The sequence below is a fragment of the Kitasatospora sp. NPDC036934 genome (genome assembly GCF_055608425.1).
Window position 1 is genome coordinate 54988 of sequence record NZ_JBVJQR010000019.1, and the last position, 51360, is coordinate 106347.

Annotated in this window: 67 protein-coding genes and 2 pseudogenes (2 of these 69 cut by a window edge); 33 read left to right on the forward strand and 36 right to left on the reverse strand. The window is 74.1% G+C overall.

Features of this window, described 5'->3' with window-relative positions; translation table 11 throughout:
* A protein-coding gene (locus ACZ7BZ_RS26885; protein ID WP_470360556.1) for a hypothetical protein crosses the window boundary here: on the reverse strand, window positions 1-176 show its beginning. 808 nt of this gene lie to the left of the window's left edge; 176 of the gene's 984 nt are visible here — the first part of the coding sequence; the start codon lies at window positions 174-176; its stop codon lies beyond the left edge, outside the window.
* A gap of 245 nt (window positions 177-421) precedes the next feature.
* Here ACZ7BZ_RS26885 and ACZ7BZ_RS26890 point away from each other — a divergent pair, with 245 nt between their 5' ends.
* Together ACZ7BZ_RS26890 and ACZ7BZ_RS26895 are read left to right on the forward strand one after the other, a co-directional pair.
* Window positions 422-1522 carry an alpha/beta hydrolase gene (locus ACZ7BZ_RS26890; protein ID WP_470360557.1) on the forward strand — a complete coding sequence of 367 codons (1101 nt, stop codon included), beginning with the start codon at window positions 422-424 and terminating at the stop codon, window positions 1520-1522.
* A gap of 64 nt (window positions 1523-1586) precedes the next feature.
* Complete coding sequence (locus ACZ7BZ_RS26895) at window positions 1587-2684, forward strand: RICIN domain-containing protein (protein WP_470360558.1); 1098 nt, start codon at window positions 1587-1589, stop codon at window positions 2682-2684.
* Between the two features lie 149 nt (window positions 2685-2833).
* Here ACZ7BZ_RS26895 and ACZ7BZ_RS26900 read toward each other — a convergent pair whose 3' ends face one another.
* On the reverse strand, window positions 2834-3355 hold the full coding sequence (locus ACZ7BZ_RS26900; RefSeq protein WP_470360559.1) for a peptidylprolyl isomerase: 522 nt from the start codon (window positions 3353-3355) through the stop codon (window positions 2834-2836).
* A 100-nt stretch (window positions 3356-3455) separates the two neighbouring features.
* On the opposite strand from ACZ7BZ_RS26900, the gene ACZ7BZ_RS26905 reads away from it, so the two are divergent.
* From ACZ7BZ_RS26905 to ACZ7BZ_RS26915, 3 genes are all read left to right on the forward strand, one after another.
* Complete coding sequence (locus tag ACZ7BZ_RS26905) at window positions 3456-3668, forward strand: hypothetical protein (protein ID WP_470360560.1); 213 nt, start codon at window positions 3456-3458, stop codon at window positions 3666-3668.
* A 12-nt stretch (window positions 3669-3680) separates the two neighbouring features.
* Complete coding sequence (locus tag ACZ7BZ_RS26910) at window positions 3681-3974, forward strand: hypothetical protein (RefSeq protein ID WP_470360561.1); 294 nt, start codon at window positions 3681-3683, stop codon at window positions 3972-3974.
* A gap of 80 nt (window positions 3975-4054) precedes the next feature.
* Entirely contained in the window at window positions 4055-4990 is a 936-nt protein-coding gene (locus ACZ7BZ_RS26915) for an NAD-dependent epimerase/dehydratase family protein (protein WP_470360562.1), read from the forward strand.
* Window positions 4991-5044: 54 nt separating this feature from the next.
* Here ACZ7BZ_RS26915 and ACZ7BZ_RS26920 read toward each other — a convergent pair whose 3' ends face one another.
* Window positions 5045-5374 carry a DUF1330 domain-containing protein gene (locus ACZ7BZ_RS26920; protein WP_470360563.1) on the reverse strand — a complete coding sequence of 110 codons (330 nt, stop codon included), beginning with the start codon at window positions 5372-5374 and terminating at the stop codon, window positions 5045-5047.
* Window positions 5375-5550: 176 nt separating this feature from the next.
* On the opposite strand from ACZ7BZ_RS26920, the gene ACZ7BZ_RS26925 reads away from it, so the two are divergent.
* A complete protein-coding gene (locus ACZ7BZ_RS26925) occupies window positions 5551-6147 on the forward strand; it encodes a hypothetical protein (protein ID WP_470360564.1) in 597 nt (198 codons plus the stop codon).
* Between the two features lie 25 nt (window positions 6148-6172).
* On the opposite strand, the gene ACZ7BZ_RS26930 is transcribed toward ACZ7BZ_RS26925, so the two are convergent.
* Window positions 6173-6550, reverse strand: a complete 378-nt coding sequence (locus tag ACZ7BZ_RS26930; protein WP_470360565.1) for a DUF4253 domain-containing protein — start codon at window positions 6548-6550, stop codon at window positions 6173-6175.
* A gap of 30 nt (window positions 6551-6580) precedes the next feature.
* Here ACZ7BZ_RS26930 and ACZ7BZ_RS26935 point away from each other — a divergent pair, with 30 nt between their 5' ends.
* On the forward strand, window positions 6581-6757 hold the full coding sequence (locus ACZ7BZ_RS26935; RefSeq protein WP_470360566.1) for a hypothetical protein: 177 nt from the start codon (window positions 6581-6583) through the stop codon (window positions 6755-6757).
* A gap of 18 nt (window positions 6758-6775) precedes the next feature.
* Here ACZ7BZ_RS26935 and ACZ7BZ_RS26940 read toward each other — a convergent pair whose 3' ends face one another.
* Window positions 6776-7369, reverse strand: coding sequence for a TetR/AcrR family transcriptional regulator (locus tag ACZ7BZ_RS26940; protein ID WP_470360567.1), 594 nt, complete (start codon window positions 7367-7369; stop codon window positions 6776-6778).
* Window positions 7370-7503: 134 nt separating this feature from the next.
* On the opposite strand from ACZ7BZ_RS26940, the gene ACZ7BZ_RS26945 reads away from it, so the two are divergent.
* The gene (locus tag ACZ7BZ_RS26945) at window positions 7504-8646 is read left to right on the forward strand and encodes an FAD-dependent oxidoreductase (protein WP_470360568.1); all 1143 of its coding nucleotides are present in this window, start codon (window positions 7504-7506) and stop codon (window positions 8644-8646) included.
* Window positions 8647-9054: 408 nt separating this feature from the next.
* On the opposite strand, the gene ACZ7BZ_RS26950 is transcribed toward ACZ7BZ_RS26945, so the two are convergent.
* From ACZ7BZ_RS26950 to ACZ7BZ_RS26960, 3 genes are all read right to left on the reverse strand, one after another.
* Entirely contained in the window at window positions 9055-10062 is a 1008-nt protein-coding gene (locus ACZ7BZ_RS26950) for an aldo/keto reductase (RefSeq protein ID WP_470360569.1), read from the reverse strand.
* 141 nt (window positions 10063-10203) lie between these two features.
* Window positions 10204-10557 (reverse strand): hypothetical protein, encoded by a 354-nt coding sequence (locus tag ACZ7BZ_RS26955; RefSeq protein ID WP_470360570.1) that lies wholly within the window; start codon window positions 10555-10557, stop codon window positions 10204-10206.
* Window positions 10558-10638: 81 nt separating this feature from the next.
* Entirely contained in the window at window positions 10639-11364 is a 726-nt protein-coding gene (locus ACZ7BZ_RS26960; protein ID WP_470360571.1) for a hypothetical protein, read from the reverse strand.
* A 435-nt stretch (window positions 11365-11799) separates the two neighbouring features.
* Here ACZ7BZ_RS26960 and ACZ7BZ_RS26965 point away from each other — a divergent pair, with 435 nt between their 5' ends.
* The 3 genes from ACZ7BZ_RS26965 (at window position 11800) to ACZ7BZ_RS26975 (ending at window position 14493) form a co-directional block, all read left to right on the forward strand.
* Complete coding sequence (locus ACZ7BZ_RS26965; RefSeq protein ID WP_470360572.1) at window positions 11800-12345, forward strand: XRE family transcriptional regulator; 546 nt, start codon at window positions 11800-11802, stop codon at window positions 12343-12345.
* A 178-nt stretch (window positions 12346-12523) separates the two neighbouring features.
* Complete coding sequence (locus ACZ7BZ_RS26970; RefSeq protein ID WP_470360573.1) at window positions 12524-13132, forward strand: ParH-like protein; 609 nt, start codon at window positions 12524-12526, stop codon at window positions 13130-13132.
* A complete protein-coding gene (locus tag ACZ7BZ_RS26975; protein WP_470360574.1) occupies window positions 13129-14493 on the forward strand; it encodes an MAB_1171c family putative transporter in 1365 nt (454 codons plus the stop codon). The genes ACZ7BZ_RS26970 and ACZ7BZ_RS26975 overlap by 4 nt, the downstream gene beginning before the upstream one ends.
* Here ACZ7BZ_RS26975 and ACZ7BZ_RS26980 read toward each other — a convergent pair.
* The gene (locus ACZ7BZ_RS26980; RefSeq protein WP_470360575.1) at window positions 14471-15052 is read right to left on the reverse strand and encodes an RBBP9/YdeN family alpha/beta hydrolase; all 582 of its coding nucleotides are present in this window, start codon (window positions 15050-15052) and stop codon (window positions 14471-14473) included. The genes ACZ7BZ_RS26975 and ACZ7BZ_RS26980 overlap by 23 nt on opposite strands.
* 128 nt (window positions 15053-15180) lie before the next feature.
* On the opposite strand from ACZ7BZ_RS26980, the gene ACZ7BZ_RS26985 reads away from it, so the two are divergent.
* Window positions 15181-15780, forward strand: coding sequence for a TetR/AcrR family transcriptional regulator (locus ACZ7BZ_RS26985; RefSeq protein WP_470360576.1), 600 nt, complete (start codon window positions 15181-15183; stop codon window positions 15778-15780).
* Between the two features lie 81 nt (window positions 15781-15861).
* Here the strand turns inward: ACZ7BZ_RS26985 and ACZ7BZ_RS26990 are convergent, their stop codons facing one another.
* Both ACZ7BZ_RS26990 and ACZ7BZ_RS26995 read right to left on the reverse strand, forming a co-directional pair.
* A complete protein-coding gene (locus ACZ7BZ_RS26990) occupies window positions 15862-16044 on the reverse strand; it encodes a DUF4253 domain-containing protein (RefSeq protein ID WP_470360577.1) in 183 nt (60 codons plus the stop codon).
* A gap of 245 nt (window positions 16045-16289) precedes the next feature.
* Window positions 16290-16604 carry a hypothetical protein gene (locus ACZ7BZ_RS26995; protein ID WP_470360578.1) on the reverse strand — a complete coding sequence of 105 codons (315 nt, stop codon included), beginning with the start codon at window positions 16602-16604 and terminating at the stop codon, window positions 16290-16292.
* A gap of 429 nt (window positions 16605-17033) precedes the next feature.
* On the opposite strand from ACZ7BZ_RS26995, the pseudogene ACZ7BZ_RS27000 reads away from it, so the two are divergent.
* Window positions 17034-17217: pseudogene (locus tag ACZ7BZ_RS27000) on the forward strand (peptidoglycan-binding protein); the annotation flags it as partial.
* A gap of 270 nt (window positions 17218-17487) precedes the next feature.
* Here the strand turns inward: ACZ7BZ_RS27000 and ACZ7BZ_RS27005 are convergent.
* From ACZ7BZ_RS27005 to ACZ7BZ_RS27015, 3 genes are all read right to left on the reverse strand, one after another.
* Entirely contained in the window at window positions 17488-17994 is a 507-nt protein-coding gene (locus tag ACZ7BZ_RS27005) for an NUDIX domain-containing protein (protein WP_470360579.1), read from the reverse strand.
* 335 nt (window positions 17995-18329) lie between these two features.
* A complete protein-coding gene (locus ACZ7BZ_RS27010; RefSeq protein ID WP_470360580.1) occupies window positions 18330-18521 on the reverse strand; it encodes a hypothetical protein in 192 nt (63 codons plus the stop codon).
* The gene (locus ACZ7BZ_RS27015; protein WP_470360581.1) at window positions 18518-18895 is read right to left on the reverse strand and encodes a recombinase family protein; all 378 of its coding nucleotides are present in this window, start codon (window positions 18893-18895) and stop codon (window positions 18518-18520) included. The genes ACZ7BZ_RS27010 and ACZ7BZ_RS27015 overlap by 4 nt, the downstream gene beginning before the upstream one ends.
* 111 nt (window positions 18896-19006) lie before the next feature.
* Between ACZ7BZ_RS27015 and ACZ7BZ_RS27020 the strand changes: the two genes are divergently transcribed.
* Both ACZ7BZ_RS27020 and ACZ7BZ_RS27025 read left to right on the forward strand, forming a co-directional pair.
* A complete protein-coding gene (locus ACZ7BZ_RS27020) occupies window positions 19007-19834 on the forward strand; it encodes a helix-turn-helix domain-containing protein (protein WP_470360582.1) in 828 nt (275 codons plus the stop codon).
* Window positions 19831-20031 carry a DUF397 domain-containing protein gene (locus ACZ7BZ_RS27025; RefSeq protein ID WP_470360583.1) on the forward strand — a complete coding sequence of 67 codons (201 nt, stop codon included), beginning with the start codon at window positions 19831-19833 and terminating at the stop codon, window positions 20029-20031. The genes ACZ7BZ_RS27020 and ACZ7BZ_RS27025 overlap by 4 nt, the downstream gene beginning before the upstream one ends.
* A 47-nt stretch (window positions 20032-20078) precedes the next feature.
* Here ACZ7BZ_RS27025 and ACZ7BZ_RS27030 read toward each other — a convergent pair whose 3' ends face one another.
* Window positions 20079-20297, reverse strand: coding sequence for a hypothetical protein (locus tag ACZ7BZ_RS27030; RefSeq protein WP_470360584.1), 219 nt, complete (start codon window positions 20295-20297; stop codon window positions 20079-20081).
* Between the two features lie 302 nt (window positions 20298-20599).
* Here ACZ7BZ_RS27030 and ACZ7BZ_RS27035 point away from each other — a divergent pair, with 302 nt between their 5' ends.
* Window positions 20600-21019, forward strand: a complete 420-nt coding sequence (locus tag ACZ7BZ_RS27035; RefSeq protein ID WP_380460135.1) for a YciI family protein — start codon at window positions 20600-20602, stop codon at window positions 21017-21019.
* Window positions 20992-22332 carry an RNA polymerase sigma factor gene (locus ACZ7BZ_RS27040; RefSeq protein WP_470360585.1) on the forward strand — a complete coding sequence of 447 codons (1341 nt, stop codon included), beginning with the start codon at window positions 20992-20994 and terminating at the stop codon, window positions 22330-22332. The genes ACZ7BZ_RS27035 and ACZ7BZ_RS27040 overlap by 28 nt, the downstream gene beginning before the upstream one ends.
* Window positions 22333-22402: 70 nt before the next feature.
* On the opposite strand, the gene ACZ7BZ_RS27045 is transcribed toward ACZ7BZ_RS27040, so the two are convergent.
* From ACZ7BZ_RS27045 to ACZ7BZ_RS27055, 3 genes are all read right to left on the reverse strand, one after another.
* Entirely contained in the window at window positions 22403-22480 is a 78-nt protein-coding gene (locus ACZ7BZ_RS27045) for a hypothetical protein (RefSeq protein WP_464336931.1), read from the reverse strand.
* Window positions 22481-22742: 262 nt separating this feature from the next.
* Entirely contained in the window at window positions 22743-23306 is a 564-nt protein-coding gene (locus ACZ7BZ_RS27050) for a DinB family protein (protein ID WP_470360586.1), read from the reverse strand.
* Window positions 23307-23347: 41 nt separating this feature from the next.
* Window positions 23348-24277, reverse strand: a complete 930-nt coding sequence (locus ACZ7BZ_RS27055) for a LysR family transcriptional regulator (RefSeq protein ID WP_470360587.1) — start codon at window positions 24275-24277, stop codon at window positions 23348-23350.
* 65 nt (window positions 24278-24342) lie between these two features.
* Here ACZ7BZ_RS27055 and ACZ7BZ_RS27060 point away from each other — a divergent pair, with 65 nt between their 5' ends.
* From ACZ7BZ_RS27060 to ACZ7BZ_RS27080, 5 genes are all read left to right on the forward strand, one after another.
* Window positions 24343-25125, forward strand: a complete 783-nt coding sequence (locus tag ACZ7BZ_RS27060; RefSeq protein WP_470360588.1) for an NAD(P)-dependent oxidoreductase — start codon at window positions 24343-24345, stop codon at window positions 25123-25125.
* Window positions 25126-25419: 294 nt separating this feature from the next.
* The gene (locus tag ACZ7BZ_RS27065) at window positions 25420-26262 is read left to right on the forward strand and encodes a BPL-N domain-containing protein (protein ID WP_470360589.1); all 843 of its coding nucleotides are present in this window, start codon (window positions 25420-25422) and stop codon (window positions 26260-26262) included.
* Between the two features lie 203 nt (window positions 26263-26465).
* Window positions 26466-27680 carry an FAD-dependent monooxygenase gene (locus ACZ7BZ_RS27070; RefSeq protein ID WP_470360590.1) on the forward strand — a complete coding sequence of 405 codons (1215 nt, stop codon included), beginning with the start codon at window positions 26466-26468 and terminating at the stop codon, window positions 27678-27680.
* A 58-nt stretch (window positions 27681-27738) separates the two neighbouring features.
* Entirely contained in the window at window positions 27739-28509 is a 771-nt protein-coding gene (locus tag ACZ7BZ_RS27075) for a MerR family transcriptional regulator (RefSeq protein WP_470360591.1), read from the forward strand.
* Window positions 28506-28703 carry a hypothetical protein gene (locus ACZ7BZ_RS27080; protein WP_470360592.1) on the forward strand — a complete coding sequence of 66 codons (198 nt, stop codon included), beginning with the start codon at window positions 28506-28508 and terminating at the stop codon, window positions 28701-28703. Before ACZ7BZ_RS27075 ends, ACZ7BZ_RS27080 begins: the two co-directional genes overlap by 4 nt.
* Window positions 28704-28706: 3 nt before the next feature.
* On the opposite strand, the gene ACZ7BZ_RS27085 is transcribed toward ACZ7BZ_RS27080, so the two are convergent.
* The gene (locus ACZ7BZ_RS27085) at window positions 28707-29123 is read right to left on the reverse strand and encodes a VOC family protein (protein WP_470360593.1); all 417 of its coding nucleotides are present in this window, start codon (window positions 29121-29123) and stop codon (window positions 28707-28709) included.
* 35 nt (window positions 29124-29158) lie between these two features.
* Window positions 29159-29566 carry a helix-turn-helix transcriptional regulator gene (locus ACZ7BZ_RS27090; protein ID WP_470360594.1) on the reverse strand — a complete coding sequence of 136 codons (408 nt, stop codon included), beginning with the start codon at window positions 29564-29566 and terminating at the stop codon, window positions 29159-29161.
* Window positions 29567-29697: 131 nt separating this feature from the next.
* On the opposite strand from ACZ7BZ_RS27090, the gene ACZ7BZ_RS27095 reads away from it, so the two are divergent.
* A complete protein-coding gene (locus ACZ7BZ_RS27095) occupies window positions 29698-30342 on the forward strand; it encodes a carbonic anhydrase (RefSeq protein WP_470360595.1) in 645 nt (214 codons plus the stop codon).
* 134 nt (window positions 30343-30476) lie between these two features.
* On the forward strand, window positions 30477-31112 hold the full coding sequence (locus ACZ7BZ_RS27100; RefSeq protein WP_380454092.1) for a flavin reductase family protein: 636 nt from the start codon (window positions 30477-30479) through the stop codon (window positions 31110-31112).
* A 22-nt stretch (window positions 31113-31134) separates the two neighbouring features.
* Here the strand turns inward: ACZ7BZ_RS27100 and ACZ7BZ_RS27105 are convergent, their stop codons facing one another.
* The 3 genes and pseudogenes from ACZ7BZ_RS27105 to ACZ7BZ_RS27115 all read right to left on the reverse strand — a co-directional run bounded on the left by ACZ7BZ_RS27105 (window position 31135) and on the right by ACZ7BZ_RS27115 (window position 36476).
* Window positions 31135-31755 carry a hypothetical protein gene (locus tag ACZ7BZ_RS27105; RefSeq protein WP_470360596.1) on the reverse strand — a complete coding sequence of 207 codons (621 nt, stop codon included), beginning with the start codon at window positions 31753-31755 and terminating at the stop codon, window positions 31135-31137.
* Window positions 31756-32103: 348 nt separating this feature from the next.
* Window positions 32104-32304, reverse strand: a pseudogene (locus ACZ7BZ_RS27110) (DUF4287 domain-containing protein); the annotation flags it as partial.
* Between the two features lie 176 nt (window positions 32305-32480).
* Window positions 32481-36476: a Pls/PosA family non-ribosomal peptide synthetase gene (locus ACZ7BZ_RS27115; RefSeq protein ID WP_470360597.1), complete on the reverse strand. Its 3996-nt coding sequence runs from the start codon at window positions 36474-36476 to the stop codon at window positions 32481-32483.
* Window positions 36477-36902: 426 nt separating this feature from the next.
* On the opposite strand from ACZ7BZ_RS27115, the gene ACZ7BZ_RS27120 reads away from it, so the two are divergent.
* The gene (locus ACZ7BZ_RS27120; protein WP_470360598.1) at window positions 36903-37562 is read left to right on the forward strand and encodes a histone deacetylase; all 660 of its coding nucleotides are present in this window, start codon (window positions 36903-36905) and stop codon (window positions 37560-37562) included.
* A gap of 101 nt (window positions 37563-37663) precedes the next feature.
* On the opposite strand, the gene ACZ7BZ_RS27125 is transcribed toward ACZ7BZ_RS27120, so the two are convergent.
* Complete coding sequence (locus ACZ7BZ_RS27125; protein ID WP_470360599.1) at window positions 37664-38050, reverse strand: DoxX family protein; 387 nt, start codon at window positions 38048-38050, stop codon at window positions 37664-37666.
* Between the two features lie 124 nt (window positions 38051-38174).
* Here ACZ7BZ_RS27125 and sigJ point away from each other — a divergent pair, with 124 nt between their 5' ends.
* On the forward strand, window positions 38175-39131 hold the full coding sequence (sigJ, locus tag ACZ7BZ_RS27130; RefSeq protein WP_470360600.1) for an RNA polymerase sigma factor SigJ: 957 nt from the start codon (window positions 38175-38177) through the stop codon (window positions 39129-39131).
* Between the two features lie 107 nt (window positions 39132-39238).
* Here sigJ and ACZ7BZ_RS27135 read toward each other — a convergent pair whose 3' ends face one another.
* The 5 genes from ACZ7BZ_RS27135 to ACZ7BZ_RS27155 form a co-directional block, all read right to left on the reverse strand.
* Complete coding sequence (locus ACZ7BZ_RS27135) at window positions 39239-39817, reverse strand: hypothetical protein (RefSeq protein WP_470360601.1); 579 nt, start codon at window positions 39815-39817, stop codon at window positions 39239-39241.
* Window positions 39818-40002: 185 nt separating this feature from the next.
* Window positions 40003-40266, reverse strand: a complete 264-nt coding sequence (locus tag ACZ7BZ_RS27140) for an erythromycin esterase family protein (protein WP_470360602.1) — start codon at window positions 40264-40266, stop codon at window positions 40003-40005.
* A 44-nt stretch (window positions 40267-40310) separates the two neighbouring features.
* Window positions 40311-41036 (reverse strand): dienelactone hydrolase family protein, encoded by a 726-nt coding sequence (locus ACZ7BZ_RS27145; protein WP_470360603.1) that lies wholly within the window; start codon window positions 41034-41036, stop codon window positions 40311-40313.
* 81 nt (window positions 41037-41117) lie between these two features.
* Complete coding sequence (locus ACZ7BZ_RS27150; RefSeq protein ID WP_470360604.1) at window positions 41118-41399, reverse strand: hypothetical protein; 282 nt, start codon at window positions 41397-41399, stop codon at window positions 41118-41120.
* 315 nt (window positions 41400-41714) lie between these two features.
* Window positions 41715-42092 carry a nuclear transport factor 2 family protein gene (locus tag ACZ7BZ_RS27155; RefSeq protein ID WP_470360605.1) on the reverse strand — a complete coding sequence of 126 codons (378 nt, stop codon included), beginning with the start codon at window positions 42090-42092 and terminating at the stop codon, window positions 41715-41717.
* Between the two features lie 68 nt (window positions 42093-42160).
* On the opposite strand from ACZ7BZ_RS27155, the gene ACZ7BZ_RS27160 reads away from it, so the two are divergent.
* The 4 genes from ACZ7BZ_RS27160 (at window position 42161) to ACZ7BZ_RS27175 (ending at window position 45213) form a co-directional block, all read left to right on the forward strand.
* Window positions 42161-42886: a class I SAM-dependent methyltransferase gene (locus ACZ7BZ_RS27160; RefSeq protein ID WP_470360606.1), complete on the forward strand. Its 726-nt coding sequence runs from the start codon at window positions 42161-42163 to the stop codon at window positions 42884-42886.
* Window positions 42887-43070: 184 nt separating this feature from the next.
* Window positions 43071-43589: a hypothetical protein gene (locus tag ACZ7BZ_RS27165; protein ID WP_470360607.1), complete on the forward strand. Its 519-nt coding sequence runs from the start codon at window positions 43071-43073 to the stop codon at window positions 43587-43589.
* 38 nt (window positions 43590-43627) lie between these two features.
* Window positions 43628-44053 (forward strand): VOC family protein, encoded by a 426-nt coding sequence (locus ACZ7BZ_RS27170; protein ID WP_470360608.1) that lies wholly within the window; start codon window positions 43628-43630, stop codon window positions 44051-44053.
* 164 nt (window positions 44054-44217) lie between these two features.
* Window positions 44218-45213, forward strand: coding sequence for an SDR family NAD(P)-dependent oxidoreductase (locus tag ACZ7BZ_RS27175; RefSeq protein WP_470360609.1), 996 nt, complete (start codon window positions 44218-44220; stop codon window positions 45211-45213).
* Here the strand turns inward: ACZ7BZ_RS27175 and gcvH are convergent.
* The 4 genes from gcvH to ACZ7BZ_RS27195 form a co-directional block, all read right to left on the reverse strand.
* Window positions 45192-45578, reverse strand: a complete 387-nt coding sequence (gcvH, locus tag ACZ7BZ_RS27180; protein WP_470360610.1) for a glycine cleavage system protein GcvH — start codon at window positions 45576-45578, stop codon at window positions 45192-45194. The two genes, ACZ7BZ_RS27175 and gcvH, sit on opposite strands and share 22 nt — an antisense overlap.
* 113 nt (window positions 45579-45691) lie before the next feature.
* A complete protein-coding gene (locus tag ACZ7BZ_RS27185) occupies window positions 45692-46159 on the reverse strand; it encodes an NUDIX domain-containing protein (RefSeq protein WP_470360611.1) in 468 nt (155 codons plus the stop codon).
* A gap of 73 nt (window positions 46160-46232) precedes the next feature.
* The gene (locus ACZ7BZ_RS27190) at window positions 46233-46457 is read right to left on the reverse strand and encodes a hypothetical protein (RefSeq protein WP_470360612.1); all 225 of its coding nucleotides are present in this window, start codon (window positions 46455-46457) and stop codon (window positions 46233-46235) included.
* Between the two features lie 11 nt (window positions 46458-46468).
* Window positions 46469-46669, reverse strand: a complete 201-nt coding sequence (locus tag ACZ7BZ_RS27195) for a hypothetical protein (RefSeq protein WP_470360613.1) — start codon at window positions 46667-46669, stop codon at window positions 46469-46471.
* 117 nt (window positions 46670-46786) lie between these two features.
* Between ACZ7BZ_RS27195 and ACZ7BZ_RS27200 the strand changes: the two genes are divergently transcribed.
* From ACZ7BZ_RS27200 to ACZ7BZ_RS27210, 3 genes are all read left to right on the forward strand, one after another.
* The gene (locus ACZ7BZ_RS27200; RefSeq protein ID WP_470360614.1) at window positions 46787-47626 is read left to right on the forward strand and encodes a helix-turn-helix domain-containing protein; all 840 of its coding nucleotides are present in this window, start codon (window positions 46787-46789) and stop codon (window positions 47624-47626) included.
* Window positions 47611-47820 (forward strand): DUF397 domain-containing protein, encoded by a 210-nt coding sequence (locus ACZ7BZ_RS27205; protein WP_470360615.1) that lies wholly within the window; start codon window positions 47611-47613, stop codon window positions 47818-47820. The genes ACZ7BZ_RS27200 and ACZ7BZ_RS27205 overlap by 16 nt, the downstream gene beginning before the upstream one ends.
* Before the next feature lie 122 nt (window positions 47821-47942).
* A complete protein-coding gene (locus ACZ7BZ_RS27210; RefSeq protein WP_470360616.1) occupies window positions 47943-49439 on the forward strand; it encodes an eCIS core domain-containing protein in 1497 nt (498 codons plus the stop codon).
* A 31-nt stretch (window positions 49440-49470) separates the two neighbouring features.
* On the opposite strand, the gene ACZ7BZ_RS27215 is transcribed toward ACZ7BZ_RS27210, so the two are convergent.
* The 3 genes from ACZ7BZ_RS27215 to ACZ7BZ_RS27225 form a co-directional block, all read right to left on the reverse strand.
* Window positions 49471-50091 carry a DUF1707 SHOCT-like domain-containing protein gene (locus ACZ7BZ_RS27215; RefSeq protein WP_470360617.1) on the reverse strand — a complete coding sequence of 207 codons (621 nt, stop codon included), beginning with the start codon at window positions 50089-50091 and terminating at the stop codon, window positions 49471-49473.
* Between the two features lie 136 nt (window positions 50092-50227).
* A complete protein-coding gene (locus tag ACZ7BZ_RS27220; protein ID WP_470360618.1) occupies window positions 50228-50740 on the reverse strand; it encodes a hypothetical protein in 513 nt (170 codons plus the stop codon).
* A gap of 77 nt (window positions 50741-50817) precedes the next feature.
* On the reverse strand, window positions 50818-51360 hold the 3' portion of the coding sequence (locus ACZ7BZ_RS27225; protein WP_470360619.1) for a terpene synthase family protein. The gene runs 450 nt beyond the window's last position; the window shows 543 of its 993 coding nt (coding positions 451-993); its start codon lies off the right edge, out of view — the gene reads right to left on this strand; its stop codon occupies window positions 50818-50820.

Here is a 51360-nt window from a genome sequence, read left to right on the forward strand (position 1 = left end):
GTGGTGTCGAAGGCGACGGCGGCGCCGTCGTCGGCGAGGTCGCGCAGGACGGCCAGCACGGTGTCCGTGTCCAGGCCCGTCTCGGCGGCGAGTTGGTGCGGGTGGACGCGGGGCCGGGCGACCAGGCTGCGGTAGACGCGGCCGCGCTCGCTGTCGGGATCCAGCACGTCGTGCACGGGCGCCCCCTGGTGTCCTGTCGTGTCGTGTCGTCCGGTCCCCGGCGCCGGGCGGGGCCGGGGTGTCTGCCCGTGGCGGCGACGGTGACGCAGGCGGTGACGCCGACGCCGGCGGTGGCGCACCTGCGCCAGTGGCCCAGGTGGGCCGCCTGGCGCTCTGGCGGTGGCCGGGTCGCCTCGCGAGAGTTGTCGATGCTCAGACAGACCCTGAGTCTCGCACAGGCCCGCCGACGACGAGGACGCCCATGACCCCTGCCCCGCTCCGGCGCGCCCGAGCGGCCCTCGCCGCCCTGGCCGCCCTGCTGCTCCCGCTCGCCGCACCCGCGGCGGCGGCTCCGGTTCCCGTGCCCGCCTCCGCCGCCGCACCCGGGCCGCCGCCGCTGACCGACGGCTCCGGGCTCACCCAGGTCGGCGCCGCCACCGGCAGCGCCACCAACTTCGTCATCACCGTCACCACGCCCCAGGTCGCCGGGCCGCACACCATCCGCATCCTGCTGCCCGCCGACTACGCCGCGCGGCCGGACCGGCGCTACCCGGTGTTCTACTTCCTGCACGGCGCCGCCGACGGCCCGGACGACCCGGCGCTGGCCTACCCCGCCCTGACCGCCGCCCAGTCGATGATCACCGTCATCCCGGACGGCGGACTGCGCGGCTGGTACACCGACTGGCTCGACCAGGGCACCGCCGCCGGGGCGCAGAACTGGGAGACCTTCCACCTGAACCAGGTCGTCCCGTTCGTCGACGCCAACCTGCGCACCCTCACCGACCGCGCCCACCGGGCCGTCGGCGGCCTGTCCATGGGCGGGTTCGGCGCCCTGCACTACGCCCAGGACCGCCCCGAACTGTTCGGCCAGGTGCTCACCATGTCCGGCGCGGACGACCTGTCGGCCAACGAGATGATCATCCGCGGCGCCGTCGTCGCCATGCTCACCAACGCCGGCACCGTGCTGTGCGGACCCAGCGACGGACACCCGTGCGGCTGGAACTACGGCCCCGCCGTCTCCAGCGACGCGGTCTTCGGCAGCCCCTACCCGGTGCTCAACGCCGACTGGCGCTGGAACGCCGCCGACCCCGGCGCCCGCGCGGCCCTGCTGGCCCACACCGGCATCGCCGTCTACACCGGCAACGGCAACGGCAGCACCGGGGACATGGAGTTCTGGGCCGAGGGCACCGCCAAGCGCTTCAAGGACGCCCTGGACGCGGCCGGCCTGCCGTACCGCTACGTCGACTACGGCGACGGCACCGGCTGGGGCGCCGACTGCCACGGCGGCCACACCGCGGGCTGCTGGGCGCAGGACCTCGTGGACTACGTCCCGCGCCTGGAGACGGCCTTCGCCGCCGCCTGACCGCGCCTCACCTCTCCCCCCTACGAAACTCCCTACGAACCCCCCGCGAAAGGACCCCTTCTCCATGCCCTCCACTCCCACCCCGGCGTCGCGCACGGCGCCCTGGCTGCGACTGCTGGCGGCCGTCCTGACGGCCTGCTGCGTCGCGCTGGGCCTGGCCGCCGCGCCCGCCCTCGCCGCGCCCTCGACAGCGGGTACCGCCGCCGCCTGTCCCTCACCCCAGCAGTGCCTGACCATCAAGTCGCTCAGCAACGGCCGCCAACTCGACGTCCAGAACGGCAACACCGGCGACGGCGCCTACATCGTCACCAACTCCGCGCCCGGCTACCACCAGTCCTGGCACCTGAGCGTCGACCCCTCCGACTACTCCTTCACCATCGTCAACAACGACACCGGCAAGTGCGTCGACCTGGCCTTCTTCACCCCCGCGCTGCGCCAGCAGACCTGCGCCGGGCAGGCCAGCCAGCGCTGGTTCTTCCAGCCGGTGCCGAACGCCGACGACGCGTTCATGATCCGCCACCAGGGCGACAACACCTGCCTGGACCTGCTGCTCGGCGGCAACTACGACGACGCCTGGACCGACCAGTACGGCTGCAACGGCACCGCCAACCAGCAGTGGTCCACCGGCTTCCCGTCGGCCGCCCGCAACCTGGCCGTCGACCACGCCGCCAAGCAGTGCGAGAAGGACACCTCCAGCTGCTCCTGGGCCGTGCGGAGCGAGGCCCCCGCCGCGCCGCTGGCGCGCTCCTGCGTCTCCTCGGTCTGGTTCAACAACACCTCTGGCACCGTCCAGCAGTCCTTCTCGGTCACCGACGAGAGCGGCTGGTCGAACAGCATCGGCACCAGCCTGACCTCCACCATCTCCGGCGGCGCCCCGACCGCCCTGACCGCGACCATCACCTCGGCGCTGTCCTTCACCAACGAGTGGCACGGGTCCAGGAGCGTCAACAACGCCGTCGTGGTCTCCGTCCCGCCCCAGCAGTACGGCTGGGTGACGCTGGCCGAGGTCGCCCGCAAGGTCACCGGCAGCTGGACCTTCGACACCCACGGCTTCCCCTGGACGGCCGACGACACCATCACCGTCCCGGTCACCTCGGACCCGAACGCCGGCCCCACCCTCTACGTCGCCAACACCAACTCGACCTTCACCAGCTGCAGCTGACGCTCCGTCAATTCCTCTGCCGCCGCCCGTGCTTCGCCGGGCGGCGGCTCGGCGCTCCCCGACGTCCAGCCGACCGGACGGAAGCTAGGCGTCCAGGAGTGCCGGCACCCCGCGCACCGGGCGGGGCGGGAAGGCCCGCGGCCCGAACGTCATGCGCGGGTGATCTCGACCTTCGTGATCACCACGTCCTCCACCGGGCGCTCGCCGTCGGTGGGGGCGGCGGCGACCGCGTCCACCACGGCCTTGGAGGCGGCGTCGGCGACCTGCCCGAAGATGGTGTGCTTGCGGTTGAGGTGGGCGGGGGTGCCCACCGTGATGAAGAACTGCGAACCGTTCGTCCCCGGGCCGGAGTTGGCCATGGCCAGCAGGTACGGCTTGGTGAAGAACAGCTCCGGGTGGAACTCGTCCGCGAAAGCGTAGCCCGGCCCGCCGGTGCCGGTGCCGGTCGGGTCGCCGCCCTGGATCATGAAGCCCTTGACCACCCGGTGGAACGTCGTCCCGTCGTAGTACGGGCCGCTGCCCGGCTCCCCGGTCCGCGGGTCGGTGTACTCCCGGGCGCCCTCGGCGAGTTCGACGAAGTTGCGGACCGTCTTCGGGGCGTGGAACGGGAACAGTTCCAGCCGGATCGGGCCCGCGGTGGTGTGCAGGGTGGCGAACCGGGCGTGGGCCACGGGTGACTCCTCTTGCTCGTCCTTGTTCGGTGTTCGGAGGGGAATCCTGGCACAGTGAGGGATTCGTGGCCGAACCGGCGAGGGAACAGAGGGGGCCGTCATGGTCGGAGTGGCGCTGGTCGGGGTGCTGGTGCTGGTGCTCGCCGGGTGCGGGTGCGTGGTGTGGGCCGAGCGCGGCGGGCCGCGCTGGGCGCGCGCCGTGGCGGCGGTGACGCTCGCCGCGGGCGAGCTGCTGCGGCGCGACGCCCGGCGACGGCGGCGCGAGCGGCGGCGCCTGGGCGGGAAGAGCAGCGGCGAGGGCGGCGGGGACTGAGCGGTGGCGGACATGACGGACATGACGGATGTGACGGACGAGCAGCGGTTGCGGCGGCTCTTCGCGGGGGCGCTGGACGGCGCCCTGGCCGGGCGCGGGGTGGTGACCTGCCTGGGCCTGGACGACCCCACCGAGGACGCGCTGTGGGCGGTGTACGACACCGCGATCGGTTACCGCGCCGGCCCGGAAACGGTCGAGGAGCTGGTGGCGGCCGCCCACCGGGTCTTCGAGGGGCAGCTGGACGGCAGCAACGCGGCGCGGTGGCGCGAGCACCTGGCCCGCAGGCTCGCCGAGCGCGGGCGCTGACGCCCCGGAACATTGCCGGCCCCGCAGGCCGGGCCGACGCCGTGTCACGCCCGTCGGTGACAGGCCCTAGGGTGGGGCGGGTGAGCTTCCACCTGGTCGTCGGATACGGGCCCGCCGGGGCCGCCACCGCCCGCCTGCTGGCCGAACAGGGCCACGAGGTCCGGGTCGCCACCCGCACCGGGCACCCCGCCGCCCCCGCCGACGGCGTCGAACACCTCGCGCTGGACGCGAGCGACCCCGTACGGCTGGCCCAGGCCGCGCGCGGCGCCGTCGCGATCCACGGCTGCGCCGCACCCCCTCTGCCCCAGTGGGCCGGGCAGTGGCCCGCGCTCGCCTCCTCGCTGTGCGCGGCCGCCGAGGACAGCGGCGCCGTCCTGGTCATGCTCGGCAACCTGTACGGCTACGGCCCGGTCGACGGCCCGATGACCGAGGACCTGCCGCTCGCCGCCACCGGCCCCAAGGGCCGTGTCCGCGCCGCCGCCTGGGAACAGGCCCTGGCCCTGCACCGGGCCGGGCGGATCCGCGCCGTCGAGGTACGGGCCTCCGACTTCTTCGGCCCCGGCGTCACCGACGGAGGCCACCTCGCCTCCCGCGCACTGCCCGCCCTGCTGACGGGCCGCCCGGTCACCGTCCTCGGCGACCCGGACACCCCGCACAGCTGGACCTACCTGCCCGACGTCGCCCGGGCCATGGCCGAACTCGCCACCGAGGAAGCCGCCTGGGGCCGCCCCTGGCACGTCCCCACCGCCCCCGCCCTGCCCGCCCGCACCATGCTCGAACAGCTCGCCGCCGAAGCCGGCACCGGCCCCGTCACGGTGCGCCGCCTCTCCCCCGCCCTGCTCGCCGTGGCCGGCCTGCTCTCCCCCTTGCTGCGCGAACTGCGGGAAGTCCGCTACCAGTTCGACCGGCCCTTCGTCATGGACTCCACCGCCTACGAGGCCGCCTTCACCGTCGGCGCCACCCCGCTGGAGGAGCAGCTCGCGGCAACGGTCGCCTGGTGGCGCGAGCGCTCATAGGCCTGTTCCGGGCTCAGCACTCCTTGAGCCAGTGCCCCTGGAGCCGGTCTTGAGTCAGTGTTCCTTGAGGCCGTCCGCACCCCGGTACCCGGCCGGCACCCCGTCGGCGATGATCACATCGGCCACCATGTGCCGGGTGCGCAGCGGCAGGATCTCCCGGTACGCGGGCGAGTCGTACCAGGCCCGGGCCCGCTCGTAGTCCGGGAACTCGATCAGGATCAGCCCGAGCGGCCCCCAACTCCCCTCCGGGTTCTCGAACCTGCCCCCGTGGACGACGAAGCGCCCACCGAACCCGTCGAGCGTGGCGTCGATCCGCTCCAGGTACTCGACGATGTCGGGGCACATCTCGGCGGAGTGGACCTGGGCGAGGGCGTAGGCGGGCATCTGCTGCTCCCGGTGTGCGTCGGAGTGGGTCGGTGTCTCCGACGGTAGGGCGCGGCCGGGCCCTGGCGAATCAGTCACGCATCGGTATCGGCGGGCGTGACGTACGCACACCCTGATGGTTCGTGTAGCATCCGGCCGGCTCGAATACTTGATCGACACGAAGAGGGGTGGGGCAGATGCCGGAGAACACGGAGGACGGCCCGCAGGACGGCAGAACGACGCCGTGGCGCCGACGGGCCCTCGCCGCCACGGCGGGGGCGTGCGCCCTCGGCGGAGCGCTGCTGCTCACGGGTTCGCCGAGGCCCGCCCCGGCGGCGCCGGACGCGGTGGCCACGTCGGGCCCCTCGCCGGCTGCCTCGACGCCGGCCTCGCCTTCGACGCCCTCCGCCTCGCCCTCCACCGCACCCTCCGCCTCGCCCCCCTCGCCCTCGACCGAGGCGCCCACGGTCGCACCGGCGGCCGACGAGACCGAGGCCGCGCCCGAACCGGACACCACCCACCGGGCCCCGGCCCCCACCAAGCCCTCGCCGGCCCGCCCCCAGCCGTCGGCCCCGGCCCCGGCCCAGGCCCAGGCCCAGGCGGCGAAGCCATCCACGAGCAAGGAGGCCCCCGCTCCCGCTCCCGAGCGGACCGTCCCACCCCGACCGACCCCGCCGCCCATCGCCCCGGTCCGGACCGACACCCCGTGCCCGCCCGGCCAGGCCATCACCTACCTCGGCTGCCGCCCCATCGGACCGGTCATCACCCTCGGCCCGACCAGCCCGCACTCCTGATCCCCTCGGCCGAGCCCCTCGGCGGTCAGTCCCACCAGAAGTGCCACTGGTGGGCGCCGACCAGCTCCTCGGCGTAGGCGGTGAGACTGCCGGCGCCCTGGTGGATCCGGTCGGGGCAGAAGGCGGCGTGCTCGGCGGCCAGCGGAAGGGCCTCGGCGGGGGTGGCCGGTGGCACCGGGACGCTCAACTGGAGGGTGTCGAAGCCCACTTCGACCAGCTGGGCGCCGAAGCGGCGCTCCCAGTCGGCGAGCACAGCGGCGATCTTGGCGGTGTCGCCCTCGTGGTTGGCCGGTCCGGTCCACCCACAGACGGCCAGCGCCTCGGCGCCACTGCGGGCCCGCACCAGCCCGAGCCGCACGTCCTTGACGGACTGCAGCACATCGGCCAGCCCCCGGGCCTCCACGCCGGCCGCACCCTAGGGGACGGTGACGGCGTGACGCTGCCGGACCGGACGTACGGCGCCGCAGGCGTCCATGTGGCGAGCGTGACGATGGCCGGGCCGGTAGCGCCGGGCACGGCCTTCGATCCGGACGTCATCGCCGGGCACTACTGGCGGCTGCACACCCGGCCGCGGGAGGCCTGGGAGCACGAGGTGGTGCACGGCGGCTGAACCACCCGCTGGCTGGGGTCAGTTGCCCGGGTGGGCGGCGGCCCAGCCGTGTTCGAGCAGGGCGAAGGCCTCGTCGGCGGCCCGGCGCGGGTCGGGGGCGCGCAGGATGAGGCTGCGGGCCTCCAGGGCGAAGCGGGCCAGGGCGGCGCAGCCGATGTCGTCCCCGGGTGCGCCGACGGCTTCGGCGATGGCCTGCGCCAGGGCTGCTTCGTGGCGGGTCCACATGCGGTGGGCGTAGTCGCGCAGGGCCGGGGTGTCCTGGACGAGGCGGGTGAAGTCGGCGAACTGCGGGTGCGCGGTGTGGACGGCGTACTGGGCCTGGCCCTGGAGGAGGTGGTCACGCAGGGCCTGCGGGATCGAGCGGCCCGGGGGGCGTTCGCGCACGGCGGCGACGAGGGCCGCCTCGAGGTCGTCCTCCTGGTCGAAGAGCAGGGCTTCCTTGCCGGGGAAGTGCTTGAACAGGGTGGTCACCGAGACGTCGGCGCGGTCGGCGACGTCCTTGACGCCGACCTGGTCGTAGCCGTGTTCGAGGAAGAGTTCGAGGGCGGCGTCGGCCAGGGCCTGGCGGGTCTGGGCCTTCTTGCGCTCGCGGCGCCCGGTCGGTTCGGTCACGCGCCCCACTCTATCCCGGAGTGGATTCACTGCGAAAGTGTAGTCATTGCACTTATTGAGCGACTGTGCTTTCTTGATGGTGCCGCCGGGCTCCTCGGCGACCCATCGCCCACCCACCTCCGGAGGGAACTCCCGTGAACCCCGCAGCCCGTGAACCCCGCATCGCGATCGTCGGAGCCGGCCTCGGCGGCCTCACCTGTGCCCGCGTCCTCCAGCGGCACGGCCGCCGCGTCACCGTGCTCGAACGCGAGGCCTCCGCCGACGCCCGCCCCCAGGGCGGCAGTCTCGACCTGCACGCCGACAGCGGCCAGGCCGCCCTGCGCGCGGCGGGCCTGCTCGAACGCTTCCACGCCCTCGCCCGCCCCGAGGGCGACGAGTGGCGCGTGCTCGACCCCGCCACCGGCGCCCTCCTGAACCAGCAGCCGCCCTCCCCCGACGACGGCAACGGCGGCAACGGCGGCAACGGCGGCCGGCCGGAGATCGACCGGGGCCAACTGCGCGGCCTGCTCCTGGACTCGCTCGACCAGGACACCGTGCGGTGGGACCGCGCCGTCAGCCGGGTCGCCCCGCAGCCGGACGGCACCGCGCGGCTGCACTTCGCCGACGGCACCGCCGAGGACTTCGACCTGGTGGTCGGCGCCGACGGCGCCTGGTCCCGGGTGCGACCGGCCCTGTCGGACGCCGTGCCCGGCTACACCGGCGTCACCTTCGTCGAGACCGGGTTCGACCGCTGCGACACCCGCCACCCCGACCTGGCCCGGCTGGTCGGCAACGGGTCACTGCTGGCCAAGGGCACCGGCCGCTCCCTCGTCGCCCAACGCAACAGCAACGGCCACATCCGCGCCTACATCGCCTTCCGCGCGCCCCAGGACTGGCACCGGGCCACCGGCGTCGACCTCGCCGACCGGACGGCCGTACGCGCCCACCTGCTCCGGCTGTTCGACGGCTGGGACGAGAGCCTGCGCTCCCTCCTGCGCGACAGCGACCACGGCTTCGCCAACCGCCCCCTGTTCGTGCTGCCCGCCCCGCACACCTGGCAGCACGTCCCCGGCCTCACCCTGCTCGGCGACGCCGCCCACCTGATGCCCCCGGTCGGCCTCGGCGCCAACCTCGCCATGCTCGACGGCGCCGACCTCGCCCACGCCCTCACGGCCGGCCCCGACCTCGACGCCGCCGTCCGCGCCTACGAGGACGTCATGCTGCCGCGCTCGGCCGAGGCCGCGACGGCCAGCGCGCGGGGACTCGACCACCTCGTCCCGGCGGCGACGGGCCGCTGAGCCGGCCGGCCCGGGTGGCGGGCCCTCAGGCCCGGGGCAGGGAAGAGCGGGTGCGTCTGCGTCCCGGCAGGACCGACCACCCCGACCAGAGCGGCGGCACCCTCGGCCGCACGCCCACCACTCCGACGCCTCAGCGACCCGCCCAACCGACCTGCCCGGCTGCCCGGCCGCCGGGAGCCTCAGGCCCAGAGGCAAGGACGAGCGGATGCGCCAGCAGGCCCCGGCGGCCCGGCCGTTGGGGGCGAGATCCTGCAAGGTGGGCCGCGGCGAGGGCGGAGGCGAGCCGGCCGAGGGTGGCGGCACCGGAGAGGACGACGTCGGCCCCCGGCCGGGCGGCGGCCGCCGCCAGGGCGAGCGCGTCGGAGGTGGTGGCGGTGCGGGTGGGAGGCGGCCCGGCCGGACGGGGCCTCAAGCCCAGGGCAGGGAGGAACGGGTGCGCCAGTAGGCGTCGGCGGGTCCGGCCATCGGGGCCAGGGCGGCGAGGTCCTGCGGGGTGGGTCGCAGGCGGTCCGCGGTGAGGTTGGAGGTGAGCTGGTCGAGGGTGGCGGCGCCGGAGAGGACGACGTCGGCCCAGGGCTGGGCGGCGGCCGCGGCCAGGGCGAGCGCGTCGGGGGTGGTGGCGGTGCGGGTGGCGAGGGTGCGCAGGGGGGCGGTGTCGTCACCGGTGGCGTTGCGGCCGGCGAGGCGGCCGTTGGCCATGCCCTCCTTGACGACGACGAGCCAGCCGGCCCGGTGGGCCTCGGCGAGGGCGGGGGCGGCGGAGGTCTCCAGCAGGTTCCAGGTGGCCTGGACGGCGGTGAACAGCGGGCGGCCGCCGACCGTGACGGCCAGGGCCCGGCGGATGGTGTCGGCCTGGGTGGGGCCGCTGGTGGACAGGCCGACCCGGACGCCCTCGGCGGCGAGCGCGGCCAGGCGCTCGTGCAGGGCCGGGTCGGTGAGGGCGGGACTGTCGGCGGTGACCGAGTGGACCAGGTAGACGTCCAGGCGGGCGCCGAGCAGGGCGCGGGTCTCGCGGATCTGACGGTCGTACACCGCCGTCGAGTGCTCCTTGACCTCGTGCGCGCCGACGCCGCTGGCGCGCCAGTCCGCCGTGTAGGTGTAGCCCCACTTGCTGCCGACCGTCACTTCGGCCGCGGCCTCGGGGTGTTCGGCGAGCCACTGGGCGAGGAACTCCTCGGCGCGGCCGTAGGAGCGGGCGGTGTCGAAGTAGCGCACACCGGCCGCGTAGGCGGCGTCGAGCAGGGCGTGGGTGCGTTCGCGCAGGGCCTCGACGGTGCGGTCGGCGGGCAGGTCGGCGGCGCGTCCGAGGGTGATGTAGCCGGGCCGGCCGACCGCCGCGGTGCCCAGGCCCAGGCGCGCGGGCTGCGGGCGGGCGGGGGCCTGGGCGGCGGCTGCGGTGGCGGGGTCGGTCGGCATGCTGGTTCTCCTCGGGCGGCGCGACGGTGCTCACCTGCGACTTTAGGGGAGCCGTGGCGACGGGGTGCCGGCGGCCGGTGGCGCGGCCGGTTGGCGCGCCCGGCCGGTGGTGCGCCCGGCCGCTCCCGGCGGCCACCGCCGCTACCCGGTGACGCGCACCTCCGGCTCCACCGACTGGTCCAGCCGCAGGACGAAGTTGACGTAGTCCCGGGGCTTGCCCGGCCAGTGGCGGTCGTTGCTGGTGAGCAGTCGGCTGCGGATGCCGTCGCGTTCGGTGAGCGGCCCGGGGGTGGTGCGCAGGTTGGGCTGCCAGCCGTGGCCGCGGGGGTGGTGTTCGAGGGTGAGGGTCCAGCTGTCGGCGTCGACCTCCAGGACGGCGCCGGGCCGGCCGGGGAGCACCAGGGTGCCGGACGGGCCCCGGACGACCGCCCGTTGGTCGTAGTCGGCGTTGCGGCCGACCACGGTGATCCGCCAAGCGCCGTGGAACCTGAGCACGTTCGCCCTCCCGCCCTCGCGGCGCGCCCGCCCGACGGCGCGCCCCTCGTCGGGTTCAACGGATGCGGGGCGTACCGGGGATCAAACGGAGGGTGACCGGACGGCGACGGGCTCGGCGGTGTGGGCGAGGGCCGGGTAGCCGTGGGCGGTGAGGACGAGGTCGGCGTAGCGCCGGTTCTCCAGGGGGACGCCGTGGCGTCGCAGCAGGTCGAACAGTTCGGCCAGCTGGCGGGGTTCGGTGCCGCGCGGCAGTCCGTCGGCGGTGGTGCCGAGGACGCCGATGACCGGTCCGCGGACGCGTTCGGTGCGGTCCGCTCGTTCGGTGCGGTCGGCGGAGGCGGACGCGTCGGGGGCCGACCGGACCGTCCGGGCCGTGCGGGCGGCCCGGACGGTCCGGGCGGGGACCAGGCGCAGCAGGAGGACGAGCCGGGCGGCGCCGGTGTCGGGGTCCTCGTCGGTCTCCATGGTGAGGCCGACGATGTCCTGCCAGTGGTGGCGGCGCGGGAGGAAGGCCCGCACCAGGGTGAGGCCTTGGGCGTCGGCGCGCAGCCAGAAGCCGTAGGGGACGGGCAGGGCGGTGCCGAGGACGGCGGTGCCGGACAGCAGGAGGGCGGGGGCGGCGCCGAGGTGGGCGGCGACGCCGGTCCGGGCGAGCACGACGCCCATGGCGAGGGCCAGGACGCATCCGGCGGGGGCGCCGGCGGCCCGCCACAGGAAGGCCAGCCGTACGGTCTGCGGGGCGGCGGGCGGCACCGGCGGGTGCGGTGGTTCCGGCGCTGCGGTGTGGCCGCGCGGTGTGGTGTCCACGGGTGCCCCCTTCTCGCGTCGTGCCGTCGGGGGGTGCGGCCGGTCGGGCCGCCCCCACCGGGTGGCGGTACGGCGGTACGGCGGTACGGCAGTGCAGCGGCACGGCGGGGTGCCCTGGCCCGGTGTGTCGACGCCGTGCGGTCTCACGGGAGTCGGCCCTTCCGTCCGGGGCGCGCCGAGGTCGGTTCGGGCGGTCCGGCGGGGAACGGCAAGTGCTGTCGGAACGAGATGGGGTGACGGTGCGTCAGGTCGTGTCGGCGGCGCCTGTGGGCTGCCCGTCCAGGATGTCAGCCGACGCTACGCGGGTCAACTGGCGTTGATTGCGGGTATCTTCGGATCCACGCCAGCTGATGCCGTTCGGCTATCGTGACCTGGCCGGCCCTGCCGCCCGTCGAGGTCGCGGAGCGGAGGGCCCGGGCGTGAGGAAGGTGGGGCATGACGGAGTCGACGGGGGACGGCGTTCAGGTGGAACCGCAGGGTGCGTCGCCGCAGCCGGACGCGCGCCCGCAGGAGCCCGAGGACGGATCCGTGAACGAGGGCGGCGACGGGGACGGCCCGGCGGGCGCCGGGGCGAGCGGCCTGGCGGCGCGGATCGAGGGGCTGTTCCACACCGTCCGCCGCCCCGACCGCGAGCAGTACACCAACGAGGAAGTGGCCCGGGCCTGCCGCGAGGCGACCGGGGAGTCCTTCTCCACCACCTACCTGTGGCAGTTGCGCACCGGGCGCCGGGACAACCCGACCAAACGCCACCTGGAGGCGCTGGCCCAGTTCTTCCAGGTCCCGCCCGCGTACTTCTTCGACGAGCGGCAGGGCGCCGAGATCGCCAAGGAGCTGGCCCTGCTCGGCGCACTGCGCGACGCGGGCGTGCGCAGCCTGGCGCTGCGGGTGGTGGGCCTGTCGCCGGAGGGCCTGGACACCGTCAGCGAGCTGGTCGACGTGATCGCCCGCCGGGACGCGGCGCGCAAACGCCCCATGTCCTGAACCCGGGGCCGGGGAGGCAGCGGGTCCGCCAGAGCGCGGGGCGACAGGACCGCCGGACGCACGTGCGGATGCGTCGGCGGGTGGAACCGTAGGGGTGGAGCGGTGAGGGGAGCTCGGCTTGTGGGGTGACTTATGGGGTGGCCGGGGCTACCGGTCCACGCTGCGGCGCTGTCGCCGGATGGCCGAACAGCTGGAGCTGCCGAGCCCGTTCGACCCGGTGGTGCTGCTGGAGCGGCTGGCCGTACGGCGCGGACGCCCGATCGAACTGCTGCCGGTGACGGCCCGTCCGAACGCCCCCTGCGGGCTGCTGGTCTCGACCCTGGAGGCGGACTACATCCTGTACGCGGCGGACACCGGGGTGCTGCACCAGCGGCACATCCTGGTGCACGAGATCGCGCACCTGCTGCTCGACCACGCCGGCTCCGCGCCACTGGCCCCGGCCGCCGCGCTGCTGCCCAACCTCTCCCCCGCGCTGGTGCAGCGGGTGCTGGGGCGCACCAGCTACGACGAGCCGCAGGAGCGGGAGGCGGAGCTGCTGGCCTCGCTGATCCTCAGCCGGGCGGAACGGGCGGACGCCGCCGACCAGCCGGGGCCGGCACCGGCCCACGGGTCGCTGGACGCACTGGGCGTCCTGCTGGCCGCCGGTCGGCACGGCGACGCGGGCCGGGCCGCGGCGCGGCAGGACTTCGCGAAGGACTCCACGGCGGACTCCACGGAGTCATTCGCGAAGGACTCCGTGGCGGACGGCCCGGGCCCCGACGGCGGGCCGCAGGCGGGCCGGACGTGAGCGACCTCGCCCTCTACCCCGTCGGACTGTTCTTCGTGCTCAGCGCCGCCCACTTCGCCCGCAGCCGGATCGAATCCCGCGCCACCGCCCGCTACACCTGCTACGGCACGGCCCTGCTGGGTTCCGCCCTGCTGGTGCTCGCCCCGCCGACGGTGGGGGCGGTGCGGGCCACCGGTCTCCCGGTCCTGGCGGTGCTGGTGATCGTGCTCGGCGACGGGCTGCGCGACGGCGCCGCGGCGGCGATGCGGCTGCTCGCGCCGGCGCTGCGGGCCGCCGACGCGGGAGCCACCCACCCGGGAGCCGGCGGGCGGGCCGGGCCGGTACGGCGCGAGGTCCGGGGCGGACTGGCCCTGCTGGCCGGGGTGCTGGGCCTGCGGCTGGCGCTGATCACCGCCGCAGCGCCGGGCCTGGTGGGCGAGGACCTGACGGTGGGGCCCGAACTGTCCGCGCGCCTGGCGCTGGCCGGGTACACCGCCGTGGGCATGCTCCACACCACCGTGTGCCTGACCGCGCTGCTGCGCGAGCTGGTGCGGCGCTCCCGCGCGGCCGGCCCCGGGCGGCTGGGCACCGGGCTGCGACTGCTGACCGGCGGGCTGGCGGCCGGGCTGCTGTGGAACGCCTGGAGCGTGGACGATGTCCTGCGCGCGGCCGTCACCGGCCGCCAGGACGGCTCCGAGGACACGCTGTGCGCCGTCCTGGGCGGACTGTGCGCGGCGCTGATCGCGGCGGGCCTGGGCAGCACCCTGTGGCCGGCCGCGACCGAGGCGCTCCGGGGCTGGCAGCGCGCCCACCGCCGCTACCGGGCACTGACCCCGATCTGGCGCGACCTGCACACCGTGCTGCCGGAGATCGCCCTCGACCCGGCCCGCCGCCTGCGACTGCCCCCGCGCGACCCGCGGTTCGCGCTCTACCGGCGCATCATCGAGATCCACGACGCCCGGCTGATCCTGCGCCGGCACCTCGACCCGCGCGCCGCCCAGTGGCTCGACCACGCCACCCGCCGCTTCCCGCCGCCCACCGCCCACGCCGCCACCACCGCCGAGGCGGCGGCACTGGCCGCCGCCCTGGAACTGGCCGCGGCCGGCGCCGTACCCGGGCCCGCCGCCGCGACCGCCGAACCGGCCCCGGAAGCGGCACCGGCACCGGCACCGGCAGCGACGCCGGCGGTGAGCGTCGCGGACACCCTGGACACCCTGGACGGCGAGGCCGACCACCTCGCCCGCCTGGCCCGCGTCTACGCCACCTGCCCGGCCGTCGCCGAGGTCCGCACCCGCGCCCGCGCCGAGCGGGCCCGCGCCGAGCGGGCCCGCTCGGCACAGCCGGCCGGAGCGGCCCGGATCAGGCGTGGAGCAGTTCGGTGACCAGCCGGACGGCCTCCGGCACCTCGACGTGGTCGTCCGGGGTGGCGCCGAAGTGGCCGCCGGTGGCGGTCAGCACGGCGGTGGCGCCCAGGCCCCGGACGAACAGCCCCACGTGCTCGGCCGGATCGGGCTGGTTGACCGGGTCGTCCATCGCCTGCAGGACGCGGAAGCCGCGCGCGGTGCGGCGGATCCGCTCCCAGTCGAAGCCGCCCTCGAAGAACCCGGCGAGCAGGTCGTAGCCGACCTCGTGCGCCGAGGCGGCCACCAGCAGCACTCCGGCGAACACCCCGTCGGCCTCCGGGTCGTGGCGTTCCAGGAAGCGCAGCACGTTGACCGCGCCGATGCTGTGCCCGACCAGCACGGTGGAGCCGGCCGGGCCCGCCGCCTTGACCGCCTCGCCGTACGCCTCGCGCCAGGGCCCCGGCTGCGGGGCCTCGGCGCCGGGCAGGCGCGGCACGGTGACCCGGTGCCCGGCGGCGGCCAACCGCTCGGCCAGGTACGGGAACCAGACGCTGTCGTCGCTCGCGCCCAGGCCGTGTGACACCACGATCTCGCTCATGTGCGATCCACTCCCCTTGAATCCGCTGGATTCGCCGGATCCGCCGAATCCGCCGCGTCGACGGACCGCTCAATCGAAACGATCCGTCGCGTTTCGATTGAACGGTAGCACGCTGCTACGGTGACGGGGTGCCAACCGGACAACCCCCTGGCCGTCGCACCGGCGGCCGTATCCGCAGCCAGGACGCCCACGACGCGGTCCTGGCCGCCACCGTCGAACTCGTCGAGGAACTCGGCTACCAGGCCGTCACCGTCGAACGGGTCGCCGCTCGCGCCGACGTCGCCAAGAGCACCATCTACCGCTGGTGGAAGTCCAAGGCGCCGCTCGTCCTGGACGCCTACCGCACCGCCGTCGAACAGCGGATGCCCGAACCCGACACCGGTACCCTGGCCGGCGACCTGACCGCCTTCACCACCGCCCTGTACGGAGTCGTCGGCCACCCGCTGCGGATGCGCACCCTGCGCGGCCTGATGGCCGAGGCCCAGCTCGACCCGGCCTTCGCCGAACCCTTCCGCCAGTGGGTCCAGAGCCGCCGCGCCGTCGTGCTCACCCTGCTCGCACGCGGCGTCCAGCGCGGCGAACTGCCGCCCACCGCCGACCTGGAGGCCGCCACCGACCGGCTCTTCGGCCTCTTCTGGTACCGCCTGCTGGTCGGCCACCAGCCGCTGGAACCCGCCCAGGCGGCCGACCACGTCGGGCAGTTGCTGGACGGCCTGCGGCACGGCTGAGCGGGCGGCCCGCCGCCACCCACGACGGGGGCGAGCCAGCGATCGGCCGCGAGCGACCCCGCGGGTCAGGACACCCTCCCGTCAGTCCCACCGGAAGCGCCAGTTGACCGCGCCGGCCGGCTCCTCGGCGCAGCCGGCCGGGCCCTGCGCGTGCTGGAACGGGTTGTCCGGGCAGAACGCCGCGTGCTCGGCCGCCACCAGCAGGGCCTCCTGCGGGCCGGCTGGCGGCGCCGCGACGCTCGACTCCGGTGCGGCGTCGCCCACCTCGACGGGCCCACCCGCCGACGGCTCCTCCCCGGCCGTCCGCGGATATCGGTTTCCGCGCAGCCTGAAAGCCGTTCGGTGACGTCTCCGCAGAATGGTCCGGGTGGGCACATGCCGCCGACTCGTGCCGCTTTGCGCACTCACAGGTCAGTGCGGACAGGTCATTTCGTTCCGCCTTTCCGGGCGTTCCGCAAACACCGCGGGGGGATCTCCCGGCCGACCGCCCGACCCGTCGTCCGTTTTCCTCAGCCGGACTGCGCGACAAGTGCCCGAACCAGCGCGACCGCGTCCTTGAGACTGAGGTCGGGGCGCGCCCGGCGGACCTCCCGGACGGCCTTGACCTCGGCCGTGCGGGGGTCGATGCCGGCGAGCGCCAGGACGTTTCGCGCCCATTCCACCCCGGCCGGGCCGGTACTCGGGACGAAGTCCTCCACGATGCGGATCGCACGGCGCAGGCCAGGGAGTTCTTCCTGGTCAGCGGTTTCCAGCGCGGCTTGGAGGGCCGCCTTGAGCGCCTCCAGATTGGCCGGCTTGGCGCGGTTCGACAGCGGATAGAACATGATTGGTCTCTTTCTGATCGTAGGCGATTGGACGGGCGGGTCGGATTCATGACCGGACGCCTGACGAAAGGTCCGGCCGGTCGAACGGGTGGACAACCGCCCGGTGTTCCCACCGTAATGCCTCCCCCGCCCTGATCCGGCACCAGCCCGTCCCGGCGGCGAACAGGGCCGCGAAAAGCCGACCAGTCCGGCGCACGTTTCCACCGCGCATTCCAGTTCCGGTGCGGCGGGCGACTGTTGGGGCATACCCACGTCACCATCACGGGCTCGGGTGGTCAGGGCGAGGAGATTCCCTTGGCCTCCCTGGCCTCCCTGGCCTCCCAGGCCTCCCAGGAGTGGCCGGCCGTCCTGATCCAGGCCGGGGCGACCGGCCTGGACATGCCGCCAGTGGAGCTGTACGGCGATGACAGCCTTCCAGCTCGCACAGGGATGGTCCGTCGTGGCTACGGCCAGCACTACCGGGTCGGTCCCGGTCCCCGGTGGACCGAGGCGGACCCGCCGAGCCGTCACGGCCTTCCAGCGCAACCAGGGCTGGCGCGGTAGCTCTGCGGACGGCCACCCGGGACCCCAGGGCTGGTCTCGCCTTGTGCGCCAATCCCACAACGACCTCTGAATGAATCAACTACCAAGGGAGATCGATGAATTCTTTCATCAGTACTCACGCTGTCCGCGTCGTGGCAGCCGTCGCGGCTCTGGCGCCGCTACTGGCGTCCTGATACCCGGCCATCCCGTGGGAGGGTCCTGGTGGCCGCTGCTGCCGCCCTGCTCGGTGCCGGCGAGCTGGCCCAGCGCTTCTTCCTGAGATCGGCCCCGAGCTTTTCACGCGCAGCGCCGAACACCCTGTCGTAGGGCTCGAAGCTCCCAGAACTGTCGCTCATCGTTCCTACGTACCGGCGGGAAGGCCGCGCAGCAACAACGGGATGCCAGCGCTGTGGGAAACGACTCGCAAGGCGTCGATCACCCTGGCCGTCTGCTCCGTGTCGGTGACGGTGGTGAGGTCCGCGGACGGCACCCAAACCGTTTCGAGGATCCCGCTCCGCTCGACCGGCGGGGCCGCCACCTTGGATGCCTTTCGATCGTGGAGCCGGCCGCCCCAGAAGACGAAGTTCACCCCTTCCGGAATCTCCCCCGCCGACACGTAGTCCACAGCAACGAGCTGCCACAGGTCGAGGACGAGACCGGTTTCGGTGAGCACCCACCGTGCCGCAGCCTCGTTGGGTGCCTCGTTCTGCTCCGCACTGCCGCCAGGGAGGATCAGCTTCTCGGGCTTGTACGCCGGCCGGACCATGAGGACGTGGCCGTCCTGGTTGACGATCAGTGCCACGCAGCCGAAGCGGCGGCCGGGCGGGTTGGTTCTGATACTGTCGGACTTCGTCTCGATCTCGGTCAACTCAGGTTTTCCTTCGACTAGTTGAGCAGCGGGCCCGCCCCGAGACGTGGCAGGGGAGGCCTCGTCACTTAGCCCGGGATGGGAGATCTGGGAGGGTGAGGCCGCTTACGCGTTGACGCTCAGGCCTGCAAGGTTGCGCGTGAACGTCTCGGCGGAATGGACCGTGTAGAAGCGCCGAACATCTTGGGTACCGTTGGGCCTGCGAACGTAGTCGTTCAGTTGGCGGTCCCAGACGCCCCAACACTCCAGCAACCGAAAGTGGGGGCTGCGGGAGGTGATCTTGCGGACCTCGTACCGAACCGGGTCCAGGCCCTGCGGGTCAACACCGTTGGCCATCAACGACCTTTCTGGATAGCGCTGTTGGCACAGGTCCAGGCCCGTGCCGCGTCGAGGGAGTAGAAGCGCAGCGGCGCGTCGTGGGGCGGGAGCGCCTTGACCGGTTGGCCGGTCCGGTTGTTCTTCACGATCCAACAGGGCCGGCACGTACCGTCCGGATCGGCCAGGGGGAGGATGGTGAACCGGCTCATCTGCGGGGCACCGTTTGAATGAAACCGCCGACCTTCTCGACGTCGTGGGAGAAGTCGTTGAACTCCCCCTCGATGGGGGAGATCGTGGCCTTGCTCGGGACCAGGATGGCACCGGCCGTGCCGGACCTGATGTGGTTCAGTGCGGACCGAAGGCTACGGCGCCGGTCCGGCGACTTCCCCAACTCGTCGTCCAGGACGGTCAGGCGGATATTCCACCCGTGGCTCCCCGCGTACTCCTCGCATCGGCGCATCTCGGCCTCAGGGAAGCCGGTACCCGTCTTGGCGAGGTAGATCACGACCTGAAGTCGCAACGGGCTCTCCAGTACAGCGTTGGTGACGGCCGGCGGGGACGTGAAGGTGTGTTCGCGCGTCACGACATAGCTCCGATCCGTAGTGCTCCGACTACCCGGGGGCGCCAACTGTCCTCTAGGCTCGCCTGGTGTTCAACTAGCCAAATTTGCTTGCTAAGTAGGAAAAATGGCCCCATGAACAAGTCCGAACTAGATCCCGAGGCCTCGCCTGCTGCTGAGTTCGGCGCGTTCCTCCGCAGTTCACGGGAGGAGCGCGGCTGGAAGCAGCACGACGTCGCACGGATGATCGGTTGCAGCGGAACCCACATCTCCCACCTGGAAAATGGTCACCGGCGCGCAACTCCACAGGTGGCACGCAAACTTGACAGGGCGTTCGGCACGGGGCGGGCATTTACGGACAAGGCGCGCGCGGCGGACTCCGCTGTCCTTCTTGAAGGCTTCGCGGCCTATGTGGCCGAGGAATCAAAGGCCACGGAGCTACGGCTCTTTACTCTCGGGATCATCCCTGGGGTGCTCCAGACACTCGACTACGCACGGGAGATCGCGGCAGGTGAGGTACGGCGGGGTAGCATCACGCCCGAAGTCGCGGACAAGCGGGTGGCTGTCCTCGCGCGCCGACAGGCGAAGCTGCGACGGGAGTCACCGCCAGCGATCCACGTCGTCCTGGACGAGAGCTGCATCCAGCGACCGGTGGGGAGTGCCGAGGTCATGGCTGACCAGCTAGACGCCTTGATCGAGTTCGGCAGCCTGCCCCACACCATGCTCCAAATTGCCCCGCTGACCCTCGGCGCCGACCGGGCGTTTGATCTCCCGGTGTACATCCTGACCTTCAAAGACCGGTCGCTCATGTCATACGCGGAGTCGTCGCATCAGGGCACTCTGGAGCGGGACAGCGATGCCGTGCTGCCGACACTCGGGTCCTACTATCAGCTACAGGCCATGGCGCTTTCACAGGCAGACACCGTGGCTGCGATCAAGGACCGAAGGAAGGATCTGCCGTGAGCACCGCCGAACCTACGTGGTTCACGTCGTCATACAGCAGCAACGGCGGCGAATGCATTGAGGTCTCAGACAGCCTTCCCGGCACCGTCCCTGTGCGCGACTCCAAGGACCCCGAAGGCCCTGCCCTGGTCTTCTCAGCCGCGGCGTTCGCGGCGTTCGTCGCCAGTGTGAAGACCGGTGAGTTCGACGAGGTCTGATGGCGTCGAGGAGGCCCCCGCCCGGCCGGGTGGGGGCCTCCGTCGTTCTACCTGGTGGCCTTCGCAGAACCGGGACTCCACTCACCCGCAGCACCGGGCGACACCGCAACCGTAAGCTCCTCCCTCCACACACCGTTGCGCCAGTTCTCCGGCATCTCCGGCCGGTCCTTCAACTGCCACAGCTGACCGGGGACGCCCTCGGAGATGGAGCAGGGCGTCTTGAACTCGCGCCGGCGCTCGCGCGGGTCCTCGGGAACGTACGTCATCCCGTAGTGCTTGAGCAGCGTCCTCCCCGCCTGGACCTCGGCACCCGGTCGGTGCGCGGACTGTCGACAGGACGGGGCCGTGGACGCGCGGGCAGTCGGGCCGGGCCGACTGCCCGCGCGGGGTGCCGGGTGATGCCGTCGCTGCTTCGGCGGCCGAAGCAGGCCACGGGGCGGCGGGGCGGCGAGGGGCTGTCGGTGGAAAGGAATATCGTCCGTTCTCGTCCACGTGTCGATCCGGCGTCGCGCCGTTCGACCTTGGGTTGGAGAGGGTCGGCAGGCGGCCCCCCGTGGAGGAGGTTGAGATGGCCAAGTACATGCTGATCATGCGGGGCACGGACGAGACCATGGCGAAGATGATGGAGACCCCGTTCGAGGAGATGCTGGAGACCGTGGGCCGCTTCAACGAGGAGCTGATCCGGGCCGGCGTCCTGGTGGCCGCCGAGGGGCTGGACGACCCGTCGCAGGGCGTGGTGGTCGACTTCGCCGGGGAGACGCCGGTGGTCACCGACGGCCCGTACGGGGAGACCAAGGAGCTGTTCGGCGGCTTCTACCTGATCGACGTCGCCTCCAAGGAGGAGGCCGTCGAGTGGGCCAAGCGGCTGCCGGCGATGCCCGGTTCCAAGTGCGAGGTGCGCCGGGTGCCGAGCATCGAGGAGTTCCCGCAGGACAACGAGTGGATCGTCAAGGAGCGGGCGTGGCGCGAGCGGACCGGCCAGCTCTGATGCCCGCTGCCACCGACGGCCCGCCGGGCGCCGAAGCCGCCCGGCGGGCCGTCGAGGCGGTCTGGCGGATCGAGTCCGCGCGGATCGTCGGCGCGCTGGCCCGCTACACCGGGGACTTCGCGCTCGCCGAGGACGTCGCCCAGGAGGCGCTGGCGGAGGCCCTGGTCGGCTGGGCGCGCGACGGCGCCCCGGCCAGCCCGGTGGGCTGGCTGCTGGCCACCGCCCGACGCCGGGCCATCGACGCCTTCCGCCGCGCCTCGGCGCTGGACGAGCGGTACGCCGCGCTCGCGGGCCCGCTCGCCGAGGGCGAGTTCAGCACGGGCGCGGCCGGCACCCCGGCGCCGCCGCCGGAGCTGCCGTTCGACCCCGACCGGGTCGACGACGACGTCCTGGCCCTGATGTTCACCGCCTGCCACCCGGTGCTCTCCCCCGAGGCCCGGGTGGCGCTCACCCTGCGGGTGGTGGGCGGCCTGTCCAGCGAGGAGATCGCCCGGGCGTTCCTGGTGCCGGTGCCCACCGTGCAGGCCCGGATCACCCGTGCCAAGAAGACCATCGCCGCCGCGCACGTGCCGTTCGAGCTGCCGCCCCCGCAGGAGCGGCGGGCGCGCCTGGGCGCCGTCCTGAGCGTGCTGTACGTGATCTTCACGGAGGGCTCGACGGCGACGGCCGGCGAGGACCTGCTGCGCCCCGACCTCGCCTACGAGGCCGTCCGGCTGGCCCGGATGCTGGCCGCCCTGCTGCCCGCCGAGCCGGAGGTGCACGGGCAGCTCGCCCTGTTCGAGCTGACCGCCTCGCGCTTCCCGGCCCGCACCGGCCCGGACGGGGAGGCGGTGCTGCTGGAGGACCAGGACCGCCGCCGCTGGGACCACTCCGCGATCCGCCGCGGCCTGGCCGCGCTGGGCCGGGCCGCGGCCCTGGGGCGGGGCCTGGGCCCGTACGGCCTGCAGGCCGCGATCGCCGCCTGCCACGCGGCGGCGCCCTCGGTGGCGGACACCGACTGGGAGCGGATCGTGCTGCTGTACGAGGCGCTGGGCCGGGTGGCGCCGTCCCCGGTGGTGGAGCTCAACCGGGCGGTGGCCGTCGCGATGGCCGACGGGCCGCTGCCGGCGCTGTCCCTGGTCGACGACCTGGCCGTCTCCGGCCGCCTCGCCGGCTCGCACCTGCTGCCGGGGGTGCGCGGCGAACTGCTGGTCCGGCTCGGCCGCACCGCCGAGGCCCGGGCCGAGCTGGAGCTCGCCGCCCGGCTGTGCCGCAACGTCCGGGAGCGGGCGGTGCTGCTGCGCAAGGCGGCCGCGCTCGGCTCCGGAGCGTGACCGTACGGCCCCGCGTCCCGGCCATCGGACGCGGGGCCGTACCGGTCGGGCGGCTCAGCCGCTCAACCGCTCAGCACTGGGGGCGGCGGCCGTGGTTGGCCCCGCGCCTGGCCCGGGCCTTCTTCTTGCGGCGGCGCTTCGACGACATGGCGGACTCCTCTCGCAACCGGCCCCCGGGGGCGCTCCCCCGGTCTTCCACCGTTCCACAACCGGACCACCCCGGCCCGTCGAACGCCGAGCGCCGCCGTGCCCGGGCCGGGCCCCCACCGGCAGCTCGCCCGCGCCGCCCGCCTCACCCACTGCGCCCGCCTCGCCCGCCGAGGCCGCCGAGGCCGCCGAGGCCGCCTCGTCCTCCGTGCCCGGGGGCAGCGGCAGCGCGCACAGTCGGTGCAGGGCCGCGTCGGCTGCTGTCACTGGCCCACGCGGCCGTCCACGCACTCGCGCAGCAGGTCGGCGTGGCCGCAGTGGCGGGCGTACTCCTCGATGCGGTGCACCTGCAGCTCGCGGACCGAGAGGCGCTGCGCGCCGAGCCGCTCCCCGAGGTCCGGGTGGGCGGCCAACTCGGTGTCCAGTGCGGCCTGTTCGCGCTCCAGTTCACGCCAGGCGGCCGCCACCAGGGCCGGGTCGGCGGTGGCTCCGTCGAAGTCCGCGTCCCGTGGGCCGTAGAGCTTGGGCAGCGGCTCGCCCTCGGTGATCCAGTTGCGCCAGTCCCGCTCCACCCGGGCCAGGTGCCGCACCAGGCCGAGCAGCGACATCGTCGACGGCGGCACCGAGCGGCGGGCCAGCTGCTCGGCGTCCAGGCCCTCGCACTTCATCCGCAGGGTGAGGCGGTAGTCGGTCAGGTAGCCCGCCAGGGTGGCCGCTTCGCCGTCCGGGGCGGGCCCTTCGCTGTTGCGCGGGTCCTCGTCCGGGTCGGCCCACATGTCGGGGTAGACGCTCGCCTGGGTCCATCGCTCGGGTCGCTCGGTTGCCATCCGGGCATCCTCGCCCGCAACGGCCTTCCCCCGCCACCGGGTTACCGCCCGGAGCGGCCACCCGGCGCGGACACCCGGGCCGCCCCCGCCCGCAGGAAGCCGGTGAAGCCCTCGACCGCGGGCGGCACCCGCTGTCCGCGGCGGGTGGCCGTGCACACGTGCCGGACCGGGGTGTCCTGGGGGTGGAGGGGGACCAGGGCGATGTCGGGGCGGGCGGCGCGGGCGGCCAGGGAGGGGATCAGGGTGGGGCCCAACCCGGCGGCGACCAGGCCGAGTTTGGCGGTCCAGGCGCCGACTGCGTACTCGATCCGGGGCTGGAAGCCGCTGCGCAGGCAGGCGGCGAGGAGGGTGGATCCGGGGTCGCGGCGGGCGGCGATCCAGGGTTCGTCGGCGAGTTCGGCCAGCCGCAGGCGGCGCCGGCCGGCGAGCCGGTGGCCGCGGGGCAGGGCGACCAGGACGGGGTCGGCGAGCAGCGGCCGCAGGTCGAACTGCTCGCTGTCGTAGGCGTCCTGGGGGTTCTCGGTGTAGGAGGCGACCACGGCGAGGTCGATGGTTCCGTCGGCGAGCCGGTCGAGCAGCTGGGCGGCGAGGCCTTCGGTGAGGGTGGTCTCGACCTGCGGGTGGGCGGCGCGGAAGGCGGCCAGGGCGCTGGGGACGAGTTCGGCGTTGGCGCTGTCGAAGGCGCCCACCCGCAGGCGTCCGGCGTCCAGTTCGGTGAGGGCGACGAGGTCGCGCCGGGTCGTGTCGAGGCGTTCCAGCAGGGCTTCGGCGTGCGGGAGCAGGGCGTGTCCGTGGTCGGTCAGCCGCACCCCGCGGGCCAGCCGGTCGAACAGGGTGACGCCCAACTCTCCTTCCAGGGTAGCGATCTGGCGGGAGATCGCGGACTGGGTGAAGCCCAGCCGCTCCCCCGCGGCGGTGAAGGAGCCGAGGTGCGCGACGGTGCGGAAGACGTCCAGCCAAGCCATGTCCATTCCGCATGGGTACCATGCGAGACATTCGCTTGTCGCCTGGCTCGCTGCTGCCTAGCGTGACGGCCATGGAAAAGATCGCCTTTCTGGGCCTGGGCCGGATGGGGCTGCCGATGGCCCGCCGCCTCGCCGCCGCCGGCCACCCGCTGACCGTCTGGAACCGCACCCCCGGCCGCGCCGACGGCCTCACCGAGGCCGCGAGCCCGGCCGAGGCCGTGGCGGGGGCCGGCGTCGTCGTCACCATGCTGTCCGACCCGCAGGCCGCGGCCGAGGTCGCCGGACGCTTCACCGCCCACCTGGCCCCGGGCACCCTGTGGATCGACATGTCCTCGATCGGCCCGCGGGCCGCCGCCGGGCTGCGCGCCCGACTGCCCGACGGCTGCGCGATGGTGGACGCCCCGGTGCTCGGCAGCGTGGGCCCGGCGGCCAGCGGCGACCTGGTCGTCTACGCGGGCGGCGAGGACGCCGACCTGGACCGTGCCGAGCCCGTCCTGGCCCGCCTCGGCCGGGTGCGGCGCTGCGGTGGCCCGGGGGCGGGGGCGGCGCTGAAGGTCGTGGTGATCGGCGCGATCGTGGCCTCGGTCACCGTGCTGAGCGAAGTGGTCGCGGTGGCCGAGGAGTTGGGCGTGCCGCGGCAGGAGGCCATGGACGTGCTGGCGACCGGGCCGCTCGCGGGGGTGGTGGCCCGGGCGCGCAGCACGGAGTCGGACTTCCCGGTGCGGCTGGCGGCCAAGGACCTCGCCCTGGCGGGCGGCGGCCCGGTGCTGGCGGCGGCCCGCCAGGTGCTGCTGGCGGACCCGTCGATCGCGGAGCGGGACCTGTCGGCGGTGGTGGGCCCGCACCGGCCGTAGGGCGCGGCCCGGGAGGAACGTCCGGGGCCCGGCCCCCGGTGCGGCGGGCGCTCGGGTGGGCGGCGCCGACGGCCGGGCCCGGGTGCGGCCCCGTGCGGTGGGGAACTCCCCGCTGGTCCCCGGCACCCCGGAGCCCGAAGCGCGGGCCCCGACACCCCGGAGCCTGTCAACCGGACGTCCGCACGTTCACCCGTTCAGGGGGACTGGTGTGCGGGCCGGGGCCTGTGGGACATAGCGTCGGGGCGGCGTACGGGGGTCGGCGCGAAGCCCTGGAGGGCGGCGGGAGTGCGGGTCATGAGGGCTGGACGGGGCGCTGCGGCGCTGGCGCTGGCGGCGGTGGTGCTGACGGCCTCGGCGTGCGGGGCGTCCGCCCCCGGCACGAGCGCGGACGCCAGGGCCGGGGCCGCCGGCCGGGCGGGCGGCGCGGGCACGGCGGCGCCGGACCCGCAGGGCCGTCCGCTGGCCCTGGTCTACCGGGGCCCGGCGGCCTGCGAGGGCTGTCCGGAGGCGGCGCACGACCTGCTGGAGCAGGACGGCTTCGCGGTGCGCTACATCGGGCCCGAGGAGGAGACCCGGTTCGGGCCGGACGCGCTGTCCGGCGTCGCGCTGTACGTGCAGCCGGGCGGCACCAACGGGCAGGAGGTGTCCACCGCGTGGCGTCTGATGCGGCGCGACCAGGGCTTCTCCCCCGAGCTGGTGCGCGCGTACGTGCGCGGTGGCGGGCACTACCTGGGGCTGTGCATGGGCGGCTACCTGGCGGGCCGCGACCCGGGCTACGGCCTGTTGCCGGGCGACTCGGGCCAGTACATCAGCTCCCCGGGCGCCACCGTCACCGACGAGCAGGACCACCTGGTCGACGTCTCCTGGCGCGGGCGGCCGCAGCGGATGTACTTCCAGGACGGCCCGTACTTCGACGTGAACGGCCCGGACGCGGACGTGCTGGCCCGCTACACCAACGACCGGGCGGCGGTCGTGGTCGTCCCCTACGGCGCGGGGCGGGTGGCGGTCAGCGGCCCGCACCCGGAGGCGCCGTCGGACTGGTACCGCGACTACGACCTGCCGGACGAGTCGAAGACCGGCCTGGGCCTGGGCGGGGACCTGCTGCACACCCTGATGGGCACCGCCCCGAGGCCCTGAGGGCCCGACGCCCTGACACCCCGGTCCCGCCCCGGGCCCGCACTAGTGCACTCCGGGCGCCGCCCGCCTGGGCAAAGCCCCCCACGACCGCCCCGCACGGCCCGGAGGCACCCTCGAACCGCCCTAGTGCACTAGTGCATCAATTCCAAATAACCGCAGGACAAGGCTTGTTGAGCCCATGCGTACTGCGTACGGTTATGGGCATGGAGAACACCGACATCCTCATCTCCGGCGCCGGCGTCGCCGGCCCCGCCCTCGCCTACTGGCTGCGCCGCCACGGCTTCCGCCCCACCGTCGTCGAGCGCGCCCCCGCCCCGCGCCCCGGCGGACAGGCCGTCGACCTGCGCGGCGCCGGACGCACCGTCATCGAGCGGATGGGCCTGATGGAGCGGGCCCGCGCGCTGTGCGTGGAGCAGCGCGGCATCGCCCTGGTCGACACCCGCGGCCGGCACGCCGCCCGGATGCCCGTCGAGCTGTTCGAGGGCGAGGGCATCGTCTCCGAGCTGGAGATCCTGCGCGGCGACCTCGCCGACCTGCTCCGGGAGGCCACCGACGGCGTCGAGTACCGCTACGACGACAGCGTCACCGCCCTCGACCAGGACGCCACCGGCGTCACCGTCCGCTTCGAGAACTCCCCCGCCCGCCGCTTCGGCCTGGTCATCGGGGCCGACGGCCTGCACTCCGCGGTGCGCCGGCTGGCCTTCGGCCCCGAGCAGGACCACTACCGCCCGCTCGGCGGCTACCACTCCTGGTTCACCGTCCACGACCCGGCGCTGGCCCGCGACCTGGACAGCTGGTTCCTGATGTACAACGCCCCCGGCGGACTGGTCGCCGCCGCCCGGCCCGGCCGGCTGCCCGGCGAGGTCAAGGCCTCGCTCGGCTTCCGCTCCGCCCCGCTCGACCTCGACCGCCGCGACGACGCCGCCCTGCGCCGCCTGCTGGCCGCGCGCTTCGCCGGCGCCGGCTGGCAGGTCGAGCGGCTGCTCGCCGGCCTGGCCACCGCCGACGACTTCGCCTTCGACTCCTACGGCCAGATCCACCTGGAGCGCTACAGCCGCGGCCGCATCGCCCTGCTCGGCGACGCCGGCTACAGCCCCAGCCCGCTCACCGGCCTGGGCACCAGCCTCGCCCTGGTCGGCGCCTACCTGCTGGCCGGTGAACTCGCCGCCGCCGCGGGCGACTTCCGCACCGCCTACGCCCGCTACGAGGAGCTGATGCGCCCCTACGTGACCCGCGCCCAGGAGCTGCCGCCCGGCGGCGTCCAGGGCTACGCCCCCGACAGCGCCCTGATGATCCGCCTGCGCGCCGCCTCGATGCGGTGGATGGGCCGCTGGCCGCTGCGCCCCGTCCTGGCCGCCCAGTTCGCCAAGGCCGGCGACATCGTCCTGCCCGACTACCCGCTGCCCGCCCACGCCTGAAGCCGGTCCGGCACCCCCGGCTTGCACCTGACGCGGCGCGAGGAGGAATGCTCGTGCCATGCCCACCGACGAACAGACCTGGAAGGTCGGCCCGCTCGCCGAGGCGAGCGGACTGACCGTACGCACCCTCCACCACTGGGACCGGATCGGGCTGCTCAGCCCCTCCCGGCGCACCGCCTGCGGCCACCGCGCGTACACCGAGCCGGACGTCGTGCGGCTCTACCAGATCCTCGCCCTGCGCCGCCTGGGCCTGGGCCTGGAGACCATCGCCACCTGCCTGGACGCCGGCGTCGACCCCCGGCGCCTGGTGCGCGAGCACCTCGCCGCCACCGAGGCCTCCCTCACCGCCCTGCGCGCCCTGCACGAGCGCCTGACCCACCTGCACGGCGAACTCGACGCCGAACGCGAGCCCGGCGCCGCCGAGCTGCTGCGCCTGGTCCAGGCCGTCGGCGCCACCGGACCCGCCGCCGACGAGGCCCTGCGCCGCCACCTCGACGACGACCAGCTGCACGCCCTCGCCGACCACGCCGCCGCGCTGGGCCCGGCCGCCCACTACCTGCTGGAGGTCGAATGGCCCCAGCTCTACCGCCGCGCCGAAGCCCTGCGCGGCGAGGGCGCCGACCCCGCCGACCCCCGGGTGCGCCGCATCGTCCAGCGCCTGGACGAACTCTCCCGGCTCTTCAGCGGCGGCGACACCGCCCTGTCGGCCGCCGTGCGCACCGCCTGGCGCGAGGACCCGGCCGCCCTCTCCGGCGACCCGGCCGCCCCCGCCGACGCCTGGGCCGACCTGCGCGCCTTCCTCGACCGGGCCCGGCGGGGCGCGTCATGATGCCCCGTCACGCCCGGCTGCGCATAGCCCTGTTGAGCGACCTGCCGGTCCTGGCGGTGGCCGTCCTGGCACTGTTCCCGCCGGCCCTGGCCGGTGTGCTGCCCTGGTCGGTGCCGTCGGCCGTGCTGCTGGCCCAGGGGGTGCGGGCCTGGCGGGTCTTCCACCGCCTGGGCCGTACCCGGAGCGGGAGTTGACGGCTACCTGGTGCGCGGCTGGTTGAAGCGCAGCATGTTGCCCGCCGGGTCGCGGAAGGCGCAGTCGCGCACGCCGTAGGGCTGGTCCATCGGTTCCTGGAGGACTTCGGCGCCGGCGGCGCGGATGCGTTCGAAGGTGGCGTCGCAGTCGTCGGTGCGGAAGATGACGCCACGCAGCAGGCCCTTGGCCAGGAGTTCGGCGGCGGCCCGGCGGTCGTCCTCCGAGGCGTGCGGGTCGGCCAGCGGGGGTTCCAGGACGATCTCGACCCCGGGCTGGTCGGGCGAGCCGACGGTGACCCACCGCATCCCCTCGAAGCCGACGTCGTTGCGGACCTCGAAGCCGAGCACGTCGCGGTAGAAGGCGAGCGCCTTGTCGTGGTCGTCGACGGCGATGAAACACTGGGCGAGTTCGATGCTCATGCCCGTCAAACTAGCGCTCCGGTCGGGCCGGAGCCTCATGTGCGGCGGACCGGGCGGGTGCGGATCTTGGCGACGCAGGCGGGGATCGGCTCGCCGTCGGCGTGGTCGCGGGAGCGGTAGGCGCTGGGGCTCTCGCCGACGAGTTCGGTGAAGCGGGTGCTGAAGGAGCCCAGCGAGGTGCAGCCCACGGCCATGCACACGTCGGTGACGCTGAGGTCCCCGCGGCGCAGCAGGGCCTTGGCCCGTTCGATGCGGCGGGTCATGAGGTAGCTGTACGGGGTCTCGCCGTAGGCGGTGCGGAAGCTGCGGGAGAAGTGGCCGGGGGACATCAGCGCGGTGGCGGCCAGCGCGGGGACGTCCAGCGGCTGGTCGTACTCGCGGTCCATCCGGTCGCGGGCCCGGCGCAGCAGGACGAGGTCGGCGAGGGGCACTCGGGCGGGCATACGGCCACGGTACCGAGTCGCACTGACGGACCTCTCCCGCCGGGCAGGGCACCGGCGCCCGCCCACGGCCCCCGGCCCGGTCCGCGGCCCCCGGCTGCGGCCCCGAACAGGGGCGATCTAGGGTGGGCGGCATGATCTCCTCTCCGATATCCGGCCCGGTCTCCGACCCGGTCTCCGACCCCGACGAGGCCCTGCGGGTGCTGCTGGAGGGCAATGCCCGTTTCGTCGCGGGCACTCCCGAGCACCCCAACCAGGACGCCGGGCGCCGCGCGGCGCTGGCGCCGGTTCAGAAGCCGTTCGCGGTGCTGTTCGGCTGTTCGGATTCCCGGCTGGCCGCCGAGATCATCTTCGACCGGGGCCTGGGTGACCTGTTCGTGGTGCGCACCGCCGGGCACGTGACCGGTGCGGAGGCGCTGGGCAGTGTCGAGTACGGGGTGGCGGTGCTGGACTGTCCGCTGGTGGTGGTGCTGGGGCACGACTCCTGCGGTGCGGTGGCGGCGGCCCTGGACTCGCTGGAGCAGGGCAGGCTGCCGGGCGGGTTCGTGCGGGACGTGGTGGAGCGGGTGACGCCGAGCGTGCTGTCGGCGAAGGCGGCGGGCATCGAGGACCCGGACGCGATCGTGGACGAGCACATCCGCCAGACCGTGGACCTGCTGCTGGAGCGTTCCCAGCTGCTGGCCGGCCGGGTGGCCGAGGGGCGGGTCGCGGTGGTGGGCCTGTCGTACCGGCTGACCGACGGCCAGGCCCGTACGGTCGCCGTCCGCGGTCTGGGCTGACCCCGGCCGGTACGGGAACGCCGTGTCCGATCCCCGCCAGCGCGGGTGTGCGGGCGGGGGCAGAGTCGGTGGCCGGTCACGGATCGTCCGGTCCGGGCCACCGACTCACCTGGAATTCGAGGACGGCTCTTCCCGTGCACAAGGTCACTGATCTCAAGGTCCTGTACTTCGGCACCCCGGTGGTGCTGATCGGCTCGCGCAACGAGGACGGCGGCGCCAATCTGACGCCGATGTCCTCGGCCTGGTGGCTGGGCCAGACGTGTGTGCTGGGCCTGGGCAACACCTCGCAGACCGCGATCAACCTGCGGCGCGAGGGCGAGTGCGTGCTCAACCTGCCCAGTGCGGCGCAGGTCGACGCGGTGGACGCGCTGGCGCTGCTGACCGCCAATCCGCGGATCACGCAGTCCCGGCGGGCGCAGGGCTACCGGCACGAGCGGGACAAGTTCGCCGCCGCCGGGATGACGGAGCTGCCCGGGGAGCTGGTGCGGGCGCCGCGGGCGGCCGAGTGCCCGGTGCAGCTGGAGTGCCGGTTGGAGGAGGCCCGGCCGCTGGCGGGCAACGAGGGGTGCACCGCCTTCGAGGTCACCGTGGTGCGCGCCCACGTGGACGAGCGGCTGCTCGTGCCGGGCACCGACCACTACGTGGACCCGGTCGGCTGGGACCCGCTGATCATGAAGTTCTGCGAGTTCTTCGGCGAGGGCCGGCGGCTGACCCCCTCACGGCTGGCCGAGGGCTGGCGGATGCCCGGCCGGCTGCCGGCCGCGGTCTGAGCACAACGCCGGAGGATGCGCGTCAGGGCGCGACGTTCTCCCCGCAGGAGTCGCACACCCGGGTGGCGGGCAGTTCGAGGAAGCAGTTCGGGCAGATCGCCGGCGGGCGCGGGGCCGTCGCAGTGGCGGCGGCGGTGCCGGTGGCGGCGGCGGCCTTCTTGCGGGTGACCGCGGTCTTCAGCCGCGGGGCCAGGGCCGGGATGCCGCCGTCGGCGGGCAGGTCGGCTCCGAAGTGCCGGTAGCAGGCCAGCCGGGCGGCGGCGGCGTGCTGCTCGCGGTCCATCTCGTCGAGGATCGGCGGCTGCCCGGCCACCGCCAGGACGTCCTGGTAGCCGGCGCCGACCATGCCGTCGGTGGCGTGCACGACCAGGGCGGTCAGCGGCGGGTCGCCGCGGCGGTGGGCCTCGCGCACCACCAGGGCGAGGACCTTGCCGATCCAGTGCCGCTGGTTGATGCTGGTGCGCACCCCGGAGGCCTGCTGGACGGCCTCGGCCAGGTCGGCGTAGGTGATCACCGCGTGGTAGCGGCGGGCCACGTCCACCAGGGCGGGGTAGGCCGCCCTGGTCCACACGATGTGCGCCTGGCTGACGGCGACGGGCGTGCCGTCCGAGTCCCGCCAGTAGCCGCGCTGCTGCTGCGTCATCCGTCCGCCCCTTGTCCGTTCCGCCTGTCGGCCCCCGCCGGGAGCGAGGCTACCCCGCGCGGGTGTCCGCTTTCCTGCCGGGGGCTTTCCCGCCGGCTTCCCGCCGGCTCCCTTCCGGGCCTTTGCCGGCAGGGCCTTTCCGGCCGGGCTTGACTTCAAGTGCTGTTGAAGTCGTGGAATGGGGGCCGACCGCAGCCGTACGGGCAGTCCGCGGTCGATGCCCCGCCCGTACGGGAACGGACCGGGGCCGGGGCCGCCGTCATCCGATCGTGCCGTCGGCGGCCCCGGCCCCCGTCATGGCCGGATCGTCGGCCCCCGGCGACCGTGGCCCGGGCCCGGGGGCCCGGGTCAGGCCGTTTCGGCGAGGGTGTGGGCGACCAGGGCGTTGGCGTGGCCGTGGCCCAGGCCGTGCTCGGTCTTGAGCCAGGCGACGAGTTCCATGTGCCTGGTGAGCGGGGAGGCGCGGACGAGGTCCTTCCACTCCTCGATCGGGCGGCCGTGCTTCTTCTCGATCGACGGGAAGTAGCTCGCGGGGCCCTTGACGGCGTTCTTCCCGGCCCCGGCGGTGGCCGCGGCGACTGCGGTGGCTGCGGTAGCGGTGGCGGTGGCCTTCACATGTGCCGTGGTCATGTCCGGTGTCCTCCCAAGTACGGGCAAAGCAGAAGCGGTGCGTTCACGGGTAGGACCGTGACCGCACCGCTTCCTCATCGCCCGATAAGTGTGATCTACATCACGGCAGCTCGCCGCCGTCCCCGGGCCGCGCGGCGCCCGGCCGGCGGGGTGGCGTCGGCGTTCCAGGCGGCGACGGGGTTGCCGAGCCAGCGGGTGGCGCCGGGGACGTTCTCGCCCCGCATCACCAGGGAGGCCGGGCCGACCGTGGCGGCGTCGCCGAGGGAGGAGTTGAGCAGCACGATCGAGTGCGGCCCGGTGGTGGAGCCGGCACCCAGGTGGACGGGGCCCAGCCGCATCACCCGGTCGTGGAACAGGTGGGTCTGCAGCACGGTGCCGCGGTTGACGCTGGCGCCCGCCCCGACGGTGACCAGGTCGCTCTCCGGCAGCCAGTGGGTCTCGCACCACACGCCGCGCCCGATCTTCGCGCCGAGGCTGCGCAGCCACAGGTTCAGGTACGGGGTGCCGGTCATGGCGCCGCCGCCGAAGGGCATGGCGAGTTCCTCGACGAAGGTGTCGTAGAGCTCGTTGCGCCAGACGAAGGAGGACCACAGGGGGTGCTCGGAGACCCGGAAGCGCCCGACCAGCAGCCACTTGGCGAGGGTGGTGACCGCGCAGGCCACCACCGCGGCGGCCACCAGCACCGGGCCGGCCGCCCCGACGGCGGTGCCCAGCCCGTAGTCGTTGCGGACGGCCTGCAGGGCGGCGAAGACCAGGTCGGCCATGACGGCGGCGATGACGACCGGCAGCAGTCGGCAGACCTCGACGCCGGCGCGCGCCCACATCAGGCGCTTGGGCGGGTCGTAGGTGCGGGCCTCGCCGCCGGTGTCGGCCACCCGCGGCAGGGCGAAGGCGGGCCGGCCCAGCCACGAGGAGCCCTCGGGGGCCTGGGCGGGGGTGTCGGAGAGCACGCCGACCAGGGAGTTGTCGGGCAGCGAGCGGCCGGGGCCGACGATGCCGGAGTTGCCGACGAAGGAGCGGCGTCCGACGTGGGCGCGGCCCAGGTGCAGGCGGCCGGCGCGCAGCTCGTAGGGGGCGACGAGGGTGTCGTCGGCGAGGAAGGCGCCGTCGTCGACCCGCATCAGGCCGGGCAGGGCGAGCACCGTGGAGGCCTCCACCCTGCTGCCGATCCTGGCGCCGAGCAGGCGCAGCCACACCGGGGTGAAGAGGCTGGCGTAGAAGGGGAACAGGGTGCGCCGGGCGCTGTCGCCGAGGTGGGAGACGCCCCAGGCGCAGAACGCGACCTTGCCGGTGGCCGGGTGGAAGCCCGGGCGCAGCGGGAGCGAGAGGAGCCGGATCAGCAGGGCTATCAGCGCGGCGTGGCAGACGACGGTGAGGATGGCCAGCGGGACGGTCATCGGCAGCAGCTGGAGCAGCACCGCGGCCAGGGTGCGTTGGTTGTCGACCATCGGGTAGACCATGAACATCGCCGGCAGGGCGGCGATGACGGGCAGCAGGCCGAAGACCGCGAAGCCGACGCCGTAGGCGAGGTTCCAGATCCGGGAGGCCCTGACGGGGCCGGTCGGCCAGGGGGTGCGGGCCTCGGTGGAGGGGCGGGCCGGGGAGCCGTGCCAGTGCTCGCCGGGCGGGACGGTGCCGGTGACGCAGGAGCCGGGGGCGATCTCGGCGCCGGCGCCGACGCGGGCGCCGGGCATCAGGGTGGCGCGGTGGCCGATGCTGGCGCCCTCGCCGATGTCGATGTGGCCGAGCTGGAGGGTGTCGCCGTCGAGCCACCAGCCGACGATGTCGGCCTCGGGTTCGAGGCTGGCGCCGTTGCCGATCCGGGCCAGGCCGGTGACGGGGGGCGCGGTGTGCAGCTGGACGTTCCTGCCGACGCGGCAGCCCAGCATCCGGGCGTAGCGCGGGGCCCAGGGGGTGCCGGAGAGGTTGCCGGTGCCGAACATGGCGGTGTAGCGCTCGGCGGCCCACAGCCGCAGGTGGACCTGGCCGCCGCGGGGGTGGCTGCCGGGGCGCATGCCGGCGGTGAGCAGGCGGGCGCCGGCGGCGGCGAGCAGGGTGCGGCCGGGGGCGCTGTAGAAGAGGACGGCGCCGGCCGCCACGGGCCACCAGGAGCTGTGCGGGGCCCAGGGGACGTTGCCGCCCATGAGGTTGTCGACGGCGATCAGGACGACCACCCAGCGCAGTCCGGACAGGCCGAACATGGCGAGCAGCATCAGGCTCTGCCAGAAGCCGGCGCCGCGCGGGGTGGGTCGCACCGGCCGTGCGGGCGCGGCGGTCGCGGCGGCTTCCGGCCCTGCCGCGGCCGCCGCGGCCCGGGGGGCCGGGGCGAGGGAGTCGAGGTAGCCGGCGAGGTCGCCGAGCACCGGATGGGCGTAGAGGTCGGCGACGGAGACGCCGCTGTGGCGGGTGCGCAGTTCGGAGACCAGGCGGGCGGCGGTGAGGCTGGAGCCGCCGAGGGCGAAGAAGTCGTCGCCGCGGCCGGGGGCCATGCCGAGCAGGCGCTCCCACTGGCCGGCGAGCCAGCCGGCGGTGCCGTCCAGGGTCTCGGCGGGGCGCTCGGAGCTGCCGGTGGTGGCCAGCGGCCAGGGCAGGGCGGCGCGGTCGACCTTGCCGGAGGTCTTGGTGGGCAGGGAGTCGACCAGGGCGAGGACGGGCACCAGGGGTGCGGGCAGGCGCTCCAGCAGTCGCTGGCGGGCGTCGGCGAGGTCGGGGGCGGCGCCGGGCCGGGCGACGAGGTAGCCGACCAGGAGGTCGGCGCCGGCCGGGGTCTTGCGCACGGCGGCCGCGGCGGCGCGGATGCCGGGCAGGGCCTGGAGGGCGGCGTCGATCTCGCCGAGTTCGATGCGCCGGCCGCCGAGTTTGATCTGGTCGTCGGCGCGGCCGAGGAAGACCAGTCCCTCGGGGTCGTTGCGGACCAGGTCGCCGCTGCGGTAGACGCGGGGGGAGGCGATCGCGGGGTGGGGGCTGTACTTCTCGGCGTCCTTGGCGGGGTCGAGGTAGCGGGCGGTGCCGATGCCGCTGATCAGCAGTTCGCCGTTCTCGTACCAGGGCACGGGGTGGCCGGCCTGGTCGACGACGGCGATCTCCCAGCCGTCCAGGGGTGCGCCGATGCGCACCGGCTGGCCGGGCAGCATCCGGGCGGCGGTGGCCACCACGGTGGTCTCGGTGGGGCCGTAGGTGTTCCAGAACTCGCGGCCGGGCACGGCCAGGCGCTCGACGAGTTCGGCCGGGCAGGCCTCGCCGCCGACGATGATCAGGCGGACCTGGTCCAGGCACTCCTGGGGCCACAGGGCGAGCAGGGTGGGGACGGTGGAGATCGCGGTGATCCGGCGTTGGACGAGCCAGGGGCCGAGGTCGGTGCCGGCCTTGACCAGGGAGCGGGGGGCGGGCACCAGGCAGGCGCCGTGGCGCCAGGCCAGCCACATCTCCTCGCAGGAGGCGTCGAAGGCCACCGACAGGCCCGCCAGGACGCGGTCGCCGGGGCCCAGCGGGTGGGAGCGCAGGAAGATGCGGGCCTCGGCGTCGACGAAGGCGGCGGCGCTGCGGTGGGTGACGGCCACGCCCTTGGGGCGGCCGGTGGTGCCGGAGGTGAAGATGATCCAGGCGTCGTCGGCCGGGGTGGGCCAGGCCGGGCGGCCCGAGGGGCGGGCGGCGGGGCCGGCGGCCAGCCGGTGGCCGGCGCCGATGATCGCGCAGACCTGGGCGTCCTGCCAGATCATCTCGGCGCGCTCGTCGGGGTCGTCGGCGTCCACGGGCACGTAGGCGGCGCCGCAGCGCAGCACGGCGAGGATGGCGACGTACAGGTCGGCGGTGCCGGAGGGGATGCGTACGCCCACCCGGTCGCCGGTGCCGATGCCGTGGCCGGCCAGCCCGCCGGCCAGGGCGTCGACCTGCTGCAGCAGGGTCCGGTAGTCGAGCACCGTCTCACCGGTGTCCAGGGCCGGCGCGTGGGGGTACGCGTCGGCCGTGGCGGCGATGACGTCGAGGAGGCTTCGCGGGTGGGCTGGCTGGGCCACCGGCCAGCCCGCGGCCTGCCCCGGGTCGGGTCGGTGCAGCGTGCCTGGGCCAGCCGTGTCGTGGCGTGCGTCCATGGGGATGGGTTCCTTGGCTCCGTTTGTCCTGAGAGGCGCGTGTCACGTCGCTACGTGCGGTGACGCCGTTGTCACGTGGTGGGAACGCGCCCACTCACCATGACTCCACGGGGCGTCCGCTGGATGCAGCGAAGGCGCGGTCAAAGAGAATTCTCATCATTGATGACAATCGGCCTAATCATCATGCGAATCGAATGTCGATTCGGGTATTTCTACGTGTTTTCGCTGGTGAAGGCTAATCGGCGAAAACCGGAGGGGCGTGACGGCTGAGGGAAGAGTGATGAACACCATGGCGTCCGGAACGGTACCGGTAGTGAGGGGTTGGCTACCGAATCGGTGGGTTTTGGTCGGATGCTCGTCCTGTCCACGTCAGTCTCGGTTGTGTGTGAGACTCTCCAGCCGCCGTCCAACAAACGGACGTTTCCTGTGAAGACGGTGTGGGCCGCGGCGCCCGCTTGCGGACCGCACGGCGGGAACCCGCTCCTCTGGTACGCGGCGTACGGGTCCAACCTGCACGCTGCCCGCTTCGCCTGCTACCTGTACGGCGGCCGTCCGGACGGCGCGGCCCTCGGCTGCCCGGGCTGCCGCGACCGCCGCCCACCCCGGCGAACGGCCGCCCTCACCCTGCCCGGAACCCTGTACTTCGCCGGAGACTCCCCCACCTGGGGCGGCGCGACGGCCTACTACGACCCGGCCGGCCGCGGGCCGGTGCCCTGCCGCGGCTACCTGCTCACCCCCGGCCAGTTCAGCGACATCGCCGCCCAGGAGATGCGCCGCGCCCCGGGCACCGACCTCGACCTCACCCGGGTCCTGGCCACCGGCCGCGACCGGGTCGGCCCCGGCCGCTACGTGACCCTGCTGCGCGTCGGAGCACTCGGGGGGCGCCCGGTGCTCACCTTCACCTCCCCCGCCGGCCTGGCCGGCACCGAGCCCACCGCCCCCACCGCCGCCTACCTGCGCACCCTGGGCGCCGGCCTGGCCGAGGCCCACGGCTGGGGGCCCTGGCGCGCCGCCGGCTACCTCGCCACCCGCCCGGGGGCGGCCGGGCACTGGGAGGTGGGGGCGGTGGCGGCGCTGCTGGGGTGAGCAGGGGCGGGGGCCGAGCCGAGGGCCGGTTGACGGCAGGTCGGCGCGCGGTCGGGGGTCGGTCGGCGGTCGGCCTGCCGTCAGCTTCCGTTCTCCGGAGGTCAGTTGAGGAAGGACTCCGGGCCCAGACGGCCCCAGAGCACGAACGCGGCCAGCAGCACGTAGACCACGTCCACCGCCACCAGCCGGTACTCGCAGCGCCGCAGGCGCACCACCGCCGCCCCGGCCATCAGCAGCACCAGCCCGAGCGCGGCCAGCGGCACCAGCACCGGCGCGATGCCGAGCAGCGCGGGCAGCACCAGCCCCGCCGCGGCCAGGACTTCGAGGGCGCCGATCGCCCTCACCCCGCCCGCACTGAAGTCCTCGACCCAGCGGCCGCTGCGCCCGGCGGCGGCGATCCGCTCCTTCGGCACCAGCAGCTTGAAGGCACCGCCGAGCAGATAGGCGGCGGCCAGCAGTGCGGTGACGGTCCACAGTGCGGGGTTCATGGCGTTCTCCTCGGTACGTTGTCCGCTGCTGCCCTCTGGGACAGGGCAGCCGGGCCGCCCGTGACGGGGCCCGGTGTGAGGCGCGCCACCCCGGGCGGGGCGGCGCCGGAAGGGACGGGGTGCCATGGCGGGATCGACGGGTACGGCGGACGTGGCGGAGGCGGCCCGGTACCGGCCGCTGCTGTTCTCCATCGCCTACGGCATGACGGGCTCGGTGGGTGACGCCGAGGACCTCGTCCAGGACACCTTCCTCAACCTGACCCGGGCCGGGCAGGCGGGCACCACCGTCACCAACCTCAAGGCGTACCTGACCACTTCGGTCACCCGCCTGGGCATCAACCACCTGGAGTCGGCCCGGGTGCGGCGCGAGAGCTACGTCGGCGAGTGGCTGCCCGAGCCCGTCGTCGCCTTCGCCGAGCGCCCCGGCGACGCCCCCGCCGAGCACGCCGAGCTGGCCGACTCGCTGTCGATGGCCTTCCTGGTGATGCTGGAGGCCCTCTCCCCCGTGGAGCGGGCGGTGCTGCTGCTGCGCGAGGCCTTCGGCTACGGCTACCCGGAGGTCGCGGAGCTGACCGGCAAGTCGGAGGCGAATTGCCGTCAGATCCTGGCCCGGGCCCGCAAGCACCTGGCCCTGGGCACGGACGCCCCGCTGCCGGCGGCCCGGCGGGCCGAGGGCGACGAACTGGCCCGCCGCTTCTTCGCCGTGGCCGCCGGCGGGGACCTCGCGGAGCTGCTCGGCATGCTCGCCCCCGACGTGGTCTTCCACGGCGACGGCGGCGGCAAGGCGCAGTCGGTCGGCAAGTCGGTCGCCGGCCTGGAGCGCGTCGCCCACCTGCTCGCCTTCGGCTTCACCCGCAACCGCGAACTCGGCGTCACCCTCCGCCCGGCCCTGGTCAACGGCCGCCCGGGCGCGGTCTCCTACGACCCCCGGGGGCGGGTCGCCGGTGTCCTGGTGCTGGAGATCGCCGGCGGCGCGATCCGGGCGCTGCACTCGGTGTCCAACCCGGACAAGCTCGGACACCTGGGCGAGGTGTCCGACATCGGACTGCGCCGGGTGCGGGAACGGGATCGGGACCGGTAGGCGGCCCCGGAAATCGGTGGCGGGCGGAGGCGGGCGCGGTCCGCTCAGCCGGGCGGGAGCGGGGCGGCGTCACCGGGAGCGGGGCCGCCGCCGGGTCGCGACGGCCCTCAGGCTGCGGCCGTTTCGACGACCGCGATCTCGAACGGCTGCCGGTTGTCGCGTCCGTTCCGGTCGTCCGGGCTGTACACGGCGACCTCCCCGCCGAGCAGCGGGCCCGTGGGCGTGTCGGGGGAGATCCGGACGGGGATGATCGCGGTCGCGCTGCGCCCCTCACGCAGCCCGGGCCCGAAGGTGCAGCGCAGGTGGCGCTTGTCCCCGGAGGCCGTGCACGTTTCGGGGAAGAACGGCTCCTCCGCCGTGGTTCCCGCCGGCAGGACGATCAGGACGTCGAACGGCGATGCCGTGGTGTCCGGGCCGCGGTTGGCGACGAAGGCGTGCAGGCTGGTCCGGCCGCCCGGCGGGGCGGCGTCGGGGTCCAGCCGGATCACCTCCAGGTCGGAGTCGGAGACCGCGGGGGCGTGCGCGGGCGGCGGTACCGGTCGGCCGATCGGGCGGGGGTCGGGGCGCTGCCCGGCCCAGGACGGACCGGCGGTCAGCGTCGCCAGCGCGCAGCCCGCCGCCACGGCCGCCGTCAGCCACCTCCCGCCGCGTGCCCCGCCGCGTGCTCCCGTGCGTCTGCGCTCCATGGTCGTCCGCCGTTCCCTCGCACCGGCCGCCCGCGCCGTCGCGGGCCGCATCCGCACCAGGGTGGCCGAGCGACCGGCGGCCGCCGCCGCGCCCCGCCCTCGGTCCGCCCGAACGGGCGAACCGACGAACCGACGAACGGACGGACAGAGGAACGGACGAACACGCGCCCGCAGCGCCGGCCGGGTCACGGGAGCCGGTGGACCGGGGTGGCCTCGCGCAGGTGGACGAGGACGTCGAAGGCGCCGGGGAGGGAGGCGACGGCCAGGTGTTCGGCGGCGTCGCGCTCCGGGGTGTAGACGCCGCCGATGACGCGGGCCTTGGCGGGGCCGTCCCATGCGCGGCGGACGTCCTGGTGGCGCAGGTCGAGCCAGTGGGCGGGGGCGTCGGTCTCGCCGAGCCTGGCGTCGAGCAGGTCGGGGGCCGGGTCGGGGACGACGGCGGGTTGCACGCCCGGATCCGCTCCAGGGCGGCGGGAGCGTCGGCCGTGAGCGGTCAGGCCCCAGCGGGCAGGCATTCGTCGAGCAGGGCGAGGATGTCGCGCCAGGCGCGGCGGGCGTGCAGCGGATGGTGGGCGACGCCGGGGACGACGGGCTGGTCGACGGGCGGGTGGTGGAAGGCGTGCTGGGCGCCGCCGTAGACGGTGAGGCGCCAGTCGACGCCGGCGGCCTGCAACTCGGCGGTGAAGGCCTCGCGTTGGGCGGCGGGCTGGATCGGGTCCTCGGAGCCGACGCCCGCCCACACCGGGCAGCGGATGTTCGCGGCCTCCCCGGGGCGGCCGGTGATGAGGGCGTTGACGGTGGCGACGGCCTTCAGGTCGGCACCGGAGCGCGCGAGTTCGAGCAGGACGGCCCCGCCGGTGCCGTAGCCGATGGCGGCGATCCGTCCGGGGTCGGTGCGCGGCTGGGCGCGCAGCGCGTCGAGGGCGGCGTGGCCGATGTCGCGCAGCCGGTCGGGGTCGGCGAGCAGGGGCAGGCAGCGCGCAAGCATCTCCTGGCGGTCGGTGAACCAGCGGCCGCCGTGGATGTCGAAGGCCAGGGCCACGTAGCCGAGTTCGGCGAGGGCGTCGGCGCGGCGGCGCTGGAAGTCGTTGAGGCCGGTGCCCTCGGGCCCGATCAGGACGGCGGGGCGGGGGCCGGTGCCGGCCGGGAGCGCGAGGTGGCCGACCATGGTGAGGCCGTCGGCGGGGTAGCGGACCGTGCGGGTGGTGACCGTTGTCATGGGCCGACGCTAGGCGCCGGCGAGGCCCGGTGGGGCGGTCCTTAGCCGACAGCCGAGCGGCCCCGAAGCGGACCCGCCGGCTCAGAGCACGAAGTAGCTCGCCCCGAAGGCCTCGGCGGACTCCCTCGGCTCCACCTCGGCCGTCACCGGGCCCTGGCAGTTCGCGCCGGCGTGCACCAGAACCGTCGAGTCGGTGAAGTTCTCGACGAAGATCGGCGAGGAGGCCGGGTAGCAGCCGCGCGCCGGGTGCTGGTGGGGCACGCCGTTCACCACCAGCAGCCCGGTGGCGGCCTGGGCGGGGACGGCGAGGGCGAGCATCCCGGCGGCGGCGAGCAGGACGGCTCCGGAGATCCGACGACGCATGGGGTTCCTCCCTGGTCAGGGGGGCACCGCCCCGAAGCGGTGCCCGTGCGAACGATCCTGTCGGCGCCGGGACGGATACCGCAATCGCCCGAACCGGCGATGGAACAGCGGCAGTTGGGCGCCGTGCGGTGCTGCGGCCGGGAAGGTTCCCACGACCCGGCGGCCGAGGACCCGTTGCACGATCCTGGTGGGCTACGGCCCAGGCCGCCGTCGCCCGCGGCCATGCCGGTCGAACGGATTGAGACGGCGGAGTTCGCGGGCCCCTTGCGGCAGTTGAGCGCAAGTCCAGGAGGAGGACGGCGACGGAAGGACGGCTCAGGAGGTGGACGGCTCGATCTCCCCCGCGAAGACGATGACCTGGTCGATGAGGCTCCGCCGCAGATGGACGACGTCCGTTCCCGCCAGGCGGGGGCCTCCGTCCGGCGTGGTGAAGACCCACCGGTACCGGGCCCACTCGTCAGGCATGTCCACCTCCGAGCAGCGCACCATCGTGCCGGTCCCCGCCGGGTGGCGTCGGATGTCCAGCACGAACCGCTCGACCGCCGCGATTCCCTCGCTGCGCCCCAACGGCCCCCAGAAGACCACGTCCGAGGTCAGGGCCTGGGAGAGCAGGGCCGTCACATAGCTGTCGTCCGAGGCGTTGAACGCGGAGATGAACGTGTCGATCGCGGAGCGTGCGGTCTCTTCCTGCATACCCCAGTAATACCAGCCGTCGCGCGTGCGCTCCGGATCCTCCCGGCCACAGCACTAGGGTGGCCGGCATGGTGGACGAGTGCTTCGGGCATCCACGCCTCGCCGGGGTCTACGACGCGCTGGACCCGGACCGCTGCGACCTGGTCGCCTACCTGGGGATGGTGCGGGAGTTCGGGGCGCGCCGGGTGCTGGACATCGGCTGCGGCACCGGGGTGTTCGCGCTGCTGCTGGCCGGGCGCGGCGTCGAGGTGGTGGGTGTCGATCCGGCGGCGGCGTCGATCGAGGTGGCGCGCGCCAAGCCGGGCGCCGATCTGGTGCGCTGGATCTGCGGTGACGCGGGCGGACTCCCGGCTCTGCAAGTCGACTTGGCGACGATGACGGCCAACGTCGCGCAGGCGATCGCCGACCCGCCCGCCTGGCGGCGCACCCTGCGCGGCGCCCGGGAGGCGCTGCGCCCCGGCGGGCGGCTGGTGTTCGAGACCCGTGATCCGGCCGCCCGGGCCTGGGAGGAGTGGACCCGGGAGCGCTCGCACCGCACGACGCTGGTGCCGGGCGTCGGCCCGGTTCGGAGCTGGGTGCAACTGACCGAGGTGCGCGGGCCGTTGGTGGCGTTCCGCTGGACGTACGTGTTCGGCGCGGACGGGCAGGTGCTGACCTCGGATTCGACGCTGCGCTTCCGGGAGCGGGCCGAGGTCGAGCGGGACCTCGCCGAGGAGAGGTTCGCGCTGGAGGAGGTGCGCGGGGCGCCGGACCAGCCGGGCCGGGAGCTGGTGTTCGTGGCCCGGCGCCCCTGACCCGGCCCGCCCGCGGGAGTCGAACGGGCCGGCTTCCCGCGCTTTCGCGGGTCCGGGCGTGGTGCTCCGTTTCCCGGCTCCGGGTGAATCGTTGACCGTTGTACCAGTTGTTCCCACGGATCACGCCCCTCCCCCGCGGCCGGACCGGCGCAGCGCCGGGCGGGCCGCAACGGAAAGCCACCCCATGCCCGTTCGCCCCTGGCGCGCGGCGGCCTCAGCCGCCTCCGCGCTCCTGTTCCTGGCCACCGCCCGCGCGACGGCGCAGCCCGTGGAGCCCGCGGCACCGGCCGCGCCCGCAGCACCTGCGGCGCCTGCGGCGTACAGCCTGCGCAACGCCCGTACGGGGACGTGCCTGCACCACGTCTTCGGCACCACCCAGGTGCGGCTGGAGCCCTGCGAGGCGGTGCCCGAGCAGCGGTGGGAGCTGCGGGCGGCCGGCGCGTGGGTCAACGTGGCGGCGTTCGACCCGGACAAGGGCGCCTGGGGCTGCGTGGCCATCGGTGACAACTGGCGCATCCGCTACGGCCAGTGCCGGGTGGCCGAGTCGGCGTGGAGCATCGCGGACGGCGGCCGTTCCCGGGTCCGCTCGGAGTCGGACCTCAATGACAACGACCTCTACCTGACGGAGACCCAGGAGGGCCGCCTCGGCGCCCAGCCCGGCGGCACCACCCCCTCCGCGGACTGGATCCTGGCCGCCGAATAATCCGGGAACGGGTGAGCGTCCCCTGCTACGGTGCCCGGATGTCAGCGATCAAGCAGTTCCAGGTCACGTTCGACTGTGCGGAGCCCGCGCGCGTCGCCCGCTTCTGGTGCGAGGTGCTGGGGTACGTCATGGCGCCGCCGAAGGGGTTCGCCGGCTGGGAGGAGTACGAGGCCTCCCGGGCTCCGGAGGACCGGGGCTCCTGGTCCGCCTGCACCGACCCGTCGGGGGTGGGCCCGCGGCTGTACTTCCAGCGCGTTCCCGAGGGCAAGACCGCCAAGAACCGGGTGCACCTGGACGTGCGGGTGGGCACCGGGCTGGTGGGTGAGGAGCGCCTGGCCGTGCTGGAGGCCGAGGCCACCCGGCTGGAGGCGCTCGGCGCGGTGCGCGTGCAGGTGCTGTACGACGGCCAGGACTCGTGCATCTCGATGCAGGACGTCGAGGGCAACGAGTTCTGCGTCGACTGAGTCGGGTCGGCCGGGCGGGCCAGTGCCCGTGCCGGTGCCGGCGCCCGTGCCGGTGGGATGACAGCGGTGGCAGCGCCCTGCCGGTGGGCTGTGAGCAGCCCGCGGAAACCTGGGGCCGGGGCGTGAACGACGCGCCCCGGCCACCGCACCACCAGGGAGCCCCCGTGCCGAACCCCGCAGCGACCCCGACCCCGCCGTGGGACGTCCACCACCTGCCCCGGGCCGAGGGCAAGGTCTTCCTGGTCACCGGCGGCAACGCGGGCATCGGCTACTTCGTCGCCGAGCAGCTCGCCGGCACCGGCGCGACGGTCGTCCTCGGCTGCCGCGACCGCCGCAAGGCCGAGGCCGCGACGGCCTCGATCGGCGCCCGCGTACCCGGCGCCAGGCTGCGGCACCTGCCGCTGGACCTGGCCGATCCGGCCTCCGTCGCGTCCTCCGCCGACGGACTCGGCGTGCAGCGCCTGGACGCGGTCGTCCACAACGCGGGCATCGCGCTGGACGACCCGCCGCGCCGCGAGAGCGCGAACGGCCACGAGCTGATGTTCGCCACCAACCACCTGGGCCACTTCGCCCTGACCGCCCACCTGGCCCCGCTGCTCCAGGCCACCCCCGGCAGCCGGATCGTGACCACCGGCAGCTTCGCCGCCAAGTCCGAACGCCTGGACCTCGCCGACCTCCAGAGCGTCCACGACTACAAGCCCAAGCGCACCTACTCCCGCTCCAAGCTCGCCCAGATGCTCTTCGCCGTCGAACTCGACCGGCGCCTGCGCGCCGCCGGGAGTACGACGCTGAGCGTCCTGGTCCACCCCGGTGGCGCGCTCGACGCCCTCACCCCCGCGCGCCCGCCCCTGCACACCCGCACCGCGCGCGAACGGCTGGGCCACCTGCCGCTCGGCCTGGTCGTCCAGGGCAAGGACGCCGCCGCGTGGCCCGCCGTACGGGCCGTGCTCGACCCGGGCGTACGCGGGTCGAGCACGGTGATGTGGAGCCCCCGGGTGTTCGGGCTGCGCGGCGAGCCCCGGCCCGAACCCCTGTGGGACCACGTCGCGGACCCCGCCACGGCGGCCCGGCTCTGGGAGGCCAGTTGTGAACTGACCGGCCAGGAGCCGGTTTTCACCGCGGCGCCGGGGTCCGGTCGCTACGACTCCTGTGCGATGTAGGCCTCGTACTGCTCCGCCGTGAGCAGGTCGTCCAGTTCGGCGGGCCTGGTCAGGTCGAGCTCGATGATCCAGGCGCCGTGCGGGTCGTCGTTGACGTCCTCCGGCGAATCGTTCAGCTCCTCGTTGATCGCCGCGACCTTGCCGGACACCGGGGCGTAGAGCTCGCTGGCCGACTTCACCGACTCCACCGTGCCGAACGGCTGGCCGCTCTCGAACGTGTCGCCCACCTTGGGGAGTTCGACGAAGACGAGGTCGCCGAGCTGGCGCTGGGCGTAGTCGGTGATGCCGACCCGGGCGCTGCCCTTGCCGGTGGACTGCACCCACTCGTGTTCCCTGGTGTACTTGAAGTCCTTCGGGTAGGCCATGGCGCTCTCCACAGGTCGACGTCGACTGACGCTCCGTCAGCCACGAAGGAGCCTGCTACAGATCGTCGCCACCTCGCGCGACCATCACCCGAACGAGCGAACGATCCGGCCGGTCAGTCGGGGCGCTGGCCGTGCAGGAGGAGGGGCAGGGCGCGGCCGGTGAGGGCTTCGGCGACGCGGGCGGCCTGGGAGGGGGCCATGTGGCGGGGGAGTTCGCGCACGGGCACGAAGCGGGCGCCGAGCAGGCGGCTGCGCTTCTGTGAGGGGACGGCGAGAGGTGCGGCGTCGCGCACGGTGCCGCCGTCGAAGACCAGGCTGAAGCGCTCCAGGTAGCGGTCGGACGGGGTGTAGTCGAGGGCGACGGCGTGGGTCAGGCGCAGGATGATGCCGGTCTGGGCGTGCAGGTGGCGGGCGGCGGCGCGGTGCGGGGGCTCGTTCACCCTGCCCGCGCCGCCGGGCAGGATCATGCCGTCCAGGTAGTCCGGGTCCACGAGCAGGACGTCACCGGCCTGGTTGCGGACGAGAACGAGGCAGCCGAGGCGGCAGACGGGGGGCTTGGCGAGCAGTCGCGGGTCGTGCATGGGGGGTCACTTCCTGAGGGCGCAGAACAGCAGGAGGGCGAAGCAGGCCCACCACAGGAGGCGGGCGGCGAGTTCAGTCGTCATAGGTGAGGCGCTCGTAGCGCAGGCCCTTGCGGAGCAGGTCCACGATGCGCAGCAGGTCGAGCGGGCGCGCCGTGAGGTGCAGCAGGTACTCGCACGTCGTGCGGCCGGTGTCCCAGTCGACCTCGATGGTGGGCAGGTTGACCCGGCCCAGGGCCAGGACGGTGGTGAGGTCGTCCAGGACGGAGGCGGCCTGTCGGCGCTGCTCGGCGGTCACGCGGGAGAGGGTCACCGCTCCCCCGGACGCTTGTGCACCTCGAACAGGCGCCAGGCGGAGAACGCCTCGGTGAAGGAGGAGAAGCCGCTGCGCTCACCGTCGGGCTTGCACAGCCACGCCCCGGTGCACTCGTTGCGGACCCGGTAGCACCGGGCCCCGGTGTCCCAACGGACGCCGTAGCCGTGGAGGCGGGGGACTTGGGCATGGGTCATGGGAGTCAAACTCTCTGCGATCGGAGTTTCACGTTCTGTGCACATGGTGACGCGGTCCGGCCTACGATCGGAAGCAGCTTGCGACTTGCCTTCGGCTCGCCAGAAGTTGGGACCGCCATGAACAAGAAGAAGATTGACCCGGAGTCGAGCCCATGGGCGCCCTTCGGCATCCAGCTCCGCAACTTCCGCGAGGCCAAGGACATCCTCCAGGAGGAGTTGGCGCCGCTCCTGGAGTGCTCGCCGTCACACCTCTCCTACATCGAACTTGCGCACCGCCCGCCGAGTCGCAGGCTCGCCGAACTCGCCGACATCGCGCTCGACACCGGCGGCACGATGTTGCTCATGTGGTATCAGCTGAAGAACGCGGCGATCCTGGAGGGCTTCCCGGAGTACGCACGCTACGAGGACCTCGCGGAGCAGATCAGGATCGTCGAAGTCAACATCGTCACCGGGCTCTTGCAGACTCGGGCGTATGCGACAGCCATCGAAATGGGCTATGCCAGGCAGACGGATACGAGCGAGGAGCTGGCGAAGGAACGCATCGAGTTCAGGCTCAACCGTCAAAAGATCCTGGAAAGGCAGTCCCCTCCGCTTCTGCATGTGGTGATGGACGAGAGCTGCCTGCGAAGGGTCATCGGCGGGCGGGATGTCATGGTCGAGCAGCTCATCCACCTTGAGGAACTGACCACTCGCCGCAACATCGTCGTCCAGATTGTGCCGTTCTCCATGGGAGAAGAGCGCCCGTTTACTCACATGGCGGTCCTCCTTACCATGCCGAAGCGCAAGCTTCTCGCTTACGGCGAGATTGAGCAGCGGGGCTACATCGACCGTGATACCAAGTCAACTGCCGCACTGGCCAAGAGCTACGATCGACTTGCGGTCGAGGCCCTTGGCCAGAGCGAATCGCGAGCTTTCATTCGTGCGGCAAGGAGGGACTTGGAGTGGATGTCGACCTGACTGACGCTTCCTGGCGGAAGAGTTCGTTCAGCGGCGGAGGCGGTGGGAACTGCGTCGAAGTCGCCGACGGCTTCGCCGGTGTCATGCCCGTCCGCGACTCCAAGGACCCCTCCGGCCCCGCGCTCGTCTTCCCCGCCACCGCCTGGCAGTCCTTCGTCACCGCCGTCCGCACCGGCGAGTTCGACGCCCGCTGAAGGCTGCGGGACCCCCTCCGAACTGCCCGGACGGGCACGGACCGTTGCCCCCACGGCCCTTCCGTTCCCCCTCCGTGCCGAACGACCATGGAAGCTCGGCAGACCTCCGGGGGGACCCACCCATGCGCACACACGACCGCGAGCGGCAGCAGCACAGCGGCCGGGACACCGCCGCCGACCGCGCCCGACCGGCGCCCGCCCACCGGCTGCTCGCCCTCCAGGCCGGTGTGGGCAACGCCGCCGTCGTGCAGATGCTGCAACGCGCGCCCGAACACCCCGCCTCCGTCCAGCGCTCCACCGTCCACGACGTGCTGCGCACCGCCGGCCGTCCGCTGGACGAGGCGACCCGTACCGAGATGGAGTCCCGCCTCGGCGCCGACTTCTCCGACGTCCGGCTCCACGTCGGCCCGGCGGCCCGCGCCTCCGCGGCCGAGGTCGGTGCCCGCGCGTACACCTCCGGGAGCCATGTCGTCCTCGGTGACGGCGGCGGCGACAAGCACACCCTCGCCCACGAGTTGACCCACGTCATCCAGCAGCGGCACGGCCCCGTGGCCGGCACCGACCACGGCGACGGCCTGCGGGTCAGCGACCCCTCGGACCGGTTCGAGCGCGAGGCCGAGGCCAACGCGCACCGGGCCATGTCCGGGCCGGTCCGCACGCCCGAGGCCGACGTACCGCACGAGCACGCGACCGCTGCCGCGAGCGCCGGTGCCGTGCAACGCGCCGCCACCGACGACCTCCCCGACGCCGAAGCACCGTCAGCGGCGGTGCCCGACCTGCCCGCCACCCTGGTCCAGGAGTTGCAGGAGGCGAAGGACGCGACCGGGTCGGACGCCAAGGCCGTGCGCCAGGCCGCACTGGACTCGCTGCTGCGGTACGTCCTCGCCCATCTGCCGGTCACGCCCGACCATCCCGAGCTGCCGCAGGCCCTGGCCGACAAGGACCTCGTCCTCGGCTACAAGCACTCCCGCCAGGGGGCCGGCAAGCCCATGGCACTGACCAGCACCGGCACTTCGGGCGACAAGGTCACCATGGCGCTGTACCGCAATCTGTTCGACGACTACGGCCCCGCCGTGGTCTACAGCACGCTGCGGCACGAGCTGATCCACGCCGCCCAGGCCATGCTGATGCCCGACGAGGACGCCGCCAACGGTGCGGACCCGCACGTCTACATGGACGTGATGAGCGACATCGGGCACGAGACCTTCGACCTGCTCCAGCAGCCGATGCGGGAGATCGAGACCCACGTCTGGGAGCTGGAGCACGCGGGCCGCACCGGGATCGACGGCGGGTACCTGAAGGAGACCGTCGACTACCTCATCACCTACACCGAGGAGTTGGCCGCCAACCTCGGCGAGGCCGCCGTCACCGACCGGCACGTCGAGTACTGGGACGCGTACCTGGACAACTCGGTGGCCGCGCTCGGCCGGGCCGCCGCCACCCCCGCCGTCACCGGGCACACCGACCAGGCCCTCGCCGGACGCCTCACCATCGCCCAGCAGGCGCTGCGCGGCGCCATCGACGCCAAGAAGCGGGCGGGTGCGGCGGGCGGGAAGCGGGCCGGGGGCACCGGCCGGGGCAACCCCGGCCAGCGCAAGCGGGAGAAGGCCGACGCGTGAGTGGGGCTGCTTCCCGCCGCGGACGGGACGGTCAGTCCCGGCGGGACCGCCACCGGCGGGGGTGGCGCACGGTGACGCGGCCGAAGCTCTTCTTGCCGATCAGCTCGATCCGCAGCCTGACCGGGGCCCCCGGGTCGGCGTCCTGGTGGCCCTTCACCTTGGAGAACTCCAGGGTCAGGCCGTAGGGATCGACCACGATCCCCGGGCCGACGATCAGCGTCAGGTTGCCGCCCTGCATGTCGACGTCGATCTCCAGGGTGTCGTGGGTGATCACCGCCTGGGTGAAGTCCAGCTTCACGTGGCACCACTCCGCGGCGATCTCCAGGCGGCGCGGCAGAACCCAGGCGCCCACCCGCTCCGTCCTGGTGAACTTCTGCTCGATCCGCAGCACGTCCCGGCCCTCGGCCACCACTCCGGTGGCCGAGACCGACACCGGCGGCAGGTCGGCGGTGAGTTCGGCCAGGTCCCCGACCGTGCGGGCCGACAGGGCGGCCTCCACCCGCTCGTCCAGCTCCTCGGCCGTCAACCGGCCGTCACCCGCGGCGACGCCCAGCGCGGTCACCACCCGGTCCCGGTCGGCGTGCGAGGCCCGCAGCGCCGGCCGGGTGCCGGGGCCGGGGGCGCTCCCGGCGGGCACGATCTCTCCCGGCATCTTTCCCGTCCCTGAACTCGCTCGGCGAAGGTGCGCGCGGAGGCGCCGCGCGGCAACTTACGTTATATCGCGATACGGTATATCGCGTTACGCCGCCCCGCCAGGCCCGGGGCAGGGCCGGGCCCCGGCAGCCGGTTCAGGAGGCGGTGTCCTTGCGGAAGCGCTTGGCCAGGGCCGGATCCGACTCCCACCACAGGCCGTTGGCGCCCTGCTCCTCCTCGGCGGGCTCGGCGGGCCGGGCGGGTCCGGCCCCCGGGAGGGCGGAGTCGCCGACGACCCGCAGGCGGAACAGCAGGCCGGGGACGGCCCAGAAGACCGCGCCCATCAGCAGCAGGACCGCGGCCACGCCGTACCAGGGAAGCACCGTGAAGCGGGCCAGGGGCAGCGCGAGGAAGGCGAACCGCAGCCCGGTGCCCCGGCCCGTCAGCAGGAACTCGCGCCCCTCACCGGCCTCCACGGTCACCGTGTTGGAGCGGGTGCGGTCCCAGGTGGCGAGCCGGACGGTGTGGGGGCCGGCCGGGACCGGGAAGCGCGCGAGGGTGCCCTGTTTGACCCTGCCGACCGGCACCCCGTCGATCTCCACGCCGTAGCAGCCCCTGCGCAGGGCGAAGAGCGGCGGCTCGGCATGCACGACGACGGTAGCGGTCATCTGGGTGTCCCCCCGGGTTGGTGATCACGAGGCGCGGAGCGCGCCCATGATAGGGGGATGCCCCTGGCCGGGCACCGTCAATTCGTCTGCCGGGCAACGAGGTTCTCCAGACCGAGGTCGCCCGGATGCTCGCCGGTGGCGTAGCGCGGGGCCGTGCGCCCCCAGTCGTGGTAGCCGCGGATCCAGGCCGCATGGGCGTCCGCGTAACGAGCCAACTCTCTTATGCCACCGCCGAGTTCGCGCTCCAGCTCGGGCAGGCCGGCGCGCAGGCCGAGGAAGGACTCGACGCTGCGGTCCGCGGTGTCGCGCACCTGGCGGACGGCCTCGGCGCGGGAGGCGCCGTGGTGGTGCATCAGGCTCAGCACGAGGTTGGGGCGGGCGCCGGCCTGGTCCTTCTCCAGGGAGTGGATCTCGTTCATGGCGATGACGGCGTCGCAGGCGGCGACCCGCATCGCCTCCAGGTGGCTGGTGCACCAGGCCGGCAGCGGGACCTCGAAGTGGCCGACCCGCTCGGCCAGCGCCAGCAGCGGGCGCACCCCGATCGTGCGGCGGCGGGCGCGCAGGTGGGCGGCCGGGTCCGGGAGGGCGCCGTGCGCCCGGTCGGCGATCTTGGTGGGCCA

Coding starts and splice junctions, on each gene's coding strand:
- ACZ7BZ_RS26890 (WP_470360557.1), top strand. CDS start 422: ATGACCCCTGCCCCGCTCCGGCGCGCCCGAGCGGCCCTCGCCGCCCTG.
- ACZ7BZ_RS26895 (WP_470360558.1), top strand. CDS start 1,587: ATGCCCTCCACTCCCACCCCGGCGTCGCGCACGGCGCCCTGGCTGCGA.
- ACZ7BZ_RS26905 (WP_470360560.1), top strand. CDS start 3,456: ATGGTCGGAGTGGCGCTGGTCGGGGTGCTGGTGCTGGTGCTCGCCGGG.
- ACZ7BZ_RS26910 (WP_470360561.1), top strand. CDS start 3,681: ATGACGGACATGACGGATGTGACGGACGAGCAGCGGTTGCGGCGGCTC.
- ACZ7BZ_RS26920 (WP_470360563.1), bottom strand. CDS start 5,374: ATGCCCGCCTACGCCCTCGCCCAGGTCCACTCCGCCGAGATGTGCCCC.
- ACZ7BZ_RS26925 (WP_470360564.1), top strand. CDS start 5,551: ATGCCGGAGAACACGGAGGACGGCCCGCAGGACGGCAGAACGACGCCG.
- ACZ7BZ_RS26950 (WP_470360569.1), bottom strand. CDS start 10,062: ATGCCGACCGACCCCGCCACCGCAGCCGCCGCCCAGGCCCCCGCCCGC.
- ACZ7BZ_RS26965 (WP_470360572.1), top strand. CDS start 11,800: ATGACGGAGTCGACGGGGGACGGCGTTCAGGTGGAACCGCAGGGTGCG.
- ACZ7BZ_RS26970 (WP_470360573.1), top strand. CDS start 12,524: ATGGCCGAACAGCTGGAGCTGCCGAGCCCGTTCGACCCGGTGGTGCTG.
- ACZ7BZ_RS26980 (WP_470360575.1), bottom strand. CDS start 15,052: ATGAGCGAGATCGTGGTGTCACACGGCCTGGGCGCGAGCGACGACAGC.
- ACZ7BZ_RS26995 (WP_470360578.1), bottom strand. CDS start 16,604: ATGTTCTATCCGCTGTCGAACCGCGCCAAGCCGGCCAATCTGGAGGCG.
- ACZ7BZ_RS27010 (WP_470360580.1), bottom strand. CDS start 18,521: ATGAGCCGGTTCACCATCCTCCCCCTGGCCGATCCGGACGGTACGTGC.
- ACZ7BZ_RS27020 (WP_470360582.1), top strand. CDS start 19,007: ATGAACAAGTCCGAACTAGATCCCGAGGCCTCGCCTGCTGCTGAGTTC.
- ACZ7BZ_RS27030 (WP_470360584.1), bottom strand. CDS start 20,297: ATGACGTACGTTCCCGAGGACCCGCGCGAGCGCCGGCGCGAGTTCAAG.
- ACZ7BZ_RS27035 (WP_380460135.1), top strand. CDS start 20,600: ATGGCCAAGTACATGCTGATCATGCGGGGCACGGACGAGACCATGGCG.
- ACZ7BZ_RS27045 (WP_464336931.1), bottom strand. CDS start 22,480: ATGTCGTCGAAGCGCCGCCGCAAGAAGAAGGCCCGGGCCAGGCGCGGG.
- ACZ7BZ_RS27050 (WP_470360586.1), bottom strand. CDS start 23,306: ATGGCAACCGAGCGACCCGAGCGATGGACCCAGGCGAGCGTCTACCCC.
- ACZ7BZ_RS27055 (WP_470360587.1), bottom strand. CDS start 24,277: ATGGACATGGCTTGGCTGGACGTCTTCCGCACCGTCGCGCACCTCGGC.
- ACZ7BZ_RS27060 (WP_470360588.1), top strand. CDS start 24,343: ATGGAAAAGATCGCCTTTCTGGGCCTGGGCCGGATGGGGCTGCCGATG.
- ACZ7BZ_RS27065 (WP_470360589.1), top strand. CDS start 25,420: ATGAGGGCTGGACGGGGCGCTGCGGCGCTGGCGCTGGCGGCGGTGGTG.
- ACZ7BZ_RS27070 (WP_470360590.1), top strand. CDS start 26,466: ATGGAGAACACCGACATCCTCATCTCCGGCGCCGGCGTCGCCGGCCCC.
- ACZ7BZ_RS27075 (WP_470360591.1), top strand. CDS start 27,739: ATGCCCACCGACGAACAGACCTGGAAGGTCGGCCCGCTCGCCGAGGCG.
- ACZ7BZ_RS27080 (WP_470360592.1), top strand. CDS start 28,506: ATGATGCCCCGTCACGCCCGGCTGCGCATAGCCCTGTTGAGCGACCTG.
- ACZ7BZ_RS27085 (WP_470360593.1), bottom strand. CDS start 29,123: ATGAGCATCGAACTCGCCCAGTGTTTCATCGCCGTCGACGACCACGAC.
- ACZ7BZ_RS27090 (WP_470360594.1), bottom strand. CDS start 29,566: ATGCCCGCCCGAGTGCCCCTCGCCGACCTCGTCCTGCTGCGCCGGGCC.
- ACZ7BZ_RS27095 (WP_470360595.1), top strand. CDS start 29,698: ATGATCTCCTCTCCGATATCCGGCCCGGTCTCCGACCCGGTCTCCGAC.
- ACZ7BZ_RS27105 (WP_470360596.1), bottom strand. CDS start 31,755: ATGACGCAGCAGCAGCGCGGCTACTGGCGGGACTCGGACGGCACGCCC.
- ACZ7BZ_RS27115 (WP_470360597.1), bottom strand. CDS start 36,476: ATGGACGCACGCCACGACACGGCTGGCCCAGGCACGCTGCACCGACCC.
- ACZ7BZ_RS27125 (WP_470360599.1), bottom strand. CDS start 38,050: ATGAACCCCGCACTGTGGACCGTCACCGCACTGCTGGCCGCCGCCTAT.
- sigJ (WP_470360600.1), top strand. CDS start 38,175: ATGGCGGGATCGACGGGTACGGCGGACGTGGCGGAGGCGGCCCGGTAC.
- ACZ7BZ_RS27135 (WP_470360601.1), bottom strand. CDS start 39,817: ATGGAGCGCAGACGCACGGGAGCACGCGGCGGGGCACGCGGCGGGAGG.
- ACZ7BZ_RS27145 (WP_470360603.1), bottom strand. CDS start 41,036: ATGACAACGGTCACCACCCGCACGGTCCGCTACCCCGCCGACGGCCTC.
- ACZ7BZ_RS27150 (WP_470360604.1), bottom strand. CDS start 41,399: ATGCGTCGTCGGATCTCCGGAGCCGTCCTGCTCGCCGCCGCCGGGATG.
- ACZ7BZ_RS27155 (WP_470360605.1), bottom strand. CDS start 42,092: ATGCAGGAAGAGACCGCACGCTCCGCGATCGACACGTTCATCTCCGCG.
- ACZ7BZ_RS27160 (WP_470360606.1), top strand. CDS start 42,161: ATGGTGGACGAGTGCTTCGGGCATCCACGCCTCGCCGGGGTCTACGAC.
- ACZ7BZ_RS27165 (WP_470360607.1), top strand. CDS start 43,071: ATGCCCGTTCGCCCCTGGCGCGCGGCGGCCTCAGCCGCCTCCGCGCTC.
- ACZ7BZ_RS27170 (WP_470360608.1), top strand. CDS start 43,628: ATGTCAGCGATCAAGCAGTTCCAGGTCACGTTCGACTGTGCGGAGCCC.
- gcvH (WP_470360610.1), bottom strand. CDS start 45,578: ATGGCCTACCCGAAGGACTTCAAGTACACCAGGGAACACGAGTGGGTG.
- ACZ7BZ_RS27185 (WP_470360611.1), bottom strand. CDS start 46,159: ATGCACGACCCGCGACTGCTCGCCAAGCCCCCCGTCTGCCGCCTCGGC.
- ACZ7BZ_RS27195 (WP_470360613.1), bottom strand. CDS start 46,669: ATGACCCATGCCCAAGTCCCCCGCCTCCACGGCTACGGCGTCCGTTGG.
- ACZ7BZ_RS27200 (WP_470360614.1), top strand. CDS start 46,787: ATGAACAAGAAGAAGATTGACCCGGAGTCGAGCCCATGGGCGCCCTTC.
- ACZ7BZ_RS27210 (WP_470360616.1), top strand. CDS start 47,943: ATGCGCACACACGACCGCGAGCGGCAGCAGCACAGCGGCCGGGACACC.
- ACZ7BZ_RS27215 (WP_470360617.1), bottom strand. CDS start 50,091: ATGCCGGGAGAGATCGTGCCCGCCGGGAGCGCCCCCGGCCCCGGCACC.
- ACZ7BZ_RS27220 (WP_470360618.1), bottom strand. CDS start 50,740: ATGACCGCTACCGTCGTCGTGCATGCCGAGCCGCCGCTCTTCGCCCTG.